At 72.5% G+C, this 57,324-nt stretch carries 48 protein-coding genes (2 of these 48 running past the window's edge); 29 read left to right on the forward strand and 19 right to left on the reverse strand.

Annotated features, from left to right (window positions below):
• From ACIBA9_RS15450 to ACIBA9_RS15470, 5 genes are all read left to right on the forward strand, one after another.
• Positions 1–263 carry the 3' end of an ABC transporter permease gene (locus ACIBA9_RS15450; protein WP_399363611.1) on the forward strand. It extends 574 nt beyond the left edge of the window, so 263 of the gene's 837 nt are visible here — the last part of the coding sequence; its start codon lies off the left edge, out of view; the stop codon is at positions 261–263.
• The gene (locus ACIBA9_RS15455) at positions 239–973 is read left to right on the forward strand and encodes an ABC transporter ATP-binding protein (RefSeq protein WP_399363155.1); all 735 of its coding nucleotides are present in this window, start codon (positions 239–241) and stop codon (positions 971–973) included. The genes ACIBA9_RS15450 and ACIBA9_RS15455 overlap by 25 nt, the downstream gene beginning before the upstream one ends.
• Positions 970–2,313, forward strand: coding sequence for an LLM class flavin-dependent oxidoreductase (locus tag ACIBA9_RS15460; protein WP_399363157.1), 1,344 nt, complete (start codon positions 970–972; stop codon positions 2,311–2,313). Before ACIBA9_RS15455 ends, ACIBA9_RS15460 begins: the two co-directional genes overlap by 4 nt.
• An 11-nt stretch (positions 2,314–2,324) precedes the next feature.
• Positions 2,325–3,221, forward strand: a complete 897-nt coding sequence (locus ACIBA9_RS15465; RefSeq protein ID WP_399363160.1) for a TauD/TfdA dioxygenase family protein — start codon at positions 2,325–2,327, stop codon at positions 3,219–3,221.
• Positions 3,222–3,340: 119 nt separating this feature from the next.
• A complete protein-coding gene (locus ACIBA9_RS15470) occupies positions 3,341–4,732 on the forward strand; it encodes an amino acid permease (RefSeq protein WP_399363162.1) in 1,392 nt (463 codons plus the stop codon).
• A 289-nt stretch (positions 4,733–5,021) separates the two neighbouring features.
• On the opposite strand, the gene ACIBA9_RS15475 is transcribed toward ACIBA9_RS15470, so the two are convergent.
• Complete coding sequence (locus ACIBA9_RS15475) at positions 5,022–5,684, reverse strand: DsbA family protein (RefSeq protein ID WP_399363164.1); 663 nt, start codon at positions 5,682–5,684, stop codon at positions 5,022–5,024.
• Positions 5,685–5,822: 138 nt separating this feature from the next.
• Between ACIBA9_RS15475 and pepN (ACIBA9_RS15480) the strand changes: the two genes are divergently transcribed.
• Both pepN (ACIBA9_RS15480) and ACIBA9_RS15485 read left to right on the forward strand, forming a co-directional pair.
• A complete protein-coding gene (gene pepN / locus ACIBA9_RS15480; protein WP_399363167.1) occupies positions 5,823–8,405 on the forward strand; it encodes an aminopeptidase N in 2,583 nt (860 codons plus the stop codon).
• A gap of 207 nt (positions 8,406–8,612) precedes the next feature.
• Positions 8,613–9,650: a hypothetical protein gene (locus tag ACIBA9_RS15485; RefSeq protein WP_399363170.1), complete on the forward strand. Its 1,038-nt coding sequence runs from the start codon at positions 8,613–8,615 to the stop codon at positions 9,648–9,650.
• A 64-nt stretch (positions 9,651–9,714) separates the two neighbouring features.
• Here the strand turns inward: ACIBA9_RS15485 and ACIBA9_RS15490 are convergent, their stop codons facing one another.
• From ACIBA9_RS15490 to ACIBA9_RS15510, 5 genes are all read right to left on the reverse strand, one after another.
• The gene (locus ACIBA9_RS15490; RefSeq protein WP_399363172.1) at positions 9,715–10,218 is read right to left on the reverse strand and encodes a DinB family protein; all 504 of its coding nucleotides are present in this window, start codon (positions 10,216–10,218) and stop codon (positions 9,715–9,717) included.
• Positions 10,219–10,265: 47 nt separating this feature from the next.
• Positions 10,266–11,468, reverse strand: coding sequence for a glycosyltransferase (locus tag ACIBA9_RS15495; RefSeq protein WP_399363613.1), 1,203 nt, complete (start codon positions 11,466–11,468; stop codon positions 10,266–10,268).
• 141 nt (positions 11,469–11,609) lie between these two features.
• A complete protein-coding gene (locus ACIBA9_RS15500) occupies positions 11,610–12,752 on the reverse strand; it encodes a serine hydrolase domain-containing protein (protein ID WP_399363175.1) in 1,143 nt (380 codons plus the stop codon).
• A gap of 95 nt (positions 12,753–12,847) precedes the next feature.
• Positions 12,848–14,593, reverse strand: a complete 1,746-nt coding sequence (locus ACIBA9_RS15505; protein WP_399363177.1) for a TIGR03767 family metallophosphoesterase — start codon at positions 14,591–14,593, stop codon at positions 12,848–12,850.
• A gap of 211 nt (positions 14,594–14,804) precedes the next feature.
• Positions 14,805–15,272 (reverse strand): NUDIX hydrolase, encoded by a 468-nt coding sequence (locus tag ACIBA9_RS15510; RefSeq protein ID WP_399363180.1) that lies wholly within the window; start codon positions 15,270–15,272, stop codon positions 14,805–14,807.
• Between the two features lie 139 nt (positions 15,273–15,411).
• Between ACIBA9_RS15510 and ACIBA9_RS15515 the strand changes: the two genes are divergently transcribed.
• Positions 15,412–15,954: a CGNR zinc finger domain-containing protein gene (locus tag ACIBA9_RS15515; protein ID WP_399363181.1), complete on the forward strand. Its 543-nt coding sequence runs from the start codon at positions 15,412–15,414 to the stop codon at positions 15,952–15,954.
• 152 nt (positions 15,955–16,106) lie between these two features.
• On the forward strand, positions 16,107–19,421 hold the full coding sequence (locus ACIBA9_RS15520; protein ID WP_399363184.1) for a S8 family serine peptidase: 3,315 nt from the start codon (positions 16,107–16,109) through the stop codon (positions 19,419–19,421).
• 75 nt (positions 19,422–19,496) lie between these two features.
• Here the strand turns inward: ACIBA9_RS15520 and ACIBA9_RS15525 are convergent, their stop codons facing one another.
• Both ACIBA9_RS15525 and ACIBA9_RS15530 read right to left on the reverse strand, forming a co-directional pair.
• Entirely contained in the window at positions 19,497–20,324 is an 828-nt protein-coding gene (locus ACIBA9_RS15525) for a hypothetical protein (RefSeq protein ID WP_399363186.1), read from the reverse strand.
• A gap of 1 nt (position 20,325) precedes the next feature.
• A complete protein-coding gene (locus tag ACIBA9_RS15530; RefSeq protein ID WP_399363188.1) occupies positions 20,326–20,874 on the reverse strand; it encodes an RNA polymerase sigma factor in 549 nt (182 codons plus the stop codon).
• Between the two features lie 340 nt (positions 20,875–21,214).
• Here ACIBA9_RS15530 and ACIBA9_RS15535 point away from each other — a divergent pair, with 340 nt between their 5' ends.
• A complete protein-coding gene (locus ACIBA9_RS15535) occupies positions 21,215–22,234 on the forward strand; it encodes an aspartate-semialdehyde dehydrogenase (RefSeq protein WP_399363191.1) in 1,020 nt (339 codons plus the stop codon).
• Between the two features lie 53 nt (positions 22,235–22,287).
• Here the strand turns inward: ACIBA9_RS15535 and ACIBA9_RS15540 are convergent, their stop codons facing one another.
• Positions 22,288–22,809 carry a DUF1203 domain-containing protein gene (locus ACIBA9_RS15540; RefSeq protein ID WP_399363195.1) on the reverse strand — a complete coding sequence of 174 codons (522 nt, stop codon included), beginning with the start codon at positions 22,807–22,809 and terminating at the stop codon, positions 22,288–22,290.
• Positions 22,810–22,922: 113 nt separating this feature from the next.
• Here ACIBA9_RS15540 and pepN (ACIBA9_RS15545) point away from each other — a divergent pair, with 113 nt between their 5' ends.
• Positions 22,923–25,502 (forward strand): aminopeptidase N, encoded by a 2,580-nt coding sequence (pepN, locus tag ACIBA9_RS15545; protein ID WP_399363197.1) that lies wholly within the window; start codon positions 22,923–22,925, stop codon positions 25,500–25,502.
• 122 nt (positions 25,503–25,624) lie between these two features.
• On the opposite strand, the gene ACIBA9_RS15550 is transcribed toward pepN (ACIBA9_RS15545), so the two are convergent.
• Positions 25,625–26,641: an EamA family transporter gene (locus ACIBA9_RS15550; protein ID WP_399363198.1), complete on the reverse strand. Its 1,017-nt coding sequence runs from the start codon at positions 26,639–26,641 to the stop codon at positions 25,625–25,627.
• 114 nt (positions 26,642–26,755) lie between these two features.
• On the opposite strand from ACIBA9_RS15550, the gene ACIBA9_RS15555 reads away from it, so the two are divergent.
• The gene (locus ACIBA9_RS15555) at positions 26,756–27,253 is read left to right on the forward strand and encodes a MarR family winged helix-turn-helix transcriptional regulator (RefSeq protein WP_399363200.1); all 498 of its coding nucleotides are present in this window, start codon (positions 26,756–26,758) and stop codon (positions 27,251–27,253) included.
• 113 nt (positions 27,254–27,366) lie between these two features.
• Here ACIBA9_RS15555 and ACIBA9_RS15560 read toward each other — a convergent pair whose 3' ends face one another.
• The 4 genes from ACIBA9_RS15560 to ACIBA9_RS15575 all read right to left on the reverse strand — a co-directional run bounded on the left by ACIBA9_RS15560 (position 27,367) and on the right by ACIBA9_RS15575 (position 31,139).
• The gene (locus ACIBA9_RS15560) at positions 27,367–27,648 is read right to left on the reverse strand and encodes a hypothetical protein (RefSeq protein WP_393898577.1); all 282 of its coding nucleotides are present in this window, start codon (positions 27,646–27,648) and stop codon (positions 27,367–27,369) included.
• Between the two features lie 80 nt (positions 27,649–27,728).
• Complete coding sequence (gene malQ / locus ACIBA9_RS15565; RefSeq protein WP_399363202.1) at positions 27,729–29,951, reverse strand: 4-alpha-glucanotransferase; 2,223 nt, start codon at positions 29,949–29,951, stop codon at positions 27,729–27,731.
• A complete protein-coding gene (locus ACIBA9_RS15570) occupies positions 29,952–30,197 on the reverse strand; it encodes a hypothetical protein (RefSeq protein WP_393898575.1) in 246 nt (81 codons plus the stop codon).
• 405 nt (positions 30,198–30,602) lie between these two features.
• Positions 30,603–31,139: an HNH endonuclease gene (locus ACIBA9_RS15575; RefSeq protein ID WP_362151318.1), complete on the reverse strand. Its 537-nt coding sequence runs from the start codon at positions 31,137–31,139 to the stop codon at positions 30,603–30,605.
• A gap of 313 nt (positions 31,140–31,452) precedes the next feature.
• Between ACIBA9_RS15575 and ACIBA9_RS15580 the strand changes: the two genes are divergently transcribed.
• The 15 genes from ACIBA9_RS15580 to ACIBA9_RS15650 all read left to right on the forward strand — a co-directional run bounded on the left by ACIBA9_RS15580 (position 31,453) and on the right by ACIBA9_RS15650 (position 51,589).
• Positions 31,453–32,562, forward strand: coding sequence for a mechanosensitive ion channel family protein (locus tag ACIBA9_RS15580; RefSeq protein ID WP_399363206.1), 1,110 nt, complete (start codon positions 31,453–31,455; stop codon positions 32,560–32,562).
• A 126-nt stretch (positions 32,563–32,688) separates the two neighbouring features.
• Positions 32,689–33,516, forward strand: a complete 828-nt coding sequence (locus ACIBA9_RS15585; protein WP_399363207.1) for a hypothetical protein — start codon at positions 32,689–32,691, stop codon at positions 33,514–33,516.
• Between the two features lie 227 nt (positions 33,517–33,743).
• Positions 33,744–34,955, forward strand: a complete 1,212-nt coding sequence (locus ACIBA9_RS15590; protein ID WP_399363209.1) for an ROK family protein — start codon at positions 33,744–33,746, stop codon at positions 34,953–34,955.
• 72 nt (positions 34,956–35,027) lie between these two features.
• Positions 35,028–36,371, forward strand: a complete 1,344-nt coding sequence (locus ACIBA9_RS15595; protein WP_399363211.1) for an ABC transporter substrate-binding protein — start codon at positions 35,028–35,030, stop codon at positions 36,369–36,371.
• A 3-nt stretch (positions 36,372–36,374) separates the two neighbouring features.
• The gene (locus ACIBA9_RS15600) at positions 36,375–37,316 is read left to right on the forward strand and encodes a sugar ABC transporter permease (RefSeq protein ID WP_362151304.1); all 942 of its coding nucleotides are present in this window, start codon (positions 36,375–36,377) and stop codon (positions 37,314–37,316) included.
• 2 nt (positions 37,317–37,318) lie between these two features.
• Positions 37,319–38,215, forward strand: a complete 897-nt coding sequence (locus ACIBA9_RS15605) for a carbohydrate ABC transporter permease (RefSeq protein ID WP_362151301.1) — start codon at positions 37,319–37,321, stop codon at positions 38,213–38,215.
• 7 nt (positions 38,216–38,222) lie between these two features.
• On the forward strand, positions 38,223–39,488 hold the full coding sequence (locus ACIBA9_RS15610) for a 6-phospho-beta-glucosidase (protein WP_399363214.1): 1,266 nt from the start codon (positions 38,223–38,225) through the stop codon (positions 39,486–39,488).
• Complete coding sequence (locus tag ACIBA9_RS15615; RefSeq protein WP_399363217.1) at positions 39,479–40,495, forward strand: N-acetylglucosamine kinase; 1,017 nt, start codon at positions 39,479–39,481, stop codon at positions 40,493–40,495. Before ACIBA9_RS15610 ends, ACIBA9_RS15615 begins: the two co-directional genes overlap by 10 nt.
• Positions 40,496–40,722: 227 nt before the next feature.
• Positions 40,723–42,171 carry a hypothetical protein gene (locus tag ACIBA9_RS15620; protein WP_399363220.1) on the forward strand — a complete coding sequence of 483 codons (1,449 nt, stop codon included), beginning with the start codon at positions 40,723–40,725 and terminating at the stop codon, positions 42,169–42,171.
• Positions 42,172–42,185: 14 nt separating this feature from the next.
• A complete protein-coding gene (locus ACIBA9_RS15625) occupies positions 42,186–43,217 on the forward strand; it encodes a glutamate ABC transporter substrate-binding protein (protein WP_399363222.1) in 1,032 nt (343 codons plus the stop codon).
• Between the two features lie 47 nt (positions 43,218–43,264).
• Entirely contained in the window at positions 43,265–44,539 is a 1,275-nt protein-coding gene (locus tag ACIBA9_RS15630) for a hypothetical protein (protein WP_362151290.1), read from the forward strand.
• Positions 44,536–47,004 carry a tetratricopeptide repeat protein gene (locus ACIBA9_RS15635; RefSeq protein ID WP_399363224.1) on the forward strand — a complete coding sequence of 823 codons (2,469 nt, stop codon included), beginning with the start codon at positions 44,536–44,538 and terminating at the stop codon, positions 47,002–47,004. Before ACIBA9_RS15630 ends, ACIBA9_RS15635 begins: the two co-directional genes overlap by 4 nt.
• 3 nt (positions 47,005–47,007) lie before the next feature.
• Positions 47,008–48,333: a PP2C family serine/threonine-protein phosphatase gene (locus ACIBA9_RS15640; protein WP_399363226.1), complete on the forward strand. Its 1,326-nt coding sequence runs from the start codon at positions 47,008–47,010 to the stop codon at positions 48,331–48,333.
• A gap of 124 nt (positions 48,334–48,457) precedes the next feature.
• The gene (locus ACIBA9_RS15645) at positions 48,458–49,801 is read left to right on the forward strand and encodes a VWA domain-containing protein (protein WP_399363228.1); all 1,344 of its coding nucleotides are present in this window, start codon (positions 48,458–48,460) and stop codon (positions 49,799–49,801) included.
• A gap of 57 nt (positions 49,802–49,858) precedes the next feature.
• Complete coding sequence (locus ACIBA9_RS15650; protein ID WP_399363230.1) at positions 49,859–51,589, forward strand: FHA domain-containing protein; 1,731 nt, start codon at positions 49,859–49,861, stop codon at positions 51,587–51,589.
• Positions 51,590–51,595: 6 nt separating this feature from the next.
• Here ACIBA9_RS15650 and ACIBA9_RS15655 read toward each other — a convergent pair whose 3' ends face one another.
• On the reverse strand, positions 51,596–52,570 hold the full coding sequence (locus ACIBA9_RS15655) for a methyltransferase domain-containing protein (RefSeq protein WP_399363232.1): 975 nt from the start codon (positions 52,568–52,570) through the stop codon (positions 51,596–51,598).
• Positions 52,571–52,731: 161 nt separating this feature from the next.
• Here ACIBA9_RS15655 and ACIBA9_RS15660 point away from each other — a divergent pair, with 161 nt between their 5' ends.
• Positions 52,732–53,136: a globin gene (locus ACIBA9_RS15660; protein ID WP_362151274.1), complete on the forward strand. Its 405-nt coding sequence runs from the start codon at positions 52,732–52,734 to the stop codon at positions 53,134–53,136.
• A 169-nt stretch (positions 53,137–53,305) separates the two neighbouring features.
• Here the strand turns inward: ACIBA9_RS15660 and ACIBA9_RS15665 are convergent, their stop codons facing one another.
• The 4 genes from ACIBA9_RS15665 to ACIBA9_RS15680 all read right to left on the reverse strand — a co-directional run bounded on the left by ACIBA9_RS15665 (position 53,306) and on the right by ACIBA9_RS15680 (position 57,030).
• Positions 53,306–53,983, reverse strand: coding sequence for a hypothetical protein (locus ACIBA9_RS15665; RefSeq protein ID WP_399363235.1), 678 nt, complete (start codon positions 53,981–53,983; stop codon positions 53,306–53,308).
• Positions 53,980–54,393 (reverse strand): acyl-CoA thioesterase, encoded by a 414-nt coding sequence (locus ACIBA9_RS15670; RefSeq protein ID WP_399363238.1) that lies wholly within the window; start codon positions 54,391–54,393, stop codon positions 53,980–53,982. The genes ACIBA9_RS15665 and ACIBA9_RS15670 overlap by 4 nt, the downstream gene beginning before the upstream one ends.
• 6 nt (positions 54,394–54,399) lie before the next feature.
• A complete protein-coding gene (gene ettA, locus ACIBA9_RS15675; RefSeq protein WP_362151265.1) occupies positions 54,400–56,064 on the reverse strand; it encodes an energy-dependent translational throttle protein EttA in 1,665 nt (554 codons plus the stop codon).
• 210 nt (positions 56,065–56,274) lie between these two features.
• The gene (locus tag ACIBA9_RS15680; protein WP_399363241.1) at positions 56,275–57,030 is read right to left on the reverse strand and encodes a GntR family transcriptional regulator; all 756 of its coding nucleotides are present in this window, start codon (positions 57,028–57,030) and stop codon (positions 56,275–56,277) included.
• A gap of 78 nt (positions 57,031–57,108) precedes the next feature.
• On the opposite strand from ACIBA9_RS15680, the gene ACIBA9_RS15685 reads away from it, so the two are divergent.
• Positions 57,109–57,324 carry the 5' portion of a hypothetical protein gene (locus ACIBA9_RS15685; RefSeq protein ID WP_399363243.1) on the forward strand. 63 nt of this gene lie beyond the right edge of the window, so only the first 216 of its 279 coding nucleotides appear in the window; its start codon is at positions 57,109–57,111; its stop codon lies off the right edge, out of view.

Here is a 57,324-nt window from a genome sequence, read left to right on the forward strand (position 1 = left end):
TGGTGATCCCCGGCGCGCTGCCCGGGTTCTTCGTGGGGCTCCGGCTCGGTGTGACCGGGTCCTGGCTGGGGCTGGTGGTGCTGGAGCAGATCAACGCCACCAGCGGTCTGGGCTATCTGATGTTCCAGGCGCAGAACTACGGCCAGTCCGACGTGATCCTGGTCGGCCTGCTGATCTACGGCGTCTTCGGCCTGGTCTCCGACGGCGCGGTCCGCCTCGTCGAACGGAGGGTGCTGTCGTGGCGCCGCACACTGAGCAACTGACCCGGCCCGCCGTCCGGATCCAGGGCCTGACCCGGTCGTTCCAGGACCGTACGGTCCTCGACGGCGTCGACCTCGACCTGCCCGCCGGGCAGTTCACCGCCCTGCTCGGCCACAGCGGCTCGGGCAAGTCCACCCTGCTGCGCGCCGTCGCCGGCCTGGACCACGGGGTGGCCGGGAGCGGGCGGATCACCGCGCCCGAGCGGGTGTCGATGGTGTTCCAGGACTCACGGCTGCTGCCCTGGCGCCGGGTGCTGGACAACGTCCTGCTCGGCCTGGACGGCAAGGAGGCCCGGGAACGTGGCCGGGCCGCGCTGGCGGAGGTCGGCCTGGGAGGGCGCGAACGGGCCTGGCCGGGGGAGCTGTCCGGCGGCGAGGCCCAGCGGGCCGCCCTGGCCCGCTCCCTGGTACGCGAGCCCGAACTGCTGCTGGCCGACGAGCCGTTCGGCGCGCTGGACGCGCTGACCCGGATCCGGATGCACAACCTGCTGCGCGACCTGTGGAAGCGCCACCGGCCCTCCGTGCTGCTGGTCACCCATGACGTGGACGAGGCGATCGTGCTCGCCGACCGGGTCCTCGTCCTGGACCAGGGCCGGATCGGCCTCGATCTGACCATCGACCGTCCCCACCCGCGCTCCTACCGCGAGCCGGTGCTGGGCGAGTACCGCGAGCGGCTGCTGGCCGCGCTCGGTGTCACGGAGGACCTCACATGACCCGACAACTCCGACGGCTCCATCTGAACGCGTTCCTGATGAACACCGGCCACCACGAGGCGTCCTGGCGGCTGCCGGAGAGCGACCCGTACGCGCATGTCGACCTCGCCCACTACGTCGATCTCGCCCGGATCGCCGAGCGCGGCACCTTCGACTCGCTCTTCCTCGCCGACGGCCCCCAGCTGTGGAGCAACCTCGCCCAGCGGCCGGCCGGCGCCCTGGAACCGCTCACCCTGCTGACCGCGCTCGCGACGGCCACCGAGCACATCGGTCTGATCGCGACCGCGTCCACCTCCTACAACTCCCCCTACAACCTGGCCCGCCGGTTCGCCTCGCTGGACATCATCAGCGGTGGCCGGGCCGGCTGGAACATCGTCACCACCGCCGGTGCGGAGGCCGCCCGCAACTTCGGGCTGGACGCCGAGCCCGCGCACGCCGAGCGGTACGCCCGTGCCGCCGAGTTCCTCGACGTCGTCCGGAAGCTGTGGGACAGCTGGGAGGACGACGCGATCGTCGCCGACAAGGCGGCCGGCGTCTGGGGCGACGACGGCAAGATCCATCCGCCCCGGCATCGGGGAAGGTTCTTCCAGGTCGCCGGGGCGCTGAACGTGCCGCGCACCCCGCAGGGCTATCCGCTGCTGGTCCAGGCGGGCTCTTCCGAGGACGGCAAGGCGTTCGCCGCCCGGTACGCGGAGGCGGTGTTCACCGCCCAGCAGACCCTGGCCGACGCGCAGGCCTTCTACGCCGACCTCAAGTCCCGCACGCGTGCCGCGGGCCGAGACCCCGGGCACCTCAAGGTGCTGCCCGGGATCGTGCCGGTGCTCGGGTCGACCGAGGCCGAGGCCCGGGCCGCCGAGCGGGTGCTGGAGGACCACATCGTGCACGACCACGGCGTGGCCCGCCTGGAGCACCTGCTGCAGCTGGCGCCCGGAACCCTGGAGCTGGACGCCCGGCTGCCCGCCGACCTGCCGCCGGAGTCCGCCGTCGAGGGCGCCAAGAGCCGCTACACGCTCGTCGTGGAACTGGCCCGGCGCGAGCGGCTCACCGTGCGGCAGCTGATCGGGCGGCTCGGCGGCGGGCGCGGGCACCTCACCTTCGCCGGGACGCCGGAGCAGGTCGCCGACACGATCGAGGCCTGGTTCACCCGGGGCGCCGCCGACGGCTTCAACATCATGCCCGCCGTACTGCCCTCGGGTCTGACGGCCTTCGTCGAGCACGTCGTGCCGATCCTGCGCGCCCGCGGTCTGCTGCGCACGGAGTACGGCCCCCGTCAGACCCTGCGGGAGCGCTACGGCCTGCCCCGCCCCGCCAACCAGTACCCGAGCCCCGCGTTCGTCTGAGAGGAACCGTCATGTCCCTGAAGATCACCAAGGTCACCGCGCGCATCGGCGCCCGGGTCTCCGGCGTCGACATCTCCCGGCCGCTCGCCGAGGAGGAGGTCGCCGGGATCCGGGAGGCCCTGAACATCCACAAGGCGCTCGTCTTCGACGACGTGCGCCTGGACGACGCCGGCCAGCAGGCCTTCGCCCGCCACCTGGGCGACCTCACCACCGCCCACCCGACGGTCGGCGCCGTCGAGGGGGCGCCGAACGTGCTGCCGGTGGACAGCGAGCGCGGCCGGGCCAACCACTGGCACACCGACGTCACCTTCGTGCTCAACCCGCCCCAGGCCAGCACCCTGCGTTCGATCACGGTCCCGCCGTACGGCGGTGAGACCCTGATCGCCAACGCGGTGGCCGCCTACCGCGACCTGCCCGAGCCGCTGCGCCGGCTGGCCGACACCCTGTGGGCCGAGCACACCAACGACTACGACTACGCGGTGCCGGAGGAGGACGTCGACGAGGAACGGGCCGCCCAGCGCGCCCAGTTCACGTCCATCAAATACCGCACCGCCCATCCGGTGGTCCGTGTGCATCCGCTGACCGGTGAGCGCGGACTGTTCATCGGCGGGTTCGCGCAGCGGATCGTGGGCCTGTCGACGGGCGAGTCGCGCAAGATCCTCGACCTGCTCCAGGCCTATGTCGTCCGGCCGGAGAACGTGCTGCGCTGGCGCTGGTCGGAGCACCAGCTGGTGCTCTTCGACAACCGGGCCACCCAGCACTACGCGATCGACAACTACGACGGGCTGCCGCGCCGGCTGCACCGGGTGACGGTCGCCGGTGACGTCCCCGTGGGCCTGGAGGGCAAGGAGAGCTACGCGATCGAGGGCGACGCCTCGCACTACACTCCGGTGGTCGCGGCGGCGTAGCCGGACGGTCACCCTGGGCGCTCGCGGTGTCCGGATAGTGGGCGGCCCCTCCGCGTGAGCGGACGGGCTGCCCAGACTGGCAGGGTTTTTGCCCGTCTATTGCACTGCGAGCCGCGCCCATGCCCAGCAGCAGCACGACCACCCAGACGCCGCCGCAGGACCAGCCTGCCTCCCTGACCCACGGCCTCAAGCAGCGCCATCTGTCGATGATCGCCCTCGGCGGTGTGATCGGCGCCGGCCTGTTCGTGGGTTCCGGGGCGGGTATCGCCGCCGCCGGTCCGTCCATCGTCATCGCCTACGCGGTCTCCGGCGTCCTGGTGATGCTGGTGATGCGGATGCTCGGCGAGATGTCGGCCGCCTACCCGTCGTCGGGGTCCTTCTCGGCGCACGCCGAGCGGGCGATGGGCCCCTGGGCGGGCTTCGCCGCCGGCTGGTCGTTCTGGGTGCTGCTCTGCACGGCCGTCGGCCTGGAGGGCATCGGCGCCGCGAAGATCGTCCAGGGCTGGGTGCCGGGCACCCCGCAGTGGATGTGGGTGGCCCTGTTCATGGTGGTGTTCCTCGGCGCGAACCTGGCCGCGGTGAGGAACTTCGGCGAGTTCGAGTTCTGGTTCGCGGCCCTGAAGGTCGGCGCGATCAGCCTCTTCCTCGTCCTGGGCGTGCTGGCGATCACCGGAGTGCTGCCGGGCACACGGGCGCCGGGCACCTCGAACCTCTCCGACTTCCTGCCGCACGGCAGCGAGGGCCTGGTCATCGGCCTGCTGGCGTCCGTCTTCGCGTACGGCGGACTGGAGACGGTCACGATCGCGGCGGCCGAGTCGGAGGACCCGGTGCGGGGCGTGGCGAGCGCCGTGCGCACGGCGATGTGGCGCATCGCCCTGTTCTACATCGGCTCCATGGCGGTCGTGGTGACCCTGATCCCCTGGGACTCCAAGGACATCGTGGACCCGCACAAGGGCCCGTACGTCGCCACGCTCGAACGTATCGGCGTCCCGGGCGCCGCACAGCTGATGCAGGTGATCATCCTGGTGGCACTGCTGTCGGCGATGAACGCCAACATCTACGGCTCCTCGCGCATCGCCTACTCGCTGGTGGAGCGCGGCCAGGGCCCGAAGGCGCTGGCGAAGGTGTCCGGCGGGGTGCCGCGGGTCGCGGTGCTCACCTCGTGCGCCGTCGGCTTCCTGTGCGTGCTGCTGAGCTACTGGCGGCCCGACGACGTCTTCCCGTGGCTGCTGAACATGATCGGCGCGGTCATCCTGGTCGTCTGGATCTTCATCGCGGTCTCCCAGCTGCTGCTGCGCCGCAGGATCGAGCGGGAGGCCCCCGAGAAGCTGGTGGTCCGGATGTGGGCGTTCCCGTGGCTGACCTGGGTGGCCCTGGCCGGCATGGTCACGATCTTCGTGCTGATGGCCCGCGAGCCTGACACCCGTCTGCAGCTGTACTCGACGGGCGGCATGACGCTGTGCCTGGCGGCGGCCGGCTACGCCTGGCAGCGGGTGCGCGCCAGGCGCTGACGCCCGCCGCTCCCCCGCCCGGTCGACAGGCCCCCGTGTACGCCACACGGGGGCCTTTCTGTCGCGCGAGACCTCTTGTTGATAACGTGCACTTGCAAGGCACTCGCAATAAGGCCCCGGAGGGGGCCACCCGTGCCCGTCCACGCGCTCCCGGGCAACGTGCCGCCGGCGCCCCGAGCGTCCCCCGGAACGCCTGCCTCGTGATCGTCTTCTCACCCTTCACGTCGGCGGGCGGATGAAAGAGGACCCCCGCGAGGACATGACTCGCGGGGGTCCTCCACGCCGGGGCCTACAGGTTGGCGAAGTCGGGGCCCTTGGTGCGGGTCCGCTTGATCTCGTAGAAGCCCGGCACCGAGGCGACCGCCAGGGTGCCGTCCCACAGCCGGACCGCGTCCTCGCCCTGAGGGGCGGGGGTGACGACCGGGCCGAAGAAGGCGATCTGTTCGCCGTCGGGGCCCGGGACCGCGATGACCGGGGTGCCGACGTCCTGGCCCACCTTCTCGATGCCCTCCTTGTGGGAGGCGCGCAGCTCGGCGTCGAACTCGAAGTCCTCCTGATCGGCGTACTCGACCAGCTCGGCGGGCAGGCCGGCGTCCGCGAGCGCGCCGGCGATGGCCTCCAGGGTGACGCCCTCGTCGTTGTTGTGGAAGCGGGTGCCCAGCGCGGTGTAGAGCGGGCCGAGGACGTCGTCGCCGTGCTTCTGCCAGGCCGCGGTGACCACGCGCACCGCCTTCCACGCCTTGGTGGTGAGCATCTGCCGGTAGTCCTCGGGCAGCTCGTCCAGCCGGTTCTCGTTGAGCACGGCGATGCTCATGATGTGCCAGCGGACCTCGATGTCGCGGACCTTCGCCACCTCCAGCACCCAGCGGGAGGTCATCCAGGCCCAGGGGCACAGCGGGTCGAACCAGAAGTCGACAGGGGTCTTCTCGGACGAGGCGGCGGTCGCGGACATGGCTCTCCTCAGCGGAATGGTCTTTTCCGCCTTCAACGACCTCCCTGCCGGACGCATTCCCCGCTGTCTCCTGTCAGGTGCGCATGGCAGGATCGGTGCTGATCAGCCAATTGACGCGACCACGAGGGAGTGCCGCCCGTGCCCGGTGAGAATCTGTCCCGCGACGAGGCCCGGGAGCGGGCCGCGCTGCTGTCCGTCGACGGGTACGAGGTGTCCCTGGACCTGCGGTCCGCCGTGGGCGGCGGGGACGACGAGCCGCGCACCTTCCGCTCGGTGACGACGATCCGCTTCCGCTGCGCCGAGCCGGGCGCGGCCTCCTTCGCCGACCTCATCGCCCCGGGCGTCACCTCGGTCTCGCTCAACGGCCGGGACCTGGACCCCGAAGAGGTCTTCGACGGCTCGCGGATCGCGCTGGAGGACCTGGCCGCCGAGAACGTGCTGGTGGTCGACGCCCGGTGCGCCTACTCGCGCACCGGCGAGGGCCTGCACCGCTTCGTCGACCCCGAGGACGGCGAGGTCTACCTCTACACGCAGTACGAGCCGGCCGACGCCCGCCGGGTCTTCGCCAACTTCGAGCAGCCCGACCTCAAGGCGCCCTACCGCTTCGAGGTGCGGGTGCCCGAGGGCTGGACGGCGTGGAGCAACGGGGCCGGTGAACTCGCCGACGGCGTCTGGCGGTTCGCGGAGACCAAGCCGATCTCGACGTACATCACCTGTGTGGTGGCGGGCCCCTACCACTATGTGACCGACTCCTACTCCCGCACCTTCGAGGACGGGTCGAAGCTGGAGATCCCGCTGGGCGCGATGTGCCGCAAGGGCCTCGCCCCGCACTTCGACGCCGACGACATCTTCCTGGTCACCAAGCAGGGCCTGGACTTCTTCCACGACCACTTCGACTACCCCTACCCGTTCGGCAAGTACGACCAGGCGTTCGTGCCGGAGTACAACCTCGGCGCGATGGAGAACCCGGGCCTGGTGACCTTCCGCGAGGAGTACATCTTCCGCGGGAAGGTGACGCGGGCGTCGTACGAGGCGCGGGCCAACGTCATCCTGCACGAGATGGCGCACATGTGGTTCGGCGACCTGGTCACCATGGAGTGGTGGGACGACCTGTGGCTGAAGGAGTCCTTCGCCGACTTCATGGGCACGTTCGCGAACGTCGGCGCGACCCGTTTCACCGATGCCTGGATCACCTTCGCCAACCGCCGCAAGGCCTGGGCGTACCGCGCGGACCAGCTGCCGTCCACGCACCCGATCACGGCGGACATCCGTGACCTGGAGGACGCCAAGCTGAACTTCGACGGCATCACCTACGCCAAGGGCGCCTCCGTGCTCAAGCAGCTGGTGGCCTACGTCGGCCAGGACGCGTTCCTGGAGGGTGCCCGCCGGTACTTCAAGCGCAACGCCTACGGCAACACCCGCCTGGGCGACCTGCTGTCGGTGCTGGCCGAGACCAGCGGCCGGGACATGACCGTGTGGGCCCGCGCCTGGCTGCAGACGGCCGGGGTGAACTCGCTGACGCCGCAGGTGCTGCTGGACACCGAGGGCGGCCGGATCGCCGAGCTGGCGATCCTCCAGGAGGCCCCGCCGTCCCACCCGGAGCTGCGCCCGCACCGGGTCGCGGTCGGCCTGTACCGCCGTACCCCCGAGGGGGCGGTGGAGCGGTACGCGCGCGTGGAGACGGACGTGGACGGCCCGCGCACGGTCGTGGCGGAACTGGCGGGTGCCGAGGCGCCGGAGCTGGTGCTGGTCAACGACGACGACCTGACCTACTGCAAGATCCGGTTCGACGCGACCTCGATGGCGACCCTGCGGGCGCACCTGGGCGCGCTGACCGATCCGCTGGCCCGTGCGCTGTGCTGGTCGGCGCTGTGGAACCTGACCCGGGACGGGCTGCTGCCGGCGCGGGACTTCATCGGTCTCGTGCTGCGGTTCGCCGGCCGGGAGTCGGACATCGGGGTGCTCCAGATGCTGCACGCCTGGGCGAACTCGGCGCTGGTGCACTACACGGCGCGGGCCTGGCGGGACAGGGCCGGGGAGCTGCTGGCCGAGGGCGCGCTGCGGGAGTTGCGGGCGGCCGCGCCGGGCAGCGAGCAGCAGCTGGCGTGGGCGCGCTTCTTCGCGGACGTGGCCCGCGGCGAGCAGGACCTGCGGCTGCTTCAGGAGTTGCTGGACGGGACGGTGACGCTCGACGGTCTGGAGGTGGACCAGGAGCTGCGCTGGGCGTTCCTGGAGCCGCTGGCCACGCACGGGGTGGCCGATGAGCCGGCGCTGGCGGCCGAGCTGGCCCGTGACGACACCGCCTCCGGCAAGCGGCATCACGTGCGCTGTCTGGCGGCCCGCCCGTCGGCCGCGGTCAAGGCGCAGGCGTGGGCGCAGGTGGTGGAGTCCGACGCGCTGTCGAACGCCCTGGTGGAGGCCACGATCCTGGGCTTCCGCCAGCCTTCGCAGCGGGAGCTGACCGCGCCGTACGCGCAGTTGTACTTCGCGGCGATCGAGCGGGTGTGGCGGGAGCGGTCGATCCAGATCGGCATGGACGTGGTGCGCGGGCTGTTCCCCTCGTACCAGGACCGCCCGGAGACGCTCGAGGCGACGGACGTGTGGCTCGCGGCGCATCAGGACGCGGCGCCGGCGCTGCGCCGGCTGGTGCTGGAGGCGCGGGACGACCTGGCGCGGGCGCTGGCCGCACAGGAGTGCGACGCGGCGGCCGCCGACCGATGAGCCTTGGCCTGAGCTTGCCCGCTCGGTGACCGTTACGAAATTCGGTCAAACACAGCCGTAACCCCTGGTCCGCACCCGATCGGACCAGGGGTTTTCGGTTCCTACTCGGCACCCGAACACCTGACCTTTAGTCCCGTCTTGTCCGCATTCATCGACGACCGTGTAACAGCGGTTACGAGTGGGGCCGGGTGCGGGAAGTTCGACGCCATGACGCACAACACCCCGCTCTCCCCCCGCCCCCTCCGCCACCTCTCCGAGGCCCACCGCCGGGTGCTGACGGCGGCTCAGCTCCGTGCCCACGGCGTCACCGCGGCCGAACTGACCGAGCAGTGCCGCCCCGACGGCCCCTGGCGTCAACTGCTCCCGAACGTGGTCCTGCTGCACTCCGGCAGGCCGACGAGCGAGGAGCGGCTGCACGGGGCGCTGCTGTACGCGGCCCGCGAGGTGGCGCCGGGCGTCCCGCCCCAGCCCACGGCCGGAAGCCCGCACCGCCCGCTGTACCGGGAAACGATGATCACCGGCCTCGCGGCCCTGGCCGTGTACGGCTTCTCCGCCGCCACCCCGGCACCGCCCGCGGAGCGCGTCGACGTCCTGGTGCCGCGTACGCGCCGGCTGCGCTCCACGGGGTACGTCCGGGTGCTGCGCACCTCCGCCCTGCCCACGCCCCGGGTGGTGTCGGGACTGCCGCTGGCGCCGGTGCCGCGGGCGGTGGCGGACGCGGTGGCGGACCTGACAAACGCGGAGACGGTACGGCGGCTGCTGACGGAGGCGGTGCGTGGCGGCCACTGCGAACCGGCCGCCGTGGTACGGGAGTTGACCCATGCGAAGCTGCTGAACCGGCCGCATGTGGTGGACGCGGTGGACTCGCTGGTGGCAGAGGGCCGCTCGATCGCCGAGGACCGCCTCTACCGGATGGTCGGCGAGTACGGCCTGCCCGACCCGGTGTGGAACGTCGACCTGCGGCTGCCCGGCGGCCCGCACCTCGGCGGCCTGGACGCGTACTGGCCGGACCAGGCCGTCGCCGTCGAGCTCGACACCCGCGCGCCGCGCCAGGACGAGGACGCCCTGTGGTCGGAGTACGCACGCAAGCGCGAGCACTTGGAGCGCCTGGGCATCACGGTCGTCCACATCACGCCGAAGAAGCTCAGGGACACGATGGAACAGCAGGCGGCGGTGGTGCGCACGGCCCTGATGGCGTCCGGCGACCGCGACCCGGCCGCGTATGTCGTGGTGCTCCCCCGGTAGGAACGGACCGTGGGTGCGCCGGGAGGGGAGAGGAGGGGGCCCGCGGGTCCCCTCCTCGCGTGCGTCAGTCGCCGGTGGTCCCGTCGAGCAACTCCCGTACGACGTCGATGTGTCCGTTGTGCCGGGAGGTCTCCTCGATGAGGTGCAGCAGCACCCAGCGCAGGTCGGGGTGGCGGCCGTCGCGCATCGGCCGCTCGGCCGCGGTGTCCAGGCCGGTGGCGGCGACCAGCTCGCGGTAGCGGGCGCTCTGCTCCTCGTACTCGGCGAGCAGCCGCTCCAGCGGGACGTCGACCGCGATCCGCATCTCGCGGTCGGGGTCCTCCTCGGTCCACGGCCCCTGGTCCTCCTCACCGAGGAAGACCACCTGGAACCAGTAGTACTCCACCCAGCGAAGATGGCTGATCAGGCCGCACAGGGTCATGAGCGGGGAGCCCGGCAGCGGTGCCCGGCGGGCGTCCTGCGGGGACGCGCCCTCGCACTTGGCGCGGGCGGTGGCCCGGGCGTAGTCGAGGAAGGTGGTCAGCTGTGTGCGCTCGTCCCAGGAGGAGGGCGTATCGGTTCTCTTCATCGCGGGGAACCCTCGCCCATCGCACGCTCGTCCGGCAACCGAATTGATCAGAGGGCGCCCTGCCCGCCGTAGGCGTCGGTGCGGGCCAGGTGCGAGGTGTGCACGCCGTCGAGCAGCGTGGCGTACGCGGCGATCATTCGGGTGCGGCTGAAGCGCTCACGGCTGCGCCGCAGAGCGGGTGCCAGTTCCGCGCGGCCCGCGACCGCCGCCGACCAGGCCGACGCGATGGCATCCGGGTCCGACGGGGTGACGAAGCCGTGGCCGGCGACGATCTCCGCGCTGTCACCGACGTCCGTGGTGACCGGGACCGCGCCGCACATCATGCCCTCGATCAGACACAGCGGGGCCGCCTCGCCGGAGCCGGAGGTGAGGGCGACGACATCGGCGGCGGCGTAGAGGGCCTCCATGTCGTGCCGGACACCGAGCGGACGCACCCGGTCGGCGAGTCCCGGCTCCCCGGCGAAGGCGACCTCCAGGTCGGCCCGCAGGGCGGAGTTGCCCGGGGTCATCCCGGCGCCGCACATCAGCACGTGCCCGCCACTCTCGCGGGACAGCCAGGCCCGGGCCGCCCGCAGGAGGAGCGGGACGTTCTTCATCGGGGCGTAGCGGGCCGCGAAGACGATCACCGGGGCGGAGTCCGCGATGCCCAGCGCGGCCCGCACGGCGCGGCGCGCCACGGGGTCCGGGCGGAAGCGGAGCAGGTCCACGCCGTTGGGGATGACGTGCAGCAGCTCGCGCGGGACGCCCGCCGCCTCGTACGCCGCCCGGGTGGACTCGGCGCAGCACACGCACGCGGCCACCGTGCCGTCGGCGATCGCGGTCTTCAGCGCGTCCAGGGCGGGCCCCTGGTTCTCCGGGTCGGAGCGGTGCAGGCAGACCACGACCGGGCGGCGGGGCAGACCACGCTGGTTCAGCAGGGCCAGCGGCTGTTCCTTCAGGGAGAGGATCACGTCCGCCCCCGCCATGGACCGTGCGGTTTCGGCCAGCTCGGGTCCGCTGAAAACGTTCGCCGCGACGGCGCCCTCGACCAGCCCGGCGCTGCGGCCGAGCGAGGTGACGGGGACGCCGTCGGCCGTCAGCGCCCGGTAGCAGTGGTCGTCCTCCATCCGCTGCCTGGTGGCCTCCCGATGGACCTCACTGTGGATGCCGAGCACCTGGTGGGACTGGCCACCCTCGGCCAGCCCCCGTACGACGTCGCTGTGCAGGATCCGGGCCCCTCCGGAGAAGAACCCCTCGTAGACCGACAGCACCCGCAGACCGCGCCTCGTGCGCACACGACCACCCGCCTTGCATAAGAATCGAGCCATCCCCGTGAAGAGCGGGTTAGCCGATATGAGGCGGTACGGACATTACGTACGTGTGAACGCAGAACTACGCGAATGAAACGTCGGCTAGCAGAATTCCCCGGCGATCACCGCGTCCGTGTCCCCCGCCCAGTCGCCGTTCAGATTGAGGGCCAGCGAGTGGCGGCCGTCGGCTGTCGTCACCGCCACGGACGTGGAGCCGTGGATGCCCCCGTCGTGGCCCCAGACGTGCACGCCGCAGGTCAGCTCGCGGTCGATGAGGCCGAGCCCGTAGCCGGCGCCGGGCACGCCGGTGACCTTCACCGTGGTCTTCATCTCCTTCAGCTGCCGGGCCGGCAACAGCTTTCCGCGCAGCAGCGCGCTGTAGAAGCGGTCCAGGTCGGCGGAGTCCGAGATCATCTCACCGGCCGAGGAGGCGAGGGAGGGGTTGAGGGTGGTGACGTCGTAGGTGGGGCCGGTCATGGCGGCGGCGAGCTTGGAGTAGGCCCGGACGCTCGGTCGCGGCACGGTGACCCGGGTGCCGGGCAGCGAGGTGGCCCGCAGCCGCAGCGGGTCGATGACGCGGCGCCGGATCTCGGTGGCGTACGAGTGGCCGGTGACCTTCTGGATGACCATGCCGGCCAGGACGTAGTTGGTGTTGGAGTAGCTCCAGGACGTGCCCGGGGCGAAGTCCGGCTTGTGCTTCAGGGCGATGCGCACCAGGTCGTCCGGGGTGAGGGTGTCGTAGCGGTGCCGGAAGAACCCGTCCTTGAGGAAGTAGGTGCGGGCGAAGTCGTCGTCGGTGGTGTAGTCGAAGATCCCGCTGGTGTGGTTGACCAGTTGGCGCACGGTGATGCGCCGGCCGTCGTGGCCGTGGCCGCGCACGAGGCCGGGCAGCCAGGTCTCGACGCTGTCGTCCAGGGAGAGCCGGCCCTCCGCCTCCAGCTGGAGGAGGACCGTCGCCACGAAGGTCTTGGTGATGCTGCCGACGCGGTAGCGGTCGTCGGGCGTCCTGGGCCCGCCCGTGCGCAGGTCGCCGACGCCCGCCGTCGTGGACCAGGTGCCGTGGGCGTCCTTCGCGGTGGCGGTCACCCCGGGCACCCCGGCCGCCACCACCGCCTCGACGGCCTCGCGGGTGGCCTCGTGGCCGCGGCCCGCCGTGGCGGGTCCGGCCGCCGCTACGGCCGGACCCGCCACGGCGGCCGTGAGCAGCAGGGCGGTGGCGCCCACCAGAGTCGTACGTACTCGCATCTCTTCCCCCAACCCGTGGTGTGTCGTGCGGTCGGGGGAAGTGACCCGGGAGCGTTGCGCGAAGGTTGCCTGGGTGTGCGCGGGTTGAGCGGCTTTCAGCCCTTCTTCAGCACCAGTTCGGTGTTGCGGTCGGCCGCCTTGCCCGCGAACGCCTTGTTGGCGCCGGGGGCGTTGTAGGACAGCTCGCGGTACAGGGCCGCCAGGCCGGTCTGGGAGAGGTCGGTGAAGTCGGTGCGGTGCGGGGCGGCGGACTCGACGAGGGTGGTGAAGACGGAGAGCGTGCCGTCCTTGTTGTCGACCAGCTCGACGATGCGAGCGAGCTGGGGGTAGTCGATGTGGGAGGCGGTGGAGATCTCCCAGAAGGAGCGGCCGCCCGAGGACTTGTGCGGGGTGATGATGTTCTTGTGGACGTGGCCGTTCACCCACGCGAGCACGTTGTCGTGCCGGGCGAGGAGGGCCACCACCTCGTCACCGCCGTGCCGGCGCTCGCCGGGGCGGGCCGGGTCGGGCCGGGTGTTGGTCATCGTCTTGCTGGTGTGGTGGCTGAAGACGACGGCGTAGGAGTCCTTGTTGTCCTTCAGCGTCCTGTCCAGCCACTTCAGCTGCGCGGTGCCGATGGAGCCCTCGAAGTGGCCGCCGGGGTCGTTGGTGTCGAGGCTGATCCCGATCACGTCGGCGGAGATCCGGAAGGAGTAGTACCGGGTGCCGGCGTCGAGGTTCGCCGAGGAGTAGCCGTGGCCGACCGGGCCGACGCCCTGGTAGGCCGGGTCCAGGTGGGCCTTGAGGTAGTCGGCGGGCGTGAAGGGGGCGCGCTTCTCGTCCGGGGTGACCGAGCGCATGGCGCGCGTGTGGGCCTTGAGGAAGGCGTGGTAGCCGGCGCCCGTCGGGTCCTGGGCGTTCTTGTTGGTGTCCCGGAACTTCCTCGCCTCGGCGGCGGTCGCGGTCATCAGCTTCTTTCCGCCGATGGCCGCCTCGGCGAGGTAGGAGTCGCCGTGGGAGCCGTAGACACCGAGCTGGAGGGTGTCGTGGTTGCCGACGGTGGAGTACCAGGGCAGCTTGAGGCCGGGGCTGCGCACCTCCCGGACGGCGGCGGCCAGGAAGCCCTTCAGCTGCGGGAAGCCGACCGCCTTGTCGTTGTCGCGCAGGGCGGCGTCGGGCTGCCAGTACAGCTTCAGGCCGCTGTTCTGGACGCCCTCGTAGTGCCGCGGGTCACCGGTGTCGGGGGTGATGCGGCCGCCGCTCATCACCTTCATGTACCACTCCAGCTCACACCGGGCGTTGTTGTCGGTGTTGTCCCCGGTGGTCATGACGAAGTGGAGCGGGGCGCCGGTGACGGGGCCGCCGCGCAGCGAGTTGACCCGCTCGACGAGCGAGATGGCGCCCTGCACGGTCAGCGCCTCCTGCGGGCGCCAGGCGTGCGGGTCGGCGGCCCGGACGAACTCGACGCGCAGGGGGTGCTGCACGTCCGTCAGGTGCATGTCAGTGAACTGGACGAACGCGGCGAGGGACTCGCGGCGGTTCGCGCGGCCGGACCTCGGCGTGGCCAGTTCGCCGCGTACGACCCGCTTCCAGCCGGGGCCGTCGCCGAGCCGGCGGTAGCCGGAACTCCCGTGCGGGGTGGCGACGGAGGCGAGCGTCGTGCCCTTGGTGTAGGGGGCGGCCGGCGCCGCGGCGGAGGCCTGTCCCGCGTGGGCGACGGGCTCCTCGGCGGCGGTGGCGGCCTGGCTGTCGGTGGGGCGCAGGGCGTAGCCGACTCCCGCGGAGAGCGAGACCGCTCCGGCGGCGGCGAGAAGGGTACGGCGATTGAGAGCGGAGTTGGTGACAGAGCGTGTGCGCGACATGGCGCGATCTCCCCGAGTGCGAACGCGTCGGCAGTGGTCGCGGGCCGTCGAAGACGCGAACGCCCCGCTCACCCTGGATGCTTGGCAGTGGGGATGACCTGCGCGTGAACGCGGCGGCAACGCGCGGCGCCGATCACTCTACGTGGATCTCGCGGCGCCGGGCGCGGCCATGGAGTGGATTGCCGGTGGCCCGGGGGCGGTCACTCCTCGTTCATCTTCCGGGGTAGCGGGGGGCGGTGGGGCGCCCGTCGGCCGGGCGTTCGCGCCACAGCCGCAGGGCCACGTCGACCAGCGGGACGCGGGTGAGGGCGGGTACGGCGGCCAGGTCCTGCCAGGCGGCGAAGTCCGTGGATCCGCCGACCTCGTGGCGCAGTTCGCCGCCGACGACCCTCCCCTCGTAGACCAGGCGCAGCGCGTGGTGGTCGGTCTCCCGCCACAGGCGCCGGCGTCGTATGTGGCGCCGGGAGTCCACGCCGAGCAGGCCGGTCACCTCGATGCGGTAGCCGGTCTCCTCGGTGACCTCGCGGCGGACGGTGTCGTAGGGGTCCTCGCCGTGCTCCATGCCGCCTCCCGGCAGCACCCATTCATCGGTCCCGTCGGACCCCGGCGAGCGGGCGAGCAGGAGCTGTCCGTCACGGACGCACACGGCGTAGGCCGCCACCCTCAAGTTCCGGCGCATGCCCGGACGTTAGCGCCCCGCGTCACGCGGCTCGGCGGACACCCCGGCAACCTAACCCCTATTTTTTAGATTAGGGGGTTAGACTGGACAAAGTCAACCGCTCACATACGCTTGAGCGGTTAGCCGAGGAGGAGTGACCATGTCCGCCGCACCCGATCCCCGCCCGCTCACCGGTGAGCCCCTCGCGCTCGACCTGCTCAACACCCTGTGGACCGAGGACGGGGTCACCCGGGACCTGCTCGCCGACACCGAGGGGCTGGCCGCCTGGCTCGCGGGCAACGGGCTGGCCGGGGCCCACCCGGCCGACGCGGACACCCTGCGCCATCTGCTCCAGGCCCGCGACGCCCTGCGGGCCGCGGTGGACGGGACGCCGGCCGAGGCGGCGCCGCTCGTGGACGCCGTACTGGAGCACGGGCGCGTCCGGGCCCGGCTGACCGCCGCGGGTCCGGCCGAGGAGCCCGAGTTCGCCGACCCGGCCTGGGGGCCGGCCTGGCTCGCCGCCCGCGACTACCTGGACCTGCTGGACCGGGCCCCGGAGCGGATCCGCTCCTGCGCCGGCGGCGACTGCGTCCTGCACTTCTTCGACACCTCCCGCAACGGCACCCGCCGCTGGTGCTCGATGGCGGCCTGCGGCAACCGGGCGAAGGCGTCCCGCCACTACGCCCGTTCGAAGGAGAACTGAGCGAATACCGGTCCATCGGCGTCCGATCCACACAAATCCATCGCGGGTTTTCCCCATACGTTCATCTCGATTAGGTCAACGGTCCCCAAATTCGGGCCCCTTCGGTAAGGCTGAGCGCTCTCGTACGCTCGTTCCTTACCTGAGGGATGCCGATGACCCACACGCCCGAGCGTGATCCCATACCCGGCCCGAGACGCCTGGCCCGCATAGCCGTGGCCGTGGGCGTGGTGGCCGCCCTCTCCGCGGCGGGGCTGGTGCCTCTGGCCCTCGCCGCGGACGCTCCGCCCGCCCCGGCCGCCGATCCCGGCAAGTCCGCCCAGCACAAGCTCGGTCCGGACGACGCCCAGGTGCTCGCCGAGGCCAAGGCCGACGGTGCCAAGACCATCACGATGATGATCGCGACGGCCCCGGGACGGACCGAGCAGGTCGCCGAGCAGCTCGACGCGGTCAAGGGCGGCTCCGTGGGCCGCAGTTACGACAAGGTCGGCTATGTCCGGGCCACCGTGCCCACCGGCCGGGCGGACGCCGCGATCAAGGCCGCGGCGGCACTCTCCTCGGTGCACGCCATCGACCTCAAGCAGGAGATCGCGCTCGACGACCCGACGCCGGACGCGGACACCGCCGCCTCGCGCGCCACCGGATCCCACCCGGCCAAGGGCGGCCCCACCGGACCGGGCCGCGACACCCCGGCGGAGAACCCGTACAACCCGTCCTTCGAGACCGGTGCCGTCGACTTCGTCAAGGAGCACCCGAAGGCGGACGGCCGCGGCGTCACCATCGGCATCCTCGACTCCGGCGTCGACCTCGGCCACCCGGCGCTGAGCAGGACCAGCACCGGCGAGCGCAAGATCGTCGACTGGGTGACCGCGACGGACCCGATCCTGGACAACGACGGCACCTGGCGGCGGATGACCAACCCGGTCAGCGGCCCCTCGTTCAGCTACGGCGGCACGACCTGGAAGGCCCCGGCGGGCGACTACCAGGTCAGCCTGTTCCGCGAGTCCGCGACGGCCGGCGGTGACGCCAAGGGCGACGCCAACCGGGACGGCGACACCACCGACGCCTGGGGCATCCTCTACGACCCGGTCGCCGGCACGGTCCGCGTCGACCTGGACAACGACTTCGACTTCACCGACGACACGCCGATGAAGCCGTACAAGGACGGCTACCAGATCGGGTACTTCGGCACCGACGACCCGAAGACCGACGTCGTGGAGCGGCAGCCGTTCGTCGTCCAGATCCGCAAGGACGTGCCCACCGACCCGTACGGCGGCGACTGGGTCGACAAGAAGGCCGACTTCGTCAACATCGGCGTCATCGAGTCCGAGCACGGCACCCACGTCGCCGGCATCACCGCCGCCAACGGCCTGTTCGGCGGGAAGATGAACGGCGCCGCCCCCGGCGCGAAGATCGTCTCCTCGCGGGCCTGCACCTGGAGCGGCGGCTGCACCAACGTCGCGCTCACCGAGGGCATGATCGACCTCGTCACCAACCGCGGCGTCGACATCGTCAACATGTCGATCGGCGGGCTGCCGGCGCTGAACGACGGCAACAACGCGCGCGCCGAGCTGTACACCCGGCTCATCGACACCTACGGCGTCCAGCTGGTCATCTCCGCGGGCAACGAGGGTCCCGGCGCGAACACCATCGGTGACCCCGGACTCGCCGACAAGGTGATCTCGGTCGGCGCGACCATCTCCAAGGAGACCTGGGCCGCCAACTACGGCTCGGTCGTGGCGGCCAAGTACGCGATGATGCCCTTCTCCTCGCGCGGCCCGCGCGAGGACGGCGGATTCACGCCGACCCTGAGCGCGCCCGGCGCCGCGATCAACACCACCCAGACCTGGCTGCCCGGTTCGCCGGTCGCCGAGGCGGGCTACGCGCTGCCGGCCGGCTATTCGATGCTCCAGGGCACCTCGATGGCGTCCCCGCAGGCCACCGGCGCCTCCGCGCTGCTGCTGTCGGCCGCGAAGCAGAAGGGCATCGATCTGACGCCCGCCACCCTGCGCACGGCCCTGACCTCCACCGCCGACCACATCAAGGGTGTGCAGGCGTACGAGGAGGGCGCGGGCCTGATCAACGTCGTGGACGCGTGGGACGCGGTCCGTGAGGGTGCCTCGGCCCACGACTACACCGTGAAGGCCCCCGTCGACACCGCGATCGACGACGCCCTGAAGACCCCCGGCTTCGGCACCGGACTCTACGACCGCGAGGGCGGCCTGAAGGCCGGCCAGAAGAAGACGTACGACGTCACCGTCACCCGGACCTCCGGGCCGGACAAGGCCGTCCGGCACGAGCTGTACTTCGAGAACGACCCGGAGCACACGTTCCGGATCCTCGGCGACGACGTGGTGCGGCTGCCGCTGAACCAGCCGGTGACCGTCAAGGTGCAGGCGGCGCCGCGGTCCGCGGGCATCAAGAGCGCGATCCTCGAGGTCGACGACCCGAGGACGGAGGGTGTCGACAAGCAGGTCCTGTCCACCGTGGTGGTCGCCTCGCCGGTGCGCGACACCTACTCGGTCTCCGGTTCGGTGCAGCGCAACAGCACGCGCTCGTACTTCCTGACCGTGCCCGAGGGCGCCAGGTCCCTCGAGGTCGCCCTCGGCGGGCTGAAGGACAAGAGCCAGACCCGGTTCATCGCCATCCACCCGTACGGCACCCCGGTCGACAAGACCGGCACCCCGTACTGCTACCCGAACTACCTGGACGGCAACGGCTGCAAGCCCGACGTGCGCGCGTACGCCGACCCGCAGCCCGGTGTCTGGGAGGTCGAGGTCGAGTCCCGGCGCACCTCGCCGCTGCTCGACAACCCCTACCGGCTCGACGTGTCCGTCCTCGGCGCCGCGTTCGACCCGCAGACCGTGACCGTCCCCGAGGCGAGGGTCGGCACGCCGGTCACCGCCTCCTGGAAGGTGACCAATTCCTACGCGGCCCTGGACGGCAAGCTCGTCGGCGGCCCGCTCGGCTCCTCCGAGACGACCCGCCCGGCGATCAGGCAGGGTGAGACGCGGACCACCACGGTGGTCGTCCCGGCCGGTGCCACGTCGCTCGACGTCGCCATCGGGGGCGTCTCGGACGCGGCGGCCGACCTGGACCTGACCGTGTACGACGCGAACGGCAAGCAGGTCGGGCAGTCCGCCGACGGTGACTCGGAGGAGGCGGTCTCGCTGCCGTCCCCGGCCGCCGGGACCTACACCGTCCAGGTCGTGGGGTACTCGGTGCCCTCCGGTTCCACCGACTACGACTACCGGGACGTGTTCTTCTCCGCCGCGCTCGGCAGCGTCACGGTCGACGGCTCGGCCCCGGTCAAGCTCGACACGGGAGCCTCGGCGACGGTCTCCGGGCAGGTCACGGCCGCGGCGGAGGCGCCGGCCGGCCGTGAGTTCTTCGGCCGGGTCCAGCTGGTGAACGCCCGTGGCACGGTGGCCGGCACCGGCAGCGTGAAGATCGAGAAGGTCACGCCGTGACGGGGTGACCCGGTCCACTGAAGCGAAGGGGCGGGTGTCCTGGCGGACGCCCGCCCCTTCGCCGTACCCGGGGGCTCAGGGGCAGGTGAGGTGCGCGGAGGCCGGCAGGGCCTCGGTGATCCAGGCGCGAGCGGCGGCGACCCCTCGATCGCCCACGGTCCACCGGTTCGCGTAACCCTCGCCCCGGCCGATCCGCACCAGCACATGCTGCCCGGCGCGCGGTGCCGGCCGCGCGGCGGCGCCGAGGAGGAAGGTGACCTCGGCCGGGCCGCGCGCGGGCCGGTAGGAGCGGGTCACGGTGAGGGTGATCCGAGTCTCCGGTGAGCCTTGGCGCCGGGCCACCCTCGCCACGGTGCCCTCCACCACCAGCCGGGAGCAGGCCAGCTCGCGCCCCGGGTCGGAGGGCCGACCGGCGTCACCGGGCACCCCGGCCGGGGCGTCCGCGGCGCCCTTCGCCCCGTCGGCTCCGGCTCCCCCGCTCATCGTCGCGTCTCCGGCGGAGTGCGTCAGCAGCCACCCGAACCCGACGACCAGGGAGCAGACGGCGACCCCGGCGAGCGATCCGACCACGGCCCGCCGCCCCGCATGCGAGGGCCGCCCCCCGCGGACGGAACGCGTGCCTACGCGGGCGCCGCCCCGAGCACCCCGCTTCCCGGCCGGCACGGCGTGTCCCCCGGCCGGGTTCGTGTCGGTCCCCGGTGACGGGTCTGCGGTGAGGGTCTCGGCCAGCCGGGTGAGCTGGGTTCTCAGCACCGCCAGGTCGGCCTCGGCCGCGCGGTGCTCGGCGCGGAAGGACGCGTCGCGGCGGGCCTCCGGTGGCAGGGGGGTACCGGTGATCGCCGCCATCAGGGCGTCCGTGCCGTCGTAGGACACGCGGTCCGCGTCCTCGTGCTCGGCGGTCATGTCACACCACCTCGTCCTCGTGCAGCCGCTCGCGCAGCGCGCGGACCGCCGTGTGCAGCCTGCTCTTGACCGTGCCCTCGGGGATGCCCAGCTCCCCGGCGATGTCCCGCACCGGCAGGTCGGCGAAGAAGCGCAGGACGACCACCTGCCGGTGCGTGGCGGGCAGTTCGTCCAGGCCCCGGGCGACGACGAGGGAGAGCAGGCTGCCCTCCTCGCCGGAGGGGTGCGCGGCCTCGTGCACCGCGGCCAGCCGCTCCCCCAGCCGTTCCCGGCGCCGCTTGGCCCGGTGCCAGTCCATGGCCAGGTTGGAGGCGACCACCGCCGCCCAGGCCGACACGTCCCGCGGTGCCTCGCGGCCGCTCGCGGTGCGTTCCAGCAGCCGCAGCCGGACCTGTTGCACCCCGTCCGGCAGGTCCGACTGCGGCACCCCGCCGAGCGCGAGCACCGCCCGCACCCGGCGTTCCTGGGCCGCGTCCAGCGGATCACCGCCGGCACGTTCCGTACCGGTGACGTCCGCCCCCTGATCACGGCGCGTCCTTCCGCGCAGCACAAGCCACCCCCTCACCCGTCCGCCCCTACGACGCCGGAGCCCGGCGGAACGTTCGGACGCGCCCGGGATTTCCCCGCCGGCGGCCGAGGCGTACGTCACACCGCCGTGTGGCCGCGGGCCGGACGGGCAGTGACCGGACAGCACAGCTTTCGGCGCGGACCCCCTGCGAAGCGAATATCTCCAGCTCAGCGGGGTGTCCGACGGAGGCAGGGAACCGTACCAGGGGTGATCGTGTCCCACCCTTCGGGCACGCCTCGCAAAGAATTGGACACGCGGACCGGGGTCGGCCGCATGATGGGAAAGCCCCGGTCATGAGAGAGCACGGATAGAGGGAGTCGCTGTGAGGGTCGGAATCGTCGGAGCCACCGGTCAGGTCGGCACGGTCATGCGCAGGATCCTCGTGGAGCGGAACTTCCCCCTCACGCAGCTGCGCCTGTTCGCCTCGGCCCGTTCGGCCGGCACCGTGCTGGACGGCGTGACGGTGGAGGACGCGGCGTCCGCCGACTACAGCGGCCTCGACATCGTGCTCTTCTCCGCGGGCGGCGCCACCTCCAAGGCGCTGGCCGAAAAGGTCGCCGCCCAGGGCGCGGTCGTCATCGACAACTCCTCCGCCTGGCGCAGGGACCCCGAGGTCCCGCTGGTGGTCTCCGAGGTGAACCCGCACGCGATCGCGGACCGCCCCAAGGGCATCATCGCCAACCCGAACTGCACCACCATGGCCGCGATGCCGGTGCTGGGTCCGCTGCACGAGGAGGCCGGTCTGGAGGCGCTGGTCGTCGCCACCTACCAGGCGGTGTCCGGTTCCGGCCTCGCGGGCGTGGCCGAGCTGCACGGCCAGGTGCAGAAGGTCGCCGCCGAGGCCGACAGGCTCACCCACGACGGCTCGGCGGTCGACTTCCCCGAGCCGCAGGTCTACAAGCGCGCCATCGCCTTCAACGTGCTGCCGCTCGCGGGCAACATCGTCGACGACGGTTCGCACGAGACCGACGAGGAGCAGAAGCTGCGCAACGAGTCCCGCAAGATCCTGGAGATCCCCGGGCTGAAGGTGTCCGGCACCTGTGTGCGCGTCCCGGTCTTCTCCGGTCACTCCCTCCAGGTCAACGCCCGTTTCGCCCGCCCGATCAGCCCGGAGCGCGCGACCGAGCTGCTCGCCGGCGCGCCCGGTGTGGCCCTCTCCGACATCCCCACCCCGCTGCAGGCGGCCGGTCAGGACCCGTCGTACGTCGGCCGGATCCGCCGGGACGAGACGGTGGACAACGGTCTGGCCCTGTTCATCTCCAACGACAACCTCCGCAAGGGTGCCGCGCTGAACGCGGTGCAGATCGCGGAGCTGGTGGCGGCGGAGCTGTCCGGCCAGTAGCGGACGGCAGCGCGAAGGGGCGGTCACGGCCACGTGACCGCCCCTTCGGCGTGTCAGGGGCGCCGCACCTCGTAGAGAAAGCACCCGTACTCCACCGCCCGCACATGCACCAGCGCCACCCGCGGGTCGGCGAACGCCTCGGCGAAGGCCGGCTCGAATCCGGCGGCGTCCTCCACCAGCCGGCCGCCGAGGATCCGGCCGTCGGCCGAGTAGCGGCGCACCATGCGGTGACTGTTGGTGAAGGGCAGGGCGTCGCCGTCCGGACCGGGGCAGTCCGAGGCGTGCACGAAGACCGGGCCCTGCTCGTCGTAGGGCCCGGGATCGGCTCCCGTCCCGGCCGCCCAGCGGCGCAGCGGCGCGTAGCTGACCAGGGCGATCCGCTCGCCGGGGGTGCTGTGCCGCAGACAGCAGCGCAGCGGCGCGCCGCCCTCCTCGTCGGTGAACGGGACCGCGGGCCGGCCGGCGTCGTCGGCGGCGCGCAGCTCCTTGAGGGCCGCGGCCGGAATGGGCAGCGGGGTGTGGGCCGCGGGGTGCGCGCCGTGTGCGGTCGTGCGCGGGGTCGTGTGTGTCGTCATGTCCCCCAGCGTTCCGCGACGGCGCCACCTCCACCGGCGGGAACCGGACATCGCGTTCCCCGCCGGTCCCATGGAAGGATGACGCAACCGACACATAACGAGGAGATGACCGCGTGCCTGGCACAAACCTGACTCGCGAAGAGGCGCGGCAGCGGGCTGAGCTGCTCACCGTTGACTCGTACGAGATCGATCTCGACCTCTCCGGCGCGCAGGAGGGCGGTACCTACCGGTCCGTGACCACGGTGCGCTTCGACGTCGCCCGCGGTGGCGTGGAGTCGTTCATCGACCTGGTGGCCCCCGCCGTCCACGAGGTGGTGCTCAACGGCGACCAGCTGGACGCCGCCGAGATCTTCGCGGACTCCCGCATCACCCTGCCGGGGCTGCTGGAGGGGCGCAACGTCCTGCGGGTCGTCGCGGACTGCGCCTACACCAACACCGGTGAGGGACTGCACCGCTTCGTCGACCCGGTCGACGAGCAGGCCTACCTCTACACCCAGTTCGAGGTCCCGGACGCCCGCCGCGTCTTCGCCTCCTTCGAACAGCCCGACCTCAAGGCCACCTTCCAGTTCACCGTGAAGGCGCCCGAGGGCTGGACCGTCATTTCCAACTCGCCGACGCCCGAGCCCGAGGACCACGTCTGGCGCTTCGAGCCGACGCCGCGCATCTCGACGTACATCACGGCGCTCATCGCCGGCCCGTACCACTCGGTGCACAGCGTGTACGAGAAGGACGGGCAGTCCGTGCCGCTCGGCATCTACTGCCGGCCCTCGCTCGCCGAGTTCCTCGACTCGGAGGCGATCTTCGAGGTCACCCGGCAGGGCTTCGACTGGTTCCAGGAGAAGTTCGACTACCAGTACCCCTTCACCAAGTACGACCAGCTGTTCGTGCCCGAGTTCAACGCGGGCGCGATGGAGAACGCCGGCGCGGTGACCATCCGCGACCAGTACGTCTTCCGGTCCAAGGTGACCGACGCGGCCTACGAGGTGCGCGCGGAGACCATCCTGCACGAGCTGGCCCACATGTGGTTCGGCGACCTGGTCACCATGGAGTGGTGGAACGACCTGTGGCTGAACGAGTCGTTCGCCACCTACACCTCCATCGCCTGCCAGGCCGCGGCGCCCGGCTCGAAGTGGCCGCACTCGTGGACCACGTTCGCCAACTCGATGAAGACGTGGGCGTACCGGCAGGACCAGCTGCCGTCCACGCACCCGATCATGGCGGACATCCGCGACCTCGACGACGTCCTGGTCAACTTCGACGGCATCACCTACGCCAAGGGCGCGAGCGTGCTCAAGCAGCTGGTGGCCTATGTCGGCGAGGACGAGTTCTTCACCGGTGTGCAGGCCTACTTCAAGCGGCACGCGTTCGGCAACACCCGGCTGTCGGATCTGCTGGGTGCCCTGGAGGAGACCTCCGGCCGCGATCTGAAGACCTGGTCGGGGAAGTGGCTGGAGACGGCCGGCATCAACGTGCTGCGGCCCGAGATCGCCACCGACACGGACGGCGTGATCACGTCCTTCGCCGTCCGCCAGGAGGCCCCGGCGCTGCCCGCCGGCGCCAAGGGCGAGCCGACCCTGCGCCCGCACCGCATCGCGATCGGCCTGTACGACCTGGACGCGGACTCCGGCAAGCTGGTGCGCACCGAGCGGATCGAGCTGGACGTCGACGGCGAGCTGACCGCCGTACCGCAGCTGTCGGGCACCCGGCGTCCGGCGGTCGTGCTGCTCAACGACGACGACCTGTCCTACGCCAAGGTCCGGCTGGACGAGGAGTCGCTGCGGACGGTCACCGAGCACCTCGGCGACTTCGAGGCGTCGCTGCCGCGCGCGCTGTGCTGGGCGTCGGCCTGGGACATGACGCGGGACGCCGAGCTGGCCGCCCGTGACTACCTCTCGCTGGTGCTGTCCGGGATCGGCAAGGAGTCCGACATCGGCGTGGTGCAGTCCCTGCACCGCCAGGTCAAGCTGGCGATCGACCTGTACGCCGATCCGGCCGCCCGCGAGTCGCTGCTGACCCGCTGGACCGACGCCACGCTGGCCCATCTGCGCGCGGCCGAGCCGGGCGGCGACCACCAGCTGGCCTGGGCGCGGGCGTTCGCGGCGACCGCGCGCACCCCCGAGCAGCTGGACCTGCTGGAGGCCCTGCTGGACGGCGCGCAGACCGTCGAGGGGCTGGCCGTGGACACCGAGCTGCGCTGGGCGTTCGTGCAGCGGCTCGCGGCGGTCGGCCGGTTCGACGAGGCCGAGATCGCGGACGAGTACGAGCGGGACCGGACCGCGGCCGGTGAGCGGCACGCGGCCACCGCCCGCGCGGCCCGTCCCACTCAGGAGGCCAAGGCGGAGGCGTGGGCGTCGGTCGTGGAGTCCGACAAGCTGCCCAACGCCGTGCAGGAGGCCGTGATCGGCGGCTTCGTGCAGACCGACCAGCGTGAGCTGCTGGCGCCGTACACGGACCGCTACTTCGAGGTCCTCAAGACCGTCTGGGATTCCCGTTCGCACGAGATGGCCCAGCAGATCGCGGTCGGCCTGTACCCGTCGGTCCAGGTCTCCGAGGAGATCCTGTCCAAGACGGACACCTGGCTGGCGGCAGCCGAACCGAACGCGGCCCTGCGCCGCCTCGTCTCGGAGTCCCGCTCGGGCGTCGAGCGAGCGCTGAAGGCCCAGGCGGCGGACGCGGCGGCGACGACGGCGTAAGCCGGGGGTGCGGCCCGCGCGGCCCGAGGGACCGTCGGTCCGGTGGGGCGCACGGTCCGCACCGCCGCTGTGGGTGTGTCACGAGGGGCGTCCGGCGTGGTGCCGGGCGCCCCTCGTGGTGTTCAGCGATGGGTGGCCGCGGTTCGCAGGGCGTCCAGGATCCGGACCACCGCCGGGCCGGTCCGCGCGCCCTTGCGGACGGCTGCCGGATCCATCGGGTCCATCGAATCTTCCCGGCCCTTCCTTTCGGCGGACCTGAACGGTCGCGGCCTGCGGCCACCGAGCTGTCCCGCCAGCGTCGCCCCGAACGTCAGCGCCATGCCCGCCAGTTGTACGGGGGTGAGCGCCTGGCCGAGGGCCGCCCAGCCGACGACGGCCGCCGTCAGCGGGGACAGCGGGCCGAGGAAGCCCACCTGGACGGCGGTGAGCCGGCCGATGCCACGGAACCAGAGCCAGTAGCCGATGGCCGTGTTGGCCAGCGCCAGGTAGAGGTAGCCACCGATGGCCCGCCCGTCGAGTGCCGGCGGCGCGCCCTCGGCCAGGAGGGCCAGGGGCGCGATGAGCAGACCGCCCGCGGTGAGCTGCCAGCCGGTCAGCGCCAGCGGACCGACCCCGTCGGGGCGGCCCCACCGCTTGGTGAGCACGGTTCCGGCGGCCATGGATGCGGTGGCGGCGACGGCCGCGAGCACGCCGAGCCCGTCCAGGGCTCCGGCCCCCTTCAGCACGACCAGGCTGACGCCGAACGCGGCGGCGATCCCGGTGACGAGCGTGCGTCCGGCCGGCCGCTGCCCGAGCAGCAGCGCGGAGAGCCCGACGACGAACAGCGGCCCGACCGAGCCGACCACCGCGGCCATCCCGCCGGGCAGCCGGTACGCCGACACGAACAGCAGCGGGAAGAACGCCCCGATGTTCAGCGCGCCCAGCACCGCCGCCTTGACCCACCAGATGCCGCGCGGCAGCACCCGCGTGACGGCGATCAGGATCAGCCCGGCCGGCAGGGCCCGCGCCAGCGCCGTGAACAGCGGGCGGTCCGGCGGCAGGAACTCGGTGGTGACGGCGTAGGTGGTGCCCCACGACACCGGGGCGAGGGCGGTGAGGGCTGTCAGGAGGGCGGGGCGGGCGGCACGACTGGCGGCCATGGCAGAGCACCCTTCACGAGGACTGTTGGCTCAGTGGTGATTAGCTTACTACTAAGCTACTTAGATTCAACCTACTTTCTTGCGGGCGACCGAAAGCAGGCGGATACTCTTCGCATGCAGCAGAGCAAGGACCCCGTCGACGCGATCGTCGACCAGTGGGCACAGGTCCGGCCCGATCTCGACACCCGGGCCATGGAGGTCTTCGGCCGCGTCTTCCGGCTCGCCCGCGCCATGGGCGACCGGATGGAGAAGGCGTACGAGCCCTACGGCATCTCCCGCGGCGAGTTCGACGTGCTGGCCACCCTGCGCCGGGCCGGCGAACCGCACACCCTCTCCCCCCGCCAGCTGTCGGCCACCCTCATGCTCACCACCGGCGGGATGACCGGCCGCCTGGACAAGCTGGAGCGGGCCGGACTGCTGCGCCGCTCCCCCGACCCGCACGACCGGCGCGGTCTGCAGGTGACCCTCACCGAGGAGGGCCTGCGGGTCATCGACGAGGCCGTCGGCGCCGGACTGGCCGAACAGGGCGACGCGCTGAGCGCCCTGAGCGCCGAGCGGGCCGACCAGCTGGCCGACCTGCTGCGGGAGTTGCTGGACGCGACGGCGCGATAACCGCCCGCCGCCGGACGCGGAAAACGCCGAGGGCGCCCCCCTCACCCGGGTACGACGTGTGCGCGTACACGGGTGAGGGCGGGCGCCCTCGGCTCAGGTGACCTGAGGTCCGGTCAGGCCTTGGCCTTGGCCTCGGACTTGACGTTGATGTTGGACGTCGTGCCGTCCTTCTTGGTGTGGGACCGGTCCAGCACCATGACGAGGCCGGCGATCACCGCGAACAGCGCCACCGGGAGGAGCACGTAGAGGCCCAGCGTCTGGATGACGCTCAGGCCGGGGCCGGGGTCGTCGCCGTCGTCGCGGGTCAGCGCGAGCGCGGGGGACGACATGAGCAGCATCATCAGCGTCGTACCGGCGGCCAGGGCGCCGGCGCGCAGGGCGTTCTTCTTGTCCACGTTCTCAAGTTAGCGAACGGTCGGGCGGGGTGCGCGCCCGGGGTCCCGTATGCGGTCCGGACGCGGGCGCGGCCGCGTTCTCACCTCGCCGTCGGGCCGGGGTCACGGAGTACTTCCAGCAGCCTCCGCAGCCGTCGCGACGCCGTCAGTTCCTCCAGCGGCACCGGTCTGCCCTCGCGGTCGGCGATCGGCAGCCGCCAGTTCGGATACTGGTCCCACGTGCCCGGCAGGTTCTGCGGGCGGCGGTCGCCCACGCCGTCGGGCAGCCAGACACCGATCAGCCGGGCCGGGGTGCGCAGCAGGAAGCGGTGGACGGCGCGGATCTCCTCCTCCTCGTCGGAGCCGGGCGGTCCGGCCGCCGGACTGTCCAGCAGGCCGAGGCTGCCCAGCAGGGCGAGCCATTCCGCCGCGTCGGCGGTGGCCTCGGCGTGCTCCTCGGCCGCGGAGCGGGTGAGCAGGCCGAGACGATCGCGCAGCTCGACGTGGTCGCCGGTCAGCCGGGCGGCGGTGGGCGGCAGGTCGTGGGTGGTGGCGGTGGCCAGGCAGTCGGCGCGCCAGCGATCGGGCGGCAGCGGGTGGCCGTCGCCCTCCCAGTCCCGCTCGAACCACAGCACGGAGGTGCCGAACACCCCGCGCCGCTGGAGCTTCTCGCGCACACCGGGCTCGACGGTGCCGAGGTCCTCGCCGATGACGACCGCGCCGGCCCGGCCCGCCTCCAGGGCGAGGAGGGCGAGCATGGCTTCGGCGTCGTAGCGGACGTAGGTGCCCTCGGTGGGCGGGCGGCCCTGGGGCACCCACCAGAGCCGGAAGAGGCCCATCACATGGTCGATGCGCAGGGCGCCGGCGTAGCGGAAGAGGGCGCGCAGGAGGTCGCGGTAGGGGGCGTGACCGCAGGCGGCGAGCCGGTCGGGGCGCCAGGGCGGCAGGCCCCAGTCCTGGCCGCGGGCGTTGAAGGCGTCCGGTGGGGCGCCCACGGAGGTGCCGGCGGCGAACACGTCCCGCTGTGCCCAGGCGTCGGCGCCCTGGGGGTGCACGCCGACGGCGAGGTCGTGCACGATCCCGATGGGCATGCCGGCCTCGCGGGCGGCGCGCTGGGCGGCGCGCAGCTGGCCGTCGCTGAGCCAGGCGAGGCGGGCGTGGAAGGCGACCCGGTCGGCGAGCGCGGTGCGGGCGCGGGCGGTGGCGGCCGAGCGCGGGTCGCGCAGCGCGTCCGGCCAGCCGTGCCAGTCGGAGCCGTGGACCTCGGCGAGGGCGTACCAGGTGGCGTGGTCGTCGAGGGCCTGGCCGTGGGCGGCGCGGAAGGCGTCGTAGGCGGCCTGCCGGCCGGGGCCGAGGGGCACCGCGAGGACCAGCTCCAGCGCCTCGCGCTTCAGCTCCCACACGGCGTCCCGGTCGATGAGGGCGCCCTTGTCGAGGACGGCCGACCGCAGCCGCGCGGCCTTCTCCAGCACGGCGTGCAGTCGCTCGCGGTCCTCGACGTACCCGTACTCGGGGATCTCCTCGATCCGCAGGTGCACGGGGTCGGGGAAGCGACGGGAGGACGGCCGGTAGGGCGAGGGGTCGGTGGGGGCGCCGGGTACGGCCGCGTGCAACGGGTTGACCTGTACGAAGCCCGCGCCGGCGGTGCGCCCGGCCCAGCCGGCCAGTTCGGCGAGGTCGCCGAGGTCGCCCATGCCCCAGGAGCGGCGGGAGAGCAGGGAGTACAGCTGGACGAGCAGCCCGTAGGAGCGTCCGGTGGGGGTGGGCAGCCGGTCGGGGGCGACGACGAGGTGGGCGTGGCCGGTCCGTCCGTCGGGGGCGAGCGCGGTCAGCCGGTGGACACCGAGCGGCAGCTCGGCGGCCCCGTCCCACTCCTGCCCCTCGTCTTCCTCCTGGCCGTCCTGCGATGCCCGGCCGTCCTGCGATGCCTGGCCGTCCTGTGATGCCTGGCCGTCCTGCGATGGCCGGCCGTCCGCCAGGCCTTCCCGGGGCGCCTCCTCGATCCGGACGAGCAGGCGGGTGCCGGCGGGCAGTGCGGCGAGGGCGGCGGGGGGCTCGGCGCCGGCCCACCGGACCAGCGTCGGCGGCAGCAGGCGCTCGCGCAGTTGGCGTTCCCGCTCGGCGAGCGCGGCGCGTACGGCGTCCGGGGTGCCCGCGTCGACGCCGAGGGCGGCCAGGACGGCGACCACGGCGGAGGCGGGGACCTCGACGGTACGGCCTGGCGCGGGACTGTAGGAGGTGGCCACCCCGTGCGACTCGGCGAGCCGGACCAGCTCGGGGCCGGCCGTCAGGGGCGGCTCCGCGTCGTCGTACGCCGCGGCCATCTACACCCCCGAGGCGAAGAAGTCGGGGATCGGGTCGGACTCACTGGTCAGCGGGGTGGTCTCGGCGAGCGGGGGTTCACTGGTGAGGGGCTCGGCATCGGGCAGCGGCGGTTCGCTGGTCAGCGGTGCCTGGGTGCACGCGCTCTCCGCGCTGAAGACGCACAGCCGTGCGTCGTCGGTCTCGGCGGACTCATCCGCCACGGGTTTCCACTGGGCGGGGACTGCGAGACGGGCCGGTGTGGCCACGGGGGCCTCCTTGCGGTGGGGGACGGTGGTCGGTTTCGGTCGGGTTACGGCAGGCCTACCCCGTCACGGCGTCGGCACTCACGACCGCCGTCGCGGCACCTGAAGGGGTGGCCGTGATCCGGTGCCGGCCCGGTGATCGACGGAATGGGTCGCCGGCCGGCCGTGGACGATCGCGGCCCGCCGCCTGGTCGACAGCCGGCGGCCGGGGGTGAGCGGCCCTGGGCAGGGTCGACGCGGCCCGGCGCCCGGGTCGTCGCCGTGGCCGTGTTCGCTGGGGGGCGCGGTTCTGTACGCGGGGTGCGGCACGCGTCCCGGAGGACCGCGCGACCGAACGCACGCCGCCCGCCCGGCGCCCCGCACACGTCGCCCCCGCCCCCGCCCACAGACACGAAGGGCCCGGATCGGCTACGCGGAGATGCCGTCGATCCGGGCCACGGCGTCGTCGGCGCCGTACGGCTGCAAGTAGGGCATCCAGCGTGGATCCCGGTGGCCGGTGCCGATGATGCGCCAGGCCAGTCCGGTCGGCGGGGCGGGTTTGTGGCGCAGGCGCCAGCCCAGCTCGACGAGGTGGCGGTCGGCCTTGACGTGGTTGCAGCGGCGGCAGGAGGCCACCACGTTGTCCCACCGGTGCTGGCCGCCACGGCTGCGCGGGACGACGTGGTCGACGCTGGTTGCGACGCCACCGCAGTACATGCACCGGCCGCCGTCGCGGGCGAAGAGCGCCCGCCGGGTCAGGGGGACGGGCCCGCGGTAGGGGACCCGCACGAAACGCTTGAGCCGGACGACGCTCGGTGCGGGGAGTGTGACGGTCGCGCTGTGCATATAGGCGCCGGATTCCTCGAGGGAGACGGCCTTGTTCTCCAGGACGAGGACGAGCGCGCGGCGAAGCGGTACGACGCCGAGCGGCTCGTACGACGCGTTGAGGACCAGGACATGCGGCACGGGTGCCTCCTTGGGCGTCGGCGGCGCGTGGCTCGCGCCGGGACGATCTGCAGTCAGTCTCCCCTCCTGCCTGGTGAACGCGCCACCATGTCCGCGTAACGGGCTGGGAGTGTTTTCGACCACACCGGATCCTTCCCCAGGATCGGGGCCCCTTCAAGCCGAGGTGAGTCCGGTCTCTCCTGTGCCCGTCCTCGGCGGAACCGAGCGGGTCACGCGCAATGCCCCGTTAGTGTGGTGGTCCAGTCCGTCCGGTGACCTTTTCGTGACCTTGACCGCCCGCCGGCGGACCGCGCAGCACCTGGAGGTACCTGCCGTGTCGTCCTTGCCCGCCGTCCTGTCGGCCGCCGGTGCGTCGCCCTCCCCGTCCCCGTCTCCCTCGGGGTCGACGAGCCCGGCCGTGCCGTCGCTGCAGGACGCCCAGGAGAGCGCGACGAACGCGGCGAGCTGGGTCGAGCAGAACTGGTCGACCTGGCTCGCGATGGGTCTGCAGATCCTGTTGATCGTGGTCGTGGCGGTGGCGCTCAGGGCGGCGGTGCGCCGGGCGATCTCCAAGCTGATCGACCGGATGGGCCGCACCGCGCAGTCCATGGACGGCAGCGCGCTGGGCGGGCTGCTGGTCAACGCCGAGCGGCGCCGGCAGCGGTCGGCCGCGATCGGTTCGGTGCTGCGCTCGGTGGCGAGCTTCCTGATCCTCGGCACGGCCGCGCTGATGGTGCTGGGCACCTTCAAGATCAACCTGGCGCCGCTGCTGGCCTCGGCCGGTGTGGCGGGTGTGGCGATCGGTTTCGGCGCCCGGAACCTGGTCACGGACTTTCTCTCGGGCGTCTTCATGATCCTGGAGGACCAGTACGGCGTCGGTGACGTGATCGACGCGGGTGTGGCCTCCGGTGAGGTGATCGAGGTCGGGCTGCGCGTGACCAAGCTGCGCGGCGACGGCGGTGAGATCTGGTACGTCCGCAACGGCGAGGTCAAGCGGATCGGCAACCTCTCCCAGGGCTGGGCCACGGCCGGGGTCGACGTGACCGTGCGGGCGAGCGAGGACCCGGACAGGGTCAAGGCCACGCTGGACGAGGTCGCCGAGAAGATGACCAAGGAAGAGCCCTGGAACGAGCTGCTGTGGGGCCCGATCGAGGTGCTCGGCCTGGACTCGGTGCTGATCGACTCCATGGTGGTCCGGGTCTCGGCCAAGACGATGCCGGGGAAGTCGGTGACGGTCGAGCGGGAGCTGCGCTGGCGCATCAAGCGGGCGTTCGACGCGGCGAGCATCCGCATCGTGGGTGGCGCGACGGCCGTCGAGGACGTGGAGAACGCGGACCCGGCGGCGGCCGTGGCGGCGCCGTCCGTGTACGCCAACGCCGACTCCCCGCAGACGGCCGCGACGGCCCCGATAGTCACGCAGCGCCCGGCACCCCCGGCGAAGTAGCGGAGCGGCTCGTCTCCACGGGCCCCCCGCATTCCCTCCACGACCGTGATCCTTTAAGGTCGGCGCGTCGGGCCCTTGTTCTGGAGCGCTACCTCGCCCGGGGGCCCGGCTCGAAGGTGGGGAAACATGCGCAAGCTCGCCCTGGGTACCGCCCTGACCGGTGCCCTGGCCCTGGCCGGCCTGGCCGCGCCCGCCGCGTCGGCGGCCGGCGCGCCGGACCTGAAGTTCTCCGGTGTGACCGTGAACAACGGCAAGCCGGTCGTGGTCGGCGCCGCCAAGGCGGTGACCGTGCCGGTGTCGTACACCCTGACCCGGCCCAAGAGCCTGGTCATCGACCAGGAGAAGAACGTCCAGGCGGTCCTCCTGTACCGCGGCACGCTCCGGGCGGTCGACAACGCCCTGGAGCCCGCTGAGGCGCCCCGCTGCGCGACGACCGCCACCACCGAGACGACGGTCACCGAGAGCTGCACGGAGAAGATCATCGCCATTCCGGGCGACACGCTCTTCGAGAACGCCGACGCGACCACGTGGAAGGCCGCGGGCCTGTTCGCGCACAGCGACGGCTCGGTCTCCGACGACTACCTGCACAACGAGAACGATGTGACGATGTGGGGCGGCCTGGCCTCCGTCGAGGTGCGGCGCGCCGCCCAGTTGACGGTGAACGCCGCCCCCGAGCCCGCGGTCAAGGGCAGGACCCTCACCGTCAAGGGCAAGCTGACCCGCGCCGCGTGGGAGACCCGCACGTACGCCGGCTACCGGGGCCGGAAGGTGGTCCTGCAGTTCAAGGCGGACGGCGGCTCGTACGCCGACGTCAAGAGCATCACCTCCGGCACCGGGGGCGCCCTGTCCACCACCGTGAAGGCGACCCGGAGCGGCACCTACCGCTTCGTCTTCGCCGGCACGCCCACCACGGGCGCCAAGACGTCCGCCGGTGACCACGTCACGGTGAGGTAGCGGACGAGAGGGCGCCCCGGCGCCCGTACCACCACGCCCCCGAGGTAACGACTCCGTTGCCTCGGGGGCGTTGTCTATTGACGCCCCCTTCGTCCTGGGCTTACGTTCCTCCCACCCCAATAGGAAAGTTTCCTAACAGTGATCTTCCGGCGGCCCGTGATCAAGACTGGACGCCGCCGCCGGGTCACTGGGAAGCTGGACGGCTGGAAAGGCAGGTGTCGACGCCCATGGCAGGAACCGCCGGTACGCCGGGCACCCCGCGCGTCCTTCGCGCCATGAACGACCGCGCCGCGCTGGACCTCCTGCTGGAGCACGGGCCGCTGTCGCGCACCCGGATCGGCAAGCTCACCGGCCTGTCCAAGCCCACCGCCTCCCAGCTGCTGGCCCGTCTGGAGGCCGCCGGACTGGTCCGGGCCACCGGCACCAGCGAGGGCCGGCCGGGCCCCAACGCCCAGCTCTACGCGGTCGATCCGGGTGCCGCCCACGCCGCCGGGCTCGACGTCACCCCGCACCGCATCCGCGCCGCCGTCGCCGACATCACCGGCCGCACGGTCGGCGAGTTCGAGCTGCCCACCCCCGGACGGCGGCCGGCCCAGCCCGTCGTGCGGCAGGTGACGGACGCCCTCGACGGCGCCGTGAAGGCCGCCGGGCTCGCCCGCCACGACGTGCACCGGCTGGTCATCGGCACCCCCGGCGCCTTCGACCCCAACACCGGGCGGCTGCGCTACGCCTCCCACCTGCCCGGCTGGCACTCCCCCGCGCTGCTCGACGAACTCGCGGCGGCGCTGCCGATGCCGGTCGAGTACGAGAACGACGTCAACCTGGCCGCCATCGCCGAACAACGGCTCGGCGCGGCCCGCGGTCACGGCGACTTCGTCCTGCTGTGGAACGGGGAGGGCCTCGGCGCCGCCCTGGTCCTCGGCGGCCGGCTGCACCGCGGCTGGACCGGCGGCGCCGGCGAGGTCGGCTTCCTGCCGGTGCCGGGCACGCCCCTGGTGCGCCAGGTGACCAAGGCCAACAGCGGCGGTTACCAGGAGCTGGCCGGCTCCCAGGCCGTACCCCGGCTGGCCCGCGAACTCGGTATCCCGGACGTGCCGTCGGGGCCGTACACCGAGGCCGCCGCGGAACTGGTGGCGCGCGCCGCCGATCACACGAGCGGCCCCCACCGGGAGCTGCTCCAGACCTACGCGACCCGGCTGGCCACCGGTCTCGCCTCGCTCGTCTCCGTCCTCGATCCCGAACTCGTCGTCCTCAGCGGCTCCGCCCTGACCGCCGGCGGCGAGGTGCTGCGCGCCCTCGTACAGGCCGAGCTGGAGGAGCTGGCGGCGGCCCGCCCCCGGCTGGTCGTCGGCGAGGTCCGCGAACACCCCGTACTGCGCGGCGCGCTGGAGTCCGCGCTCGCCACCACCCGCGACGAGGTCTTCGACACCTCGCGCTGAGATCCGTCGTACCCCGAGCAGCCCCCGGTAGCACCTCCCCTCTTCGCCCACCCAGCCCTGGGAGATCCCGCCATGCCCGAAGTCATACCGTCCGTCGCCCGAAAGACGGCTTTTGCCCTGACCGCGTCGCTGGCCCTGCTGACCACCGCCTGTACCGGCCAGTCCGGTTCGGGCGCCTCGGACGACGCGTCGAAGGACACCACGATCAACTTCTGGCACGCCTGGAGCGCGCCGAACGAGGTGAAGGCCGTCAAGTCGCTGGTCGCCGGCTTCGAGAAGGCGCACCCCAACATCCACGTGAACATCGTCGGCAACATGACCGACGACAAGATCAACCAGGCGCTGCGCTCCGGCGGCGGCAGCGCCCCGGACGTGATCTCCTCCTTCACCACCAACAACGTGGGCAAGTTCTGCTCCTCGGGCGCGCTGGTCGACCTGAACCCGTTCTTCGAGAAGTCGGGCATCGACCCGCGGACGACGTTCCCCAAGCCGATGAACGAGTACACCCAGTTCGACGGGAACCGCTGCACGGCCCCGCTGCTCGGTGACGCCTACGGGCTCTACTACAACAAGACGGCGTTCGAGAAGGCCGGCATCGCCGCCCCGCCCAAGACCTGGTCGGAGTTCGAGGCGGACGCCAGGAAACTGACGATCCCCCAGGGCGACGGCTACCGGCAGCTCGGCTTCATGCCGGACTACCACGGCTGGGAGTCCACGACCGAGCACTACCTCGGGCAGTTCTCGCCGACCTACTTCGGCAAGGACGGCAAGTCCGCCGTCGCCACGGACCCGGCGTTCGAGAAGGGCTTCACCCTCCAGAAGAGGCTGGTCGACGAACTCGGCGGATTCCGGAGGCTGGAGAGGTTCCGGGCCACCCTCGGCGACGAATGGGGCCCCAAGCACCCCTTCCACACCGGCCAGGTGGCCATGCAGCTCGACGGGGAATGGCGCCTCGGCATGGCCGAGCAGGCCAAACCGGACTTCCGGATCGGCGTCGCCCCGCTGCCGGTGCCGGACGACCAGGCCGCGCAGTACGGCAAGGGCTACATCACCGGCACCATCACGGGCATCGCCGCCACCAGCCACAAACAGAACGCCGCCTGGGAGCTGGTGAAGTACATGACGACCGACACCGACGCGGTGGTGGGCTTCGCCAACGCCATCCACAACGTGCCCTCGACGCTGGCGGCGCTGAAGTCGCCCAAGCTCAAGTACGACCCGCGCTTCAAGACGTTCCTGGACATCGCCGGCAACCCGAACTCCACCACCTCCCCCGCCTCCGTCAACGGCGGTGTGTACCTGGTGACGATCCAGCAGTTCGGCTACGACTACGAGAGCGGCAAGGTCACCGATCTGAAGGCCGGGCTGAGGAAGACGGCCGCGCAGATCGACACGGACATCGCGCAGGCGAAGTAGCCCATGAGCACGCCCACCCTGGCGGCCAAGCGCCGCCGCTCGGCGCTTCGAACCCTCGCCTTCATGTCGCCGTGGCTGATCGGCTTCGCGGTCTTCTTCGCGTACCCGCTGATCTCGACGGTCTACTTCTCGTTCATGCACTACGACGGCTTCCGGCCGCCGACGTGGAGCGGCGGGAAGAACTGGACGTACGTCTTCGAGCACTACCCGCTGTTCTGGCCCGCCCTGCGCAACACCCTGTGGCTGGTCGTGATCATGGTGACCCTGCGGGTGCTCTTCGGACTGGGCGTCGGTCTGCTCATCACCAGGATCAAGACGGCCACGGGAGTCTTCCGCACCCTGTTCTATCTGCCCTATCTGGCCCCGCCGGTCGCGGCGACCATGGCCTTCGCCTTCCTGCTCAACCCCGGCACCGGCCCGGTCGACTCGGTCCTGGAGAAGGTGGGCGTCCCGGCGCCCGGCTGGTTCAGCGACCCCGTGTGGTCCAAGCCGGCGCTGACCCTGCTGGCGCTGTGGGGCGTCGGCGACCTGATGGTCATCTTCATGGCCGCGCTGCTGGACGTGCCGAGGGAGCAGTACGAGGCGGCGGAACTGGACGGCGCCTCGGCGTGGCAGCGCTTCCGGTACGTCACGCTGCCGAACATCGCCCCGATCGTGATGTTCGCCGTCGTCACCGGCGTGATCCAGACCATGCAGTACTACACCCAGCCCCTGATCGCGGGAAAGGTCGCCTCCGGAGTGATCCAGGGCGCCGGCACCCAATTCGAGCCCGGCTATCCGGACAAGTCCACGCTCACCCTCCCCCAGCTCGTCTACAACCTCGGCTTCCAGCGCTTCGACTACGGCTCGGCGTGTGTCGTCGCCCTGGTGCTGTTCGCCCTGTCGATGGCGTTCACCGCGCTGTTGATGCGGCGCCGGGGCGGTCTCATGCAGGCAGGTGACTGACCATGACCCAGCTACTGGACCAACCGGTGAAACCGGCTCCCCGGCAGGCGCCCGGCGCCGAACGCACGGCCCGCCGCCGGGCCCTGCTGGAGTGGATCGCGGTCCACGCCCTCGGCGTCGCCGCCGCGCTGTTCTTCGTGCTGCCCTTCGTGTTCGTGGCGCTGACCTCGCTGATGAGCGACAGCCAGGCCCTCAGCCGCGACCTGATCCCGCACACCTGGGAATGGGGCAACTATCGCAAGGTGTTCGACACGCCCGGCTTCCTCACCTGGTGGAAGAACACCCTGGTCTACGCCGGGCTCGGCACGGCCCTGACCGTGGTGTCCTCGATCCCGGTGGCCTACGCGCTCGCCAAGTTCCGCTTCCGGGGCCGCAACCTGTCGCTCATGCTGGTGATCTCGATGATGATGCTGCCGCCGCAGGTGGTCGTCATCCCGATGTACCTGTTCTGGGCGAAGCAGCTGGACCTGTCCGGCACGCTGTGGCCGCTGATCGTCCCGATGGCGTTCGGGGACGCGTTCTCCATCTTCCTGCTGCGCCAGTTCCTGATGACCATCCCGAACGAGTACCTGGACGCGGCGCGCGTCGACGGCTGCGGTGACCTGCGCACCCTGCTGAGGGTCGTCCTGCCCATGGCCAGACCCGGCATCGCCGCCGTGGCCCTCTTCCAGTTCTTCTACGCCTGGAACGACTACTTCGGCCCCCAGATCTACGCGTCCGAGAACCCCGGCGCCTGGACCCTCAGTTACGGCCTGGAGTCGTTCAAGGGCGCCCACCACACCGACTGGAACCTCACCATGGCCGCGACCGTGCTGGTCATGGCCCCCGTGATCCTTGTGTTCTTCTTCGCCCAGAAGGCGTTCGTCGAAGGCGTCACGCTCACCGGAGTGAAGGGTTGATCCGCATATGAAACTCACCGTGGTCGGCGGAGGCTCGACCTACACCCCCGAACTCATCGACGGCTTCGCCCGCCTCCAAGCCACCCTGCCCGTCGAGGAACTGGTCCTCGTGGACCCCGCCGCCGACCGCCTGGAACTGGTCGGCGGCCTGGCCCGCCGCATCTTCGCGCGCCAGGGGCACGGCGGCCGGATCGTGACGACGTCCGACCTGGACGCGGGCGTCGAGGGCGCCGACGCCGTCCTGCTCCAGCTGCGCGTCGGCGGCCAGGCGGCCCGCGAGCAGGACGAGACCTGGCCGCTGGAGTGCGGCTGCATCGGCCAGGAGACCACCGGCGCCGGCGGCCTCGCCAAGGCGCTGCGGACGGTCCCGGTGGTGCTGGACATCGCCGAGCGCGTCCGCCGCGCCAACCCGCGCGCCTGGATCATCGACTTCACCAACCCGGTCGGCATCGTCACCCGTGCCCTGCTCCAGGCCGGGCACCGGGCGGTCGGCCTGTGCAACGTGGCGATCGGCTTCCAGCGCAAGTTCGCCGGCCTGCTGGGCGTGACCCCGGCCGACGTCCACCTCGCCCACGTCGGCCTCAACCACCTCACCTGGGAGACGGGCGTACGGCTGGGCGGCCCGGAGGGCGAGAACGTCCTGCCCGAGCTGCTCGCCCGGCACGGCGACGCGATCGCCGACGACCTCCGCCTGCCCCGGCCCCTGCTGGACCGACTGGGCGTGGTGCCCTCCTACTATCTGCGCTACTTCTACGCCCACGACGAGGTGGTGCGCGAACTGCGCACCAAGCCCTCCCGGGCCGCGGAGGTCGCCGCCATGGAACGCGAGCTGCTGGCCCTGTACGGCGATCCGGAACTGGCCGAGAAGCCGGCGCTGCTCGCCAAGCGGGGCGGCGCCTACTACTCGGAGGCGGCCGTGGACCTCGCGGCGGCCCTGCTGGGCGGTGCCGGGAGCCCCTACCAGGTGGTCAACACCCTCAACCAGGGCACGCTTTCCTTCCTGCCCGACGACGCGGTGATCGAGGTGCAGGCGGCCGTCGGCCCGACGGGCCCCACCCCACTGCCGGTCCCCGATCCGGACCCGCTCTTCGCCGGCCTCGTCGCGAACGTGGCCGGCTACGAGGACCTGGCCCTGGAGGCGGCGCTGCGCGGCGGCCGGGACCGGGTCTTCCGTGCCCTCCTCGCCCACCCGCTGATCGGCCAGTACGAGTACGCCGAGACCCTCACCGACCAGTTGATCGCACACAACCGGGAGCACCTGGCGTGGGCCTGACCGCAACCGAGACCGCGCGCGCCACCACCTCGGGGGCCGCGCGGGTCCTCGCCATCGACGCGGGCAACAGCAAGACCGACGTGGCCGTGGTCACCGCCGGCGGAGAGGTGCTGGCCACGGCCCGCGGCGGTGGCTTCCGGCCGCCCGCGGTGGGCGTGGCGGCGGCTCTGGACGCGCTGGCCGAACCGGTGGCGCGGGCGTTCGCCGACGCGGGCGTGCGCTCCGTCGACCATGTCTCGGCCTGTCTGGCCAACGCCGATCTGCCGGTGGAGGAGGAGCAGTTGGCGTCCGCGCTGCGGGCCCGCGGATGGGCGCCGTCGGTGGAGGTCCGCAACGACACGTTCGCGGTCCTGCGGGCGGGGGTGGCCGAGCCGCGCGGTGTCGCGGTGGTCTGCGGCGCGGGCATCAACTGCGTCGGCATGCGCCCCGACGGCCGCACCGCCCGCTTTCCGGCGGTCGGCCGCATCTCCGGGGACTGGGGCGGTGGCTGGGGCCTGTCCGAGGAGGCCCTGTGGCACGCGGCCCGCGCGGAGGACGGCCGGGGCGAACCGACGGCCCTGTCCCGTACCCTCCCCGCCCACTTCGGCCTGCCGACCATGTACGCCCTCATCGAGGCCCTGCACCTGGAACACCTCGAGCAGCACCGCCGTCACGAGCTGGCCCCGGTCCTGTTCGCGACGGCCGCCGAGGGTGACGCGGTGGCCCGCTCCCTCGTCACCCGGCTCGCGGAGGAGGTCACGGTGATGGCCACGGTGGCCCTGACCCGCCTGGACCTCCTGGCGGAGGAGACACCGGTCCTGCTGGGCGGCAGCGTCCTGACCGCGGGGCATCCCCAGCTGAACGACACCGTGCGCGCCCTGCTCGCCGCCCGCGCCCCCAAGGCCACCCCTCGCGTGGTCACGGCGGGCCCGGTCCTGGGCGCGGCCCTGCTGGGCCTGGACCGGCTGGGGGCGGACGCGCAGGCACTGGGGCGGGCGCGCGGGTACTGGGAACCGGGGACGGGGTGAGGTCCCGGCCGCCGCCCCGCCCCCGGCGCACACGCACGCGCCCGCTGCGCACTCCCCCGGGAACCGACCGGATGTAGCAGGCGTGTTCAGGAGCGAGGGGTGGTGTGCGCGGCGCGCGTATGCCCTCGGGAGCGCCGCGATCCGATCAAGATCCAGTGAAGGCCGGTGCGGATGCCGGTCCCGGCGGCGATACTGGGCGGCGACCGGATGACCATGGGGGAGGTCGAGTGACACACCCGCCGAAGAGCAGCGCGGCGCCACCGGTGGCGGTGGCGGCCGGGCCCGTCGCCGCCACCGCCGTCCCCGGCATCCCGGCACAGCCTGGCCGGCCCCTGCCCCCGGTCCCGGCGCGGCCCCCGTCCCGGCGGAGCGCCTTCGCCGAGGGCGTCGAGCGGGTGCGGGCCGCCGCGACGACCGAGCCGGGACGGCTGCGGATCATCGGGGCCGTCCTCGCGCTGCTGGTCGTGACGTTCGGCGCGGTCACCGCCTGGCAGACGAGCGAGCGGGCGGCCGCCGCCGACGACGTGCTGCATCGCAGCCAGCCGCTCAGCTCCGGCGCGGCCGACATCTACCGCTCGCTGGCGGACGCCAACACGGCGGCTTCCAGCGGCTTCCTGGCGGGCGGGCAGGAGACCGCCGCGTCCCGGGACCGGTACGAGAAGGACATCCGCGGTGCCGCCGGGGGGCTGGTGACCGCAGCGGCCAACGCCGAGCCCGGCTCGGCCTCCGAGGCGGCCGTCGCCCGGCTGAACCGGCTGCTGCCCGAGTACAAGGGTCTCGTCGAGCGGGCCCGGACCTACAACCGGCAGGGTTACCCGGTGGGCGGCGCCTATCTGCGCTACGCCAACGAGAAGATGCAAAAGGAGATGCTCCCGGCGGCGGAGGATCTCTACACCAGGGAGAACCAGCGGCTGGACGCCGACTACGCGCACGCCACGCCGTACCCCTGGGCCGCCATCGCGCTCGGCGTGCTGGCGCTGGCCGCGCTCGGCTGGGCGCAGCACCGCATGTACCGGCGCACCAACCGCGTCCTCAACCACGGCCTGGTCGCCGGCACCGCCGCCGCCGGCGTCGTGCTGCTGTGGCTGCTCGTCGGGCACACACTCGCCCGCTCGGGTCTGGACGGCTCCTACGACCACGGCATCCGCTCGCTCAGCGTCCTGCACGACGCCCGGATCGCCTCCCTGAAGGCGCGCGGCAACGAGAACCTGAGCCTGGTGGCGCGCGGCGCCGAGACCGTCACGGTCGGCGCGAAGACGTACGACGCCTACTACTACGATTTCGACAGGGACATGGCGGTGCTCGGCAAGGGGCTGACCGAGGCCGACGAGCTCGCCGACGACCCGGCCGGCACCACGCCGGTCAAGGCGGCCGAGGACAACATGGCGGTGTGGAAGCAGCGCCACGCCTCGGCCCGCGGCGAGGACGAGAACGGCAACTACCAGCAGGCGTTGGACAAGGTGATCGGTGCCAAGGGCGCGACCGGCGAGTGCTTCGACAGTGTCGACGCCCACCTCGCCCTTGCCATCGACCACGAGCAGGGCGAGTTCCGGCAGGCCGCCGTGGACGGGCGGGACGCCATGACCGGGCTGCCGGTGGGCGCGGCCGTCCTCGCGGTGCTGGGCGCGGCCGGTGCCGTGGCCGGCATCGGGCGCAGGCTTTCGGAGTACCGGTGACAGGGGGCAGGGCGATGTACGGGGCACGTGCACGGGCCTCCCTGCGAGGCTGGGGCGGGGTCGGCGCGATGGCGGTGCTGTGCGCGCTGGCACTGGCGTTCGTCCTGCTGCTGCCCCGCACCCAGACGGCGCCGCCCGAGGCCGGGCCGGCCGGACAGCGGGCGGCCACCGGCAGCCAGGTCCGCGCCGACACCTGCCAGGACGCCGAGGCGCAGACGCGGACCCTCGCCCCGTCCGGCGCGGACGGCCCGACCACCGAGGCGATCGAGGCCCGCACCGGCGCCAAGCGCAAGCTGATCGTCGGCGTCGACCAGAACAGCTACCGCTGGGGCTACCGCAACCCCAACACCGAGGGCGCGGAGCTGGAGGGCTTCGACATCGACCTGGTGCACCGGATCGCGCAGGACATCCTCGGCGACCCGGACGCCGTGCAGTTCAAGGCGATCCCGACCAGCCAGCGCATCACCGCGATCCAGGACGGCCGGGTGGACATGGTCGTACGGACCATGACGATCACCTGTGACCGGCTGTCGCAAGTCGCCTTCTCCGCGCCCTACTTCAAGACCGGGCAGCAGGTCCTCGCGCCGAAGTCGTCCACCATCACGGGCTATGACGGCTCGCTGGCGCACAAGAAGGTCTGCACGGCCGCCGGTTCGACCGCCTACACCAAGCTGGGCGCCGACCGGAAGGCCGGCGCGCTGCCCGCCTCCACCGACATCTCCACCACCGTGCCGAACCAGCTCGACTGCCTGGTCCGGCTGCAACTCGGCGAGGTGGACGCGGTGGTGACCGACGGCGCGCTCGCCGCGAGCCAGGCCGCGCAGGACCCGACGGTCGAACTCAAGGGCAAGGCGTTCACGACCGAGTACTACGGCGTGGCGATGAAGAAGGACGCCACCGATCTGGTACGCCGGGTCAACCGCGTCCTGGTGGACTACCGCGCGCACGGCTGGCAGGCGTCCTACGACACATGGCTGTCGGCGACACTGGGGAAGGACTCGGCGGCGTCCGAGCCGCCCGCGCCGCGGTATCTGCGCACCAGCTGAACCCCGTTCCGCACGACAGGCCGACACACAGCAGCGAGAGGTGATCGATGGGCGTCACGGACCCCGCCGGGCCGGTGATGGACCGGGACGAGGTGGACCGTGCGCTGGCGCGGCTCGGCCAGGAGCACGAGGCCATCGAGACCTCGCTGCTGGCCCTGCAGGACCACGCGGGCCGCAGACTCCTCGAAGGCGCCGAACTGACCGGCGTGACCCGGGAACGGTGGCAGGCCACCGAGGCCCGGATCACCCTGCTGTGGGGGTACTTCGACGCCTACGCGGCCGCGCTGCGCGGCGCCCGCGAGATCCGCGCCCGGCGCCGCTGGTCCAGCCGCGAGGACCTGGTCGAACTGACCGGGCTGCTGCGCGGCGAGTCCGTCACCGTCGCCGGGGAGGGCCGGCTGAGCGAGACGTTCTCGCTGTCCGCGCTGGTGGACCGGATGAACGAGCTGTACGCGACGAGTCTGGACCTGGTCGTCGCCGCCGACGCCGTCTGGTCGGCGCTGCCCGCGCGGATAGATTTACTCGCCGCGGAGCTCCAGCGCACCCGCAAGCTCGCCCACTCCGTGGGGGTCAGGCCCGGCGAGCACCCGGCCGGTGACGACCTGGAGCGCATCACCCGTACCCTGACCAGGCTGCGCGAGGAGGTCGTCTCCGATCCGCTCGCCTACTGGGTGCCGACGCCGGGCAGTTCGGCGCCCGGCGGCGGCCGCCCGGACACCACCGTCTACGACCGCGAGGCGCGCGCCCTGGAGGAGGTGCGGCGGGAGATCGACGCCGTGCTGACCGTCCGGCAGGACGCCGAGGCCCGGCTGATCCGGCTGCGGGACGTGCTCTCGCGCGCGGACCGCACCCTCGCCGAGGCCCGCGCCGCGCGCGGCGAGGTGCTGGCGAAGATCGCCGCCACCGAGGTGCCCGTGGTCAGCGGTCCGCCGACCGCGCTGCAGGAGCAGCTGGCGACCGCCGCCGAGTACCGCCGGCAGGCGCGGTGGCACCGGCTCTCCCCGCTGCTGGAGTCCCTGGAACAGAAGGCCGAGGACGAACTGCTGCGCGCCCGCGAGTCGTTGACGGCGGTCACCGCGCCGCTCGCGGTCCGCGCCGAGCTGCGCGGACGGCTGGACGCCTACCGGGCGAAGGTCGCCCGGCACGGCCTGGCCGAGGACCCGCTGCTGATCGAGCGGTACGACGCGGCCCGGCGGATGCTGTGGAGCGCGCCCTGCGACCTGCGCGTGGCGGAACAGGCCGTGCTGCGCTACCAGCGGCTGGCGGCCGAACAACTCGGCAGCGCGAGCGCGCCGCGGGACCGTGAGGAGGGCCAGTCATGAGCCGGTCGGGGCAGGCCTGTCAGCGGCCGGGCTGCACGGGGGCGTACGAGGACGTCGGCGGCGGCGAGCTGTACTGCGACACGTGCGGTCTCGCGCCGGTCGTCTCGGCGAGCGGCATGGTGGGTTCGCCGCCCACCGGTGTCACCAGGGGCTCGACGCGCAGCGGCAGTTCGCGCGGCTCCCGCGGCACGGGCACGTCCTCCCAGTCCTCGAAGTCGCGCCGCTCGGTCTCCGGACGGCTCTCGCGGGCCCTGTCGGGCCGGTCCACCGGCCGTTCGGTGTCGGTGCGCAGCTCCGGCGCGTCCTCGGGGCCGTCGACGCGCGGGCGGCTGGGCGCCGGGCTGGTCAGCGTGCCGCAGGTGCCGCGGCCCGACCCGCGCGCGATGGTGCTGGACGATCCCGAGGTGCCCGAGCGCAAGCGGTTCTGCTCCCGCTCGGACTGCGGGGCACCGGTCGGCCGGGCCCGTGGCGACCGGGCGGGCCGGACGGAAGGGTTCTGCACCAAGTGCGGGCACCCCTACTCCTTCGTGCCCAAACTGAGGGCCGGGGACATCGTGCACGGCCAGTACGAGGTGGCCGGCCCTCTCGCGCACGGCGGACTGGGCTGGGTCTACCTCGCCGTGGACCGGGCCGTCTCCGACCGGTGGGTGGTGCTCAAGGGCCTGCTGGACACCGGCGACCAGGACGCGATGGCCGCCGCGATCTCCGAGCGGCGCTTCCTCGCGGAGATCGAGCACGCCAACATCGTGCGGATCTACAACTTCGTGGAGCACCTGGACCAGCGAACCGGCTCGCTGGACGGCTACATCGTCATGGAGTACGTCGGCGGCAAGTCGATCAAGGACATCGCCAACGACCGCCGCACACCCGACGGCAGGCGCGACCCGCTGCCGGTGGAACAGGCCTGTGCCTACGGCATCGAGGCCCTGGAGGCGCTCGGCCATCTGCACAGCCGCAACCTGCTGTACTGCGACTTCAAGGTCGACAACGCCATCCAGACCGAGGACCAGCTCAAGCTCATAGACATGGGCGCGGTACGCCGCATGGACGACGACGAGTCCGCGATCTACGGCACCGTCGGCTACCAGGCACCGGAGGTCGCCGAGACCGGCCCCTCGGTGGCGAGCGACCTGTACACGGTGGGCCGCACCCTCGCCGTCCTCACCTTCGACTTCCAGGGCTACACCAACGTCTTCGTGGACTCCCTGCCCGACCCGGACACCATCGAGGTCTTCCGCCGCTACGAGTCCTTCTACCGGCTCCTGGTGCGCGCCACCGACCCCGACCCGGCCCGCCGGTTCGCCTCCGCCCAGGAGATGTCCGAGCAGCTGACCGGTGTGCTGCGCGAGGTCGTCTCGCTGCAGAGCGGACAGGCCAGGCCCGCGCTGTCGACGCTGTTCGGGCCCGAGGTACGGGTCACCGACACGGAGTTGTTCCCGCGGCCGGCCGGTGATGTGTCCCGGCTGGGCGCCCGGCCGCTCCCCGGCGCCGAGGCCGGCCAGGCGCCGCCCCCGCCGGCCCTCGTCAAGCCCGTCGAGACGCCGGCCGCCGCGCTCGCCCTGCCGGTGCCGCTGGTCGACCCGAACGACCCCAACGCCGGTTTCCTGGCGGGCCTGCTGGCCTCCGCGCCGGCCGAGCTGGTCACGGCGCTGCACGCGGTGCCCGTCCAGAGCGTGGAGACCCGGCTCAGGCAGATCCGGGCCCGGCTGGAGAGCGGCGACCACGAGAGCGCGCTGACGAGCCTGGCCACGCTGGACGAGGAGCGGCCCGACGACTGGCGGGTGGTCTGGTACCGGGGCGTGGCCGCCCTGGCCACCGGCGGCTTCGAGGACGCGGCGCTGGCCTTCGACGCGATCTACGACGCCTTCCCCGGCGAGGCCGCGCCCAAGCTGGCGCTCGCCCTGTGCGCCGAGGTGCTGGGCCAATTGGACAACGCCGCCGAGTACTACCGCCTGGTGTGGGCGACCGACCCGAGCTATGTGAGCGCGGCCTTCGGCCTGGCCCGGGTGCGGCTGGCCGCCGGGGACCGCGGCGGTGCCGTGACGACGCTGGAATCGGTGCCCGAGTCCTCCATCCACTACACGGCCGCCCGGGTCGCCGCCGTGCGGGCCCGGCTCAGACAGCGCACGGCGAACGCCGGTGACGTACCGTTCCTGGACGACCTGACCGCCGCCGCCGGGCAGGTCGAGGCGCTGGACGCGTACGGCCTGGACCCGGCCAGGCGCGAGCAGTTGTCCGCCGAGGTGCTCGGCTGTGCGCTGGACTGGATACTCTCCTCGGGCCAGAGCACCGCGCGACCGGCCGCCGGCGGGCGGGTGCTGCTGGGCAGCGGTCTGGACGAGCGGGGCCTCCGCTTCGGTCTGGAGCGGGCCTACCGCACGCTGGCCCGGCTGGCGCCCGGCGGCGAGGAGAGGATCGAACTGGTGGAACGGGCCAACCGTTACCGCCCCCGGACGTGGGTGTAGTTGATGTCGCAGATGCCCCAGCAGGCCGCACTGCCGAAGTGCCCGAGCTGCGCGGAGCCCGTCGAGCCGGGTGATCGCTTCTGCGGAGCGTGCGGTCACGACCTTTCGGTGGTGGCCGCCGCGCCGCAGGACCATCCGACCCTCACCATGACCGACACCGGGCCGCCCGGGGACGGCGTGGACTGGCCGGCCCCCGAACCACCGGGCTCCGGCGGCACCCCGGCCGGGGTGCACCTGCCCACCGACCTGCCCGGCACGGACTCGGGCGGCCGGCCGCTGCCTCCCGAGGAGGAGAGCGCACCCGGCGTCCGCTTCGACCGGCCGGCCGAGCCCGAGGAGTACCCACTGCAGGCACCGGACCCGCGTGCGGCCGCCGACGCCGGCGCCGTACCGGCCGGGCCGGCCGGCGAACCGGCGCAGGTCTGTGTGGCCTGCCGGGCGGGCCGGGTGGACAGCGACGGCTACTGCGAGAACTGCGGACACGCCCAGCCGCGCGAACGCGACCACATGGAGGGCGAGTCGGGCCCCGTCGCCGCCGTCAGCGACCGTGGGCTGCGCCACCACCGCAACGAGGACGCCTTCACCGTCGGGCACACCACGCTGCCCGACGGCGGGCCCGCCGCGCTCGCCGTGGTCTGCGACGGCGTCTCCTCGGCGACCCGGCCCGACGAGGCCTCGCTGGCCGCCTCCCGGGTGGCCGGGGACGTCCTGCTGGCCGCCCTGCCGCGGGGTACGCATCCCCAGCAGGCGCTGCACGAGGCGATCGTCGCCGCCGCGCAGGCCGTCAACGCGCTGGCCGAGGAACCCGCGACGGCCCGTGAGCACAGCCCGCACCAGAACGCCCCGGCCTGCACGATCGTCGGCGCGATCGTCACCGCCGGGCTGCTGGTCGTCGGCTGGGTCGGCGACAGCCGGGTGTACTGGGTGCCCGCCGACCGGGGCGCGCCGGCGGCCCGGCTCACCGAGGACGACTCCTGGGCCGCGCAGATGGTCGCCGCCGGGCTGATGAGCGAGGCCGAGGCGTACGCCGACGAGCGCGCCCACGCGATCACCGGCTGGCTCGGCGCCGACGCCTACGAACTGGAGCCGCACACCGCGTCGTTCAAGCCCGACCGGCCCGGTGTCGTGGTGGTCTGCACCGACGGCCTGTGGAACTACGCCGAGACGGCCGAGGAGATGTCCGAGGTGGTGCCGGCGGACGCGGCGGCGCGTCCGCTGCACAGCGCCCGCGTCCTGGTCGGCCACGCGCTGGACGGCGGGGGCCACGACAACGTAACAGTGGCCGTCCTGCCGTTCCCCGCGCCGCCGCAGGGGGCAGTATCGGCCTGAGGCCGTACAAAAGGCCTGCCGTAGAACGCCGTACGGGGAAGCGGGGGCGGACCGGAGGGGACCGGTCCGTCCGCACTCACCGCCTCGCGTCAGCGGGGTGTTTTCGAGGGGGAGTCGATCAGGCATGGCCAATTTCGCGAAGTCGAGCGCGCCGCTGTTCTCGGTGGACGTCTACCAGAACGAGTACCTGCCGGAGGGCGGCCGGGAGGTCAACGCCGTCGTCACGGTGACCGCGACGGGCGGCGGCACCGTGGGCGGCGCGGTCACCGCGCCCGGGTCCACGGCGGCGGAGCGGTCCTCTGCCGCCGTGGCTCTCATGGTCGACTGCTCGGGTTCCATGGACTACCCGCCGACCAAGATGCGCAACGCCCGGGACGCCACGGCGGCCGCCGTCGACACCCTGCGCGACGGCACCCGCTTCGCGGTGATCGCCGGCACGCACAAGGCCCAGGAGGTCTACCCGGGTGGCGGGGGGCTCGCGGTCGCCGACGCCACCACCCGCGAGGAGGCCAAGCAGGCGCTGCGCCGGCTCGCCGCCGGCGGGGGTACGGCGATCGGTACCTGGCTGCGGCTCGCCGACCGGCTGCTGTCCTCGGCGGATGTCGCCATCCGGCACGGCATCCTGCTGACCGACGGCCGCAACGAACACGAGACACCGCAGGATCTGCGGGCGGCGCTGGAGGCCTCGGCCGGCCGGTTCACATGTGACGCCCGGGGCGTGGGCACCGACTGGGAAGTGAAAGAAGTCACAGGGATCGCCTCCGCGTTGCTCGGCACCGCCGACATCGTCGCCGACCCGGCGGGACTGGCCGCGGACTTCACGCGGATGATGGAGTCGGCGATGGGCAAGGAGGTCGCCGACGTCGCCCTGAGAGTGTGGACGCCGGTCGGCACCACCATCCGGTTCGTCAAGCAAGTCGCCCCTGCCGTAACGGACTTGACCGGCCGACGCACCGAGGCCGGGCCGCGCGCCGGGGACTATCCCACCGGGTCCTGGGGCGACGAGTCGCGCGACTACCACCTGTGCCTGGAGGTCCCGTCGGCCGGGCTCGGCCAGGAGATGCTCGCCGCCCGCGTCTCGCTCGTCGTGCCCCGGCCGGACGGTTCGGCGCACAGCCTGGGCGCCCAGGGGCTGGTACGGGCCGTGTGGACCGACGACCTGGCCGCCTCCACCTCGATCAGCCCCCAAGTCGCCCACTACACCGGACAGGCCGAACTGGCACAAGTCATCCAGCACGGCCTCGATCTTCGCAAAGCGGGTGATTTCGATGGAGCAACCGCCAAACTGGGACGCGCGGTTCAGCTCGCGAGTGCGTCGGGGAACGCCGATACTGCGAAACTGCTTGCGAAGGTGGTGGACGTGGTCGACGCCGCGACAGGTACTGTGCGGTTGAAGACGAGGGTCGCGGAGGCCGACGAGATGACTCTGGAGACCCGGTCCACCAAGACTGTTCGTGTAAAGAAGTGACCCTGGAAGCGATTCGAGCGATCCAGACCGACCCTTAGGAGAAGGGGAAGCACCGACATGCCGACCTGCCCGAACGGACACCAGTCGGGTTCCGACGACTGGTGCGAGGTCTGCGGTCACCGCATGGCCGGTGCCGTGCCTCCGCCGCCCCCGCCGCCGCCCGCCGGTGGCTACGGCTTCCCGCCGCCGCAGGGCACCCAGCCCGGCGGCCGCCCGCAGGCGCCGGGCACGCCCGAGCCGGAGCTGTGCCCGCAGTGCCGCACGCCCCGCGAGGGCGGCGCGCCGTTCTGCGAGGAGTGCCGGTGGAACTTCCTCACCAACACCGCCACCTCGTACACCCCGGCCGCCCCGCGTCCGCCGCAGCCCCGCTTCGAGCCGCCGAGCGCGACGTACGGCGGCGCCGACTCGTACGAGTACCAGGGCTCCCGGCCCTCGCGGGTGAACCGGCCGGCCGAGCCCATCCCGTCCTTCGGCAGCGAGCCGTCGGGTCCGACGCCGTTCGGCGGCGACCGCGGTCCGTCCGGCCCGCCGACCTCCCCGGGTCCCGGCGCTCCCGGGGGTCCGTCCGGCTTCGGCGGGGAACGGCGTCCGCAGGGCCCCCCGTCCGGCTTCGGCGGCGGCCAGGGCCCCGGCCCCGGCGGCCCGGGCGGCTTCGGCGGCGCCCCGGGTCAGGGTCCGTCTCAGGGACCGGGGCAGGGTCAGGGACCTGGGCAGGGCCAGGGGCCCGGCGCCGGCGGTCCTTCCGGCTTCTTCGGCGGCGGCCAGGGCCCCGGTCCGGGGCAGCGCCCCGGTCAGGGCCAGGGTCCCGGTCAGGGCCAGGGTCCCGGTCAGGGCCAGGGGCCCGGCGCCGGTGGTCCGTCCGGCTTCGGGGGCGGTCCGGGTCAGGGGCAGGGCCCCGGCGGCCCGTCCGGCTTCGGCGGTGGCCAGGGTCCGGGCCGGCGGCCCGGTTTCGGCGGCGAACCGGGACAGGGTCCGGGCGCGCCCGGACCGTCCGGCTTCGGCGGCGGCCCCTCCCGTCCGGGACAGCAGCCCGGCGGCCCCGGCGGCGCCCCGCAGGCGTTCCAGCAGCCCGGCCCGCCCGCTCCGCCCGCGTTCCCCCGGGAGACCGGCCGGCCCCCGGGCAACGGTCCCCTGCCGGGTGGCCCGTCCTCCGGTGGCCCGTCCGCCGGTGGCCCGTCCGCCGGCGGTCCCTCCTTCGGCGGCGGTGACGACGACTGGGTGATCTCCCCGCCGTCGTCCACCGGCCCATCCGGCCCGGGTCAGGGTCAGGGTCCGGGACCCGGCCAGGGCCCCGGCGGCCAGGGCGGCGGGTACGGCTATCCGCAGCCCGGCGGCACCCAGGCGCCCTCCGGCCCCGGCTTCCCGCAGGCGCCGCAGCAGCCCGCGACCTGGACCGCGACCATCGGCCCGGACCGCGACTACTTCATGGCGATGATGCAGCGCTCCGGCCCCGAGGCCGCGGGTCTGAACCTGCCCGCGTACTCGCCCGAGCAGCAGCGCACGCTCAACGGCAACCAGGTCACCATCGGCCGCCGCCGGCACTCCACCGGCGACACCCCCGACATCGACCTGTCCGTGCCGCCGGAGGACCCGGGCGTCTCGCACCAGCACGCCGTGCTGGTGCAGCAGCCGGACGGCAACTGGGCCGTCGTCGACCAGAACTCGACCAACGGCACGACGGTCAACGGCTCGGACGAGCCGATCCAGCCGTTCGTCCCCGTCCCGCTGCGGGACGGCGACCGGGTGCACGTCGGCGCCTGGACGACGATCACCGTCCGCCGGGGCTGAGCACGCTCAGCGGAGGGGCCACAGATACGGCCCCTCCGGGTCGTCCAGCCACGCCCAGGCCCGCTCACCGGCGACCGTGACGCCGTAGCGGCCCCGGCCGGGCTCGCCCTCGCGCTCCCACAGCGCGTAGGCCTCCCGCGGATCGAGGGTGCCCCGGACCAGGGCGGCCAGGAAGCGGAACAGGTCCTGTTCCCGGGCCCGGTCCGGCAGTCCGGCCAGGGACACCCCCTCCGGCTCCGCGCGGGCCTCGCCGCGCAGCGGCACGAAGTAGGCGGGCGTGTCCAGGAAGCGCCCCTCGGCGTGCGCGGCGTCCCGCACCGTGAGGGCCAGCAGGCCGGTGGCCAGCGGGGTCAGGATCCGCGCACCGGGGCGGCACTGGCCGATCCAGGCGCGCGGCACCGTCGGCAGCGCGCAGGTGGCGATGATCCGGTCGAAGGGGGCGCGTTCGGGCACCCCGCGCGCCCCGTCGCCGGTGACGACGACCGGGTGGTACCCGGCCGCGCTCAGGTGCTGCCGGGCCGACTCGGTGATCTCCGGCTCCAGGTCGATGGTGGTGACGAGGTCGTCGCCGAGCCGGTGGGCGAGCAGGGCCGCGTTGTAGCCGGTACCGGCGCCCACCTCCAGGACCCGGTGGCCCTCCTCGACCTCCAGGGCGGCCAGCATCTGCGCCATCAGGGACGGCTGGCTGCTGGAGGAGAGCAGCTCGCCGTCGCGCAGCCGGGTGGCCAGCGGGGCGTCCGCGTAGGCGCCGCGCACCCAGCGCCGCCGGGCCTCGGGGTCGATGCTCTGGCCCCAGCGGCGTTCCTGCCCACGCTGCCCGGCGACGTAGTAGTACGGCACGAACAGGTGCCGGGGCACCGCCGCGAACGCCTCCCGCCACACCGGGTCCCCCGCCCAGGCGCCGTCGGCGTCGATCTCCCGCACAAGCGCGGCCCGTGCCGTGGCGGCCAGGCCGTCGATCTCGGTGTCATAGGCGCCCATACGTCCACAGTAGGGGGGAGCCGCCGCCCACGGGCCTCGAGCCTTTCTTCCGGATCAGGCCGGCCGGGACCGGGGGCTCCGCACGGCCGACCCCGGCCGGATCCGAAGAGAGACCTCAAGTCCGCGGTCCTCGGTCGCGCGCCGTCTGAGACCATGGAACGGTGAATGAGATTCGGCGCGGCACGCTTCAGGAGCAGACCTTCTACGAGCAGGTCGGCGGGGAGGACACCTTCCGCCGGCTCGTCCACCGTTTCTACGAGGGGGTCGCCGAGGACCCGATCCTGAAGCCGATGTACCCGGAGGAGGATCTGGGGCCGGCCGAGGAGCGCCTGACCCTGTTCCTGATCCAGTACTGGGGCGGCCCCACCACCTACAGCGACAACCGCGGCCACCCCCGGCTGCGCATGCGGCACGCCCCGTTCACCGTGGACCGGGCGGCACACGACGCCTGGCTGCGGCACATGCGGGTGGCCGTCGACGAACTCGGCCTGTCCGAGGAGCACGAGCGGACGCTGTGGAACTACCTGACGTACGCCGCCGCGTCGATGGTGAACACCCCCGACTGATCGGTCACGGTCCGCTACAGAGCGGTCCGCTACAGAGCGGTCCGCTATAGGGCGGTCCGCTCCAGGGCGGCGCTGTCGGCGACGCCGCGCGGCGCCCGGTGCCGGGCGACGCCCGCACCGCGACCGCCACCCTGAGCGTCGAGGCGCGCGCCGGCCCCGAGGGAGCCGGTCACCGCACGCTGACCCCGAGCGAGCCCAGTCCGGCCCGGCGGACGGCGATCGACCCGTACGGCGTGCGCAGCCGGAGCCACGCCCCCGAGGAGAACAGGGCGGTGTCGGCCGGTCCGGTGCCCGGCCGCAGGAAGCCCAGGGACTGCGCCGCGTGCACGGCCCGCACCGGGAGCCGGGTCCGCCCGATCTCACGGGACCAGATGTCCCGGCCGATCCGGTCCAGCTCCGCCCGGTCGCGCCGCTCGGGCGCCAACTCTTCCGTGCGGGAGCGGAATTCACCGACCGCCGCGGCGACCGTCGCCCGCAGCGAGTCCGGGGCCGGGAGCCCCGGCTCGGACCGCCAGCCGCCGCGCGGCGGCAGCACACCGGCCCACGGCGGACCGGTGACCGCGCCGGGGACGGCGGCGGTGGCCGCCCGCTCGTCGACGGACTCCAGGAACTCACCGGCGGAGACGGTCACATCGAGGGTGACGTCGAGCCCGTCCTCGTACGGCTTCGCCAGCCGGACCGCGCGGATCGCCAGCACGTCGAAGGACGGCGGCCGCCCGAAGACGGCGAGGGCGGTGCCGGCCGCCTGCAGGCGCACCGCGGCTCCCCGGTCGTAGCGGAGCAGCCGGGACAGGAAGGCGGCGAGGTCGGCCGCCTCCGTCTCGTCGTCGAGGTGCAGGACCGTCATGCGGCGACGGCCCCCTCCTCGGCGTCGTCGGTGTACCCGCCGAGGAACTCCCGCTCCTCGGCGGTGATCCGGCGCGGCCGCTGGGCCTCGAAGTCGAAGGGGACGATGACCGTCGAGGCCCGTACGTAGACCTGGTCGTCGTCCTTCACCTCGTAGGAGACGGTGAAGGACGCGGCCTTGATCTCCTTGACCCACAGCTCGATGTCCACGGGCGCGGGCCGGTGGACGAGCTGCCGCTTGTAGTCGATCTCATGGCGCGCCACCACGGACCCCTGCTTGGACTCCTTGCTCCGCAGGGACAGGAAGTCGATGCGGGCCTCCTCCAGATAGCGGAGGAAGATCGCGTTGTTGACATGGCCGTAGGCGTCCATGTCCGACCAGCGCAGTGGACAGCGGTAGATGTGCCGCAAGATCGATCAGCCCCGGGTCAGCTTCTTGTAGGTGGCGCGGTGCGGACGCGCGGCGTCCGCTCCGAGCCTCTCGATCTTGTTCTTCTCGTACGACTCGAAGTTGCCCTCGAACCAGAACCACCTCGACTCGCCCTCGTAGGCGAGGATGTGGGTGGCGACCCGGTCGAGGAACCACCGGTCGTGGGAGACCACGACGGCGCAGCCGGGGAAGTCCAGCAGCGCGTTCTCCAGGCTGGACAGCGTCTCGACGTCCAGGTCGTTGGTGGGCTCGTCGAGGAGCAGCAGGTTGCCGCCCTGCTTCAGGGTCAGCGCCAGGTTGAGACGGTTGCGCTCACCGCCGGAGAGCACACCGGTCGGCTTCTGCTGGTCCGGGCCCTTGAAGCCGAAGGCGGACACGTACGCCCGGCTCGGCATCTCGACCTGGCCGACGTTGATGTAGTCGAGTCCGTCGGACACGACCTCCCACAGCGTCTTCTTCGGGTCGAGGTTGGCGCGGGTCTGGTCGACGTAGGAGATCTTGACGGTCTCGCCGACCTTGATGTTGCCCGCGTCGGGAGTCTCCAGGCCCTGGATCATCTTGAACAGGGTGGTCTTGCCGGCGCCGTTCGGGCCGATCACGCCGACGATGCCGTTGCGCGGCAGGGTGAAGCTCAGCCCGTCGACCAGGACCTTCTCGCCGAAGGCCTTGTTGAGCTTGTCGACCTCGACGACGACACTGCCCAGACGCGGGCCCGGCGGGATCTGGATCTCCTCGAAGTCCAGCTTCCGCATCTTGTCGGCCTCGGCGGCCATCTCCTCGTACCGCGCGAGGCGGGCCTTGGACTTGGCCTGGCGCCCCTTGGCGTTGGAGCGGACCCACTCCAGCTCTTCCTTGAGCCGCTTCTGCCGCTTGGCGTCCTTCTGGCCCTCGACCTTGAGACGGCTCGCCTTGCTCTCCAGGTACTTGGAGTAGTTGCCCTCGTAGCCGTGCAGGCGGCCGCGGTCGACCTCGCAGATCCAGCCGGCGACGTTGTCCAGGAAGTACCGGTCGTGGGTGACGGCCACGACGGTGCCCGGGTACTTGGCCAGGTGCTGCTCCAGCCAGTTCACCGACTCGGCGTCGAGGTGGTTGGTGGGCTCGTCCAGGAGCAGCAGGTCGGGCTGCTCCAGCAGCAGCTTGCAGAGCGCGACGCGGCGCTTCTCGCCACCGGAGAGGTTGGTGACGGGCCAGTCGCCGGGCGGGCAGCCGAGGGCGTCCATGGCCTGCTCGAGCTGGGCGTCCAGGTCCCAGGCGTTGGCGTGGTCCAGCTCCTCCTGGAGCTTGCCCATCTCGTCGAGCAGCGCGTCGGAGTAGTCGGTCGCCATCAGCTCGGCGATCTCGTTGAACCGGTCGAGCTTGCCCTTGATCTCGGCGACACCCTCCTGGACGTTCTCCAGGACGGTCTTCTCCTCGTTCAGCGGGGGCTCCTGCAGCAGGATGCCGACGGTGTAACCCGGCGAGAGGAAGGCGTCACCGTTGGACGGCTGCTCCAGTCCCGCCATGATCTTCAGCACGGTCGACTTACCGGCGCCGTTCGGACCGACCACGCCGATCTTCGCCCCCGGCAGGAAGCTCAGGGTGACGTCGTCGAGGATCACCTTGTCGCCGTGCGCTTTGCGCGCCTTGCGCATGGTGTAAATGAACTCAGCCAAGAGAAACCGTCCGGCAGCTTGAAATCTGGCAGTGGGCAGATACACCCCATCTTGCCGTATCGCCACCCCTGCGCGGAAACGCGTTAGGGCGGGGGGCTGTGACCTGGGCTTTCACCGACGACGGCTGTGACGCATCTGCCGCTGCCGGTCGCCCTCGGGCGGCCTCGGCGCCCTCGCGCGGCCGACCGCCCGGGAATGATCAGGGTGGAGCTACCGGCTGATCGGGATCTCGTAGACGATCTCGCAGTGTGCGGCGGGCACGACGATGTCCGCCGTCTCTACGGGCCGCCCTTGGTCGCTGTAGTACGTCCGCCGGATGTGCGTGACGAGCGCGGCCTTCTGGATGCCGAGTATCGACGCTTCCTCGGCGGTCGCCTGCCTGGGTTCGGGCTGCTCGACGGCGTGGCTGACGGTGATGCCGATCGCGGCCATGCGGTTCACGACACCTTCCCCGGCGTGCGGCCCGCCCTCGGGAAGGACGACGAGGGTGCCGGCGGTGAGGTCGTACGGCTCCCAGCTCGTGGACAGCTGCACCGGCCTGCCGTCGCCCAGGAACTCGTACGTCGTCCGGACGCAGAGATCACCCTCGGCGATACCGAGCCGTGCCGCGACGTCCGCCGGAGCCGGCACCTTGGCGTCGGTCCGACTCTCCCAATCCCCTTGCCTGCCCAGAGCCTTCATGTCCGCCCGGAACGGCGACCCGTCGGGCCGCTCCCGCGCGGACGACCGGACCATGCGCACCCGCTGCCGCGGCTCGGCGACATACGTGCCGGAACCAGCGCGCCCCTCCAGCACCCCTTGGGAGATCAGTAGCTCCTGAGCCCGGCGGACGACGTTCTCGCCCACCCCGCACTCCTGGCCGATCTGGGCGCGGGACGGCAGACGGTCGCCGGGCTCCCACACGTGCTCCGCGATCCGCCTCCGGAGTTCGTCGGCGATACGGAGATAAGGCGGCTGCTCAGACATATGGAAAATCTAGTCCACTAGCTCTAATCTAGTTAACTAGCTTCACTGAGAGTGATCGCCGGTGACGGAGGCTGCCCTGTGCCCGCTTCGGGAGTTCGCGCGGCAGCCATCGCTGCCCGGCTGTCGGCCCTCGGGCTCCCCGTGCGCGTGGAGGACCGCGGCCGGTCGTGGTCGGTCGAGGCAGAGGTGCCGGAATCACTTCCGGCCGAGTCCTGGCGGGAGGTCTTGGAAGCCGTGGCGGAGGCCGATCGGTTCGGCCTCCTCGCTACCAGCCTGAACGGCCGCACCCTCTGG

This window comes from Streptomyces sp. NPDC051452, from assembly GCF_044454765.1.
Lineage (GTDB): Bacteria > Actinomycetota > Actinomycetes > Streptomycetales > Streptomycetaceae > Streptomyces.

Excerpts from the sequence above, each read along its gene's own strand:
- ACIBA9_RS15590 (WP_399363209.1), top strand. The coding sequence starts at position 33,744 with ATGGCAGGAACCGCCGGTACGCCGGGCACCCCGCGCGTCCTTCGCGCC.
- ACIBA9_RS15595 (WP_399363211.1), top strand. The coding sequence starts at position 35,028 with ATGCCCGAAGTCATACCGTCCGTCGCCCGAAAGACGGCTTTTGCCCTG.
- ACIBA9_RS15540 (WP_399363195.1), bottom strand. The coding sequence starts at position 22,809 with ATGACGACACACACGACCCCGCGCACGACCGCACACGGCGCGCACCCC.
- ACIBA9_RS15505 (WP_399363177.1), bottom strand. The coding sequence starts at position 14,593 with ATGTCGCGCACACGCTCTGTCACCAACTCCGCTCTCAATCGCCGTACC.
- ACIBA9_RS15625 (WP_399363222.1), top strand. The coding sequence starts at position 42,186 with ATGTACGGGGCACGTGCACGGGCCTCCCTGCGAGGCTGGGGCGGGGTC.
- ACIBA9_RS15640 (WP_399363226.1), top strand. The coding sequence starts at position 47,008 with ATGTCGCAGATGCCCCAGCAGGCCGCACTGCCGAAGTGCCCGAGCTGC.
- ACIBA9_RS15665 (WP_399363235.1), bottom strand. The coding sequence starts at position 53,983 with ATGACGGTCCTGCACCTCGACGACGAGACGGAGGCGGCCGACCTCGCC.
- ACIBA9_RS15470 (WP_399363162.1), top strand. The coding sequence starts at position 3,341 with ATGCCCAGCAGCAGCACGACCACCCAGACGCCGCCGCAGGACCAGCCT.
- ACIBA9_RS15585 (WP_399363207.1), top strand. The coding sequence starts at position 32,689 with ATGCGCAAGCTCGCCCTGGGTACCGCCCTGACCGGTGCCCTGGCCCTG.
- ACIBA9_RS15645 (WP_399363228.1), top strand. The coding sequence starts at position 48,458 with ATGGCCAATTTCGCGAAGTCGAGCGCGCCGCTGTTCTCGGTGGACGTC.
- ACIBA9_RS15490 (WP_399363172.1), bottom strand. The coding sequence starts at position 10,218 with ATGAAGAGAACCGATACGCCCTCCTCCTGGGACGAGCGCACACAGCTG.
- ACIBA9_RS15525 (WP_399363186.1), bottom strand. The coding sequence starts at position 20,324 with ATGACCGCCGAGCACGAGGACGCGGACCGCGTGTCCTACGACGGCACG.
- ACIBA9_RS15605 (WP_362151301.1), top strand. The coding sequence starts at position 37,319 with ATGACCCAGCTACTGGACCAACCGGTGAAACCGGCTCCCCGGCAGGCG.
- ACIBA9_RS15475 (WP_399363164.1), bottom strand. The coding sequence starts at position 5,684 with ATGTCCGCGACCGCCGCCTCGTCCGAGAAGACCCCTGTCGACTTCTGG.
- ACIBA9_RS15515 (WP_399363181.1), top strand. The coding sequence starts at position 15,412 with ATGTCCGCCGCACCCGATCCCCGCCCGCTCACCGGTGAGCCCCTCGCG.
- ACIBA9_RS15485 (WP_399363170.1), top strand. The coding sequence starts at position 8,613 with ATGACGCACAACACCCCGCTCTCCCCCCGCCCCCTCCGCCACCTCTCC.
- malQ (WP_399363202.1), bottom strand. The coding sequence starts at position 29,951 with ATGGCCGCGGCGTACGACGACGCGGAGCCGCCCCTGACGGCCGGCCCC.
- ACIBA9_RS15510 (WP_399363180.1), bottom strand. The coding sequence starts at position 15,272 with ATGCGCCGGAACTTGAGGGTGGCGGCCTACGCCGTGTGCGTCCGTGAC.
- ACIBA9_RS15630 (WP_362151290.1), top strand. The coding sequence starts at position 43,265 with ATGGGCGTCACGGACCCCGCCGGGCCGGTGATGGACCGGGACGAGGTG.
- ACIBA9_RS15500 (WP_399363175.1), bottom strand. The coding sequence starts at position 12,752 with ATGCGAGTACGTACGACTCTGGTGGGCGCCACCGCCCTGCTGCTCACG.
- ACIBA9_RS15600 (WP_362151304.1), top strand. The coding sequence starts at position 36,375 with ATGAGCACGCCCACCCTGGCGGCCAAGCGCCGCCGCTCGGCGCTTCGA.
- ACIBA9_RS15520 (WP_399363184.1), top strand. The coding sequence starts at position 16,107 with ATGACCCACACGCCCGAGCGTGATCCCATACCCGGCCCGAGACGCCTG.
- ACIBA9_RS15635 (WP_399363224.1), top strand. The coding sequence starts at position 44,536 with ATGAGCCGGTCGGGGCAGGCCTGTCAGCGGCCGGGCTGCACGGGGGCG.
- ACIBA9_RS15465 (WP_399363160.1), top strand. The coding sequence starts at position 2,325 with ATGTCCCTGAAGATCACCAAGGTCACCGCGCGCATCGGCGCCCGGGTC.
- ACIBA9_RS15555 (WP_399363200.1), top strand. The coding sequence starts at position 26,756 with ATGCAGCAGAGCAAGGACCCCGTCGACGCGATCGTCGACCAGTGGGCA.
- ACIBA9_RS15680 (WP_399363241.1), bottom strand. The coding sequence starts at position 57,030 with ATGTCTGAGCAGCCGCCTTATCTCCGTATCGCCGACGAACTCCGGAGG.
- ACIBA9_RS15610 (WP_399363214.1), top strand. The coding sequence starts at position 38,223 with ATGAAACTCACCGTGGTCGGCGGAGGCTCGACCTACACCCCCGAACTC.
- ACIBA9_RS15460 (WP_399363157.1), top strand. The coding sequence starts at position 970 with ATGACCCGACAACTCCGACGGCTCCATCTGAACGCGTTCCTGATGAAC.
- ACIBA9_RS15655 (WP_399363232.1), bottom strand. The coding sequence starts at position 52,570 with ATGGGCGCCTATGACACCGAGATCGACGGCCTGGCCGCCACGGCACGG.
- ACIBA9_RS15650 (WP_399363230.1), top strand. The coding sequence starts at position 49,859 with ATGCCGACCTGCCCGAACGGACACCAGTCGGGTTCCGACGACTGGTGC.
- ACIBA9_RS15550 (WP_399363198.1), bottom strand. The coding sequence starts at position 26,641 with ATGGCCGCCAGTCGTGCCGCCCGCCCCGCCCTCCTGACAGCCCTCACC.